The following is a 41,594-nucleotide window of genomic DNA, read 5'->3' on the forward strand; positions in this document are numbered from 1 at the left end:
TGTGTCGGTGGTTCGATTCCGCCCCGGGCCACCAAGATTCAAGCGAAAACGCCGACCCATGCAGGTCGGCGTTTTTGTTTTCGAAGGTCAACGCCTGCGCCCCGTCCTCAATCCTTCCTCTCCCTGAATTCACCGTCGATCACCATGTGATCATCGCGTTGGGGAGCGGTACGCCCAGCGAACTTGAAGACAGACGAGCGCAGGCGATCGAACACGGTTCGCCTCAACCATGGGAAGGTGAGAAGAAACGCCGTAGCGAAACCGGTAAACGCTGCGGAAACAAGCTCGCCTTGCGTCACGAAGTGCAGCAAGCACAGTGCAAGCAAACCAATGATGAGCGGTCGCCGGACAGGTTTGGGCAAGAGCCCAACCATGCTCAGCTTGCCTTGGCTGACCCGGGGGAAGCGTGCCAGCAGCGCGCCCAGCAGCAGTCCCGCCAGGAAGCGGCCCGTGTCGAGGTAATCGGCCAACACCCCGACGACAAGGAAACCGGTATAGGTCATCGTCCCTGCCAGCGCGACCAGCAGGCACAAGACAACGGCGGCCGCCAGCTTTGGCGAACGTAGCACGGCAGTGATCAGAAAACGCAGGATTTGTGCACTCCAGAAATGGATATCGAAGACGAACGCAAATTCTAACAGCACTCTTGTATCGAGGATTCTTCATCCGCCCTGGATAAAACGGAGCGCGCATGACTGGCGCCACGCCCTCCCCGCTCCGCCCGCGCACGCCATATGCGGCGCAGTCTTACACGCGCCTGCCGGGTTGAAATTTACTGATAAATTACCAATATTTACACACTCAACCGTTCCCACCCGGCACTGACATGAGAACCTTTCACTGCGACAATTGCGCACAACAAATCTTCTTCGAAAACACCCTGTGCTTCAACTGCCAGAGCACGCTTGGCTACCAACCAGAGACGCGCAGCGTCAACGCCTTCGTGCAGACCGAATCAGGTCAATGGCGCAGTCTGCACCGCAACGACGAAGGCAAGCTGTACAAGCAGTGCGCAAATTATGTGCAGCACGATGTCTGCAACTGGATGCTGCCTGCGGACGATCCGCACGACCTGTGCGAATCGTGCCAGCTGACCGTCGTGATTCCCGCGCTGTCGTCGGAAAAGAACCGCATCCTGTGGTCGCGCCTGGAAGCCGCCAAGCGCCGCCTGCTGTTCTCGCTGGCGACGCTGAACCTGACCCCGGCGTCGAAGGAAGCGCAACCGGAAACCGGCCTGGCCTTCCAGTTCCTGGAAGACGGCGTCTCGGACCAGGCCGTGATGACCGGCCACGCCAATGGCGTGATCACGCTGAACATCGCCGAAGCCGACCCGGCCGAGCGTGAGCGTACGCGCGAACAGATGCACGAACGCTATCGCACGTTATTGGGACACTTCCGCCACGAGAGCGGACACTATTATTTCGACCGGCTGGTGGTCGGCAGCGCGTGGATCGACGAATACCGCGCCCTGTTCGGCGACGAGCGCCAGGATTACGGCGAGGCGCTGAAGCGCCACTACGCCAACGGCGCGCCGCAGGACTGGGCGGCGCGTTTCGTCAGCAGCTACGCCAGCTCGCACCCCTGGGAAGACTGGGCCGAGACCTGGGCCCACTACCTGCACATGCTCGACACGCTGGAGACGGCGCATTCGTGCGGGCTGCAGCTCAAGCCGCGCAAGGCCGACGAGCCGGTGCTGGACGACATCACCCTGCCGACCAGGAAGGATGCGTTCGACGACACCGTGCACGACTGGTTCGCGCTGACCTACGTGCTCAATAGCCTGAACCGCAGCATCGGGATGCCGGACTCGTATCCATTCACGCTCAGCACGCCGGTGCTGGATAAGCTGGGATTCGTGCACAAGGTGGTGCGTGCGCAGCTCAACAGAGCGCCAGACAAGGCCACGGCCTGAGCGGCACCATGTAAAGACGGCGCGCCATCGACTGGCGCGCTGCACGTTCAACGCGTCTGAGTTTGCGACTGCGTCTGCGTCCCCATCGTCTGCGTTTGCGACTGCGTCTGCAGCGGAACCTCATCTTCCAGCGGCGGCGCCACCGGAATCAAAAAGTCGCGCCCGATCCCATTGCCCAGCGCATCCACCGACGCCAGGAAGCGCGTCATGAACGCGTGCAGTCCTTCCTCCAGGATGCCCTCGATGGTCGCCCCCTGCAGCATCGCGTACAACTCTTCCGCCAGGCGCTCGGTGTCGCCGGACAGGTCGTTGCGCACGTCGCGCAGGTTGGCCACCACCCCGGCCATGCACGCCACCAGCGAGCGCGGCATCTTCTGGTGCAGGATCAGCAGCGCGGCCACGCGCGGCGGCGTGATCGCGTCGCGGTAGACCTTGCGGTAGGCCTCGAACGCCGACACCGAACGCAGCAGCGCCGCCAGGTAATAGAACTCGCCCTGGGCCCCGGCTTGCACCGTGTCGGCCGTATCGGAATCCAGGAAACGGAACTTGACGTCGAGGATGCGCGCCGTGTTGTCGGCCCGCTCCAGGAAAGTGCCGAGGCGGATGAAGTTCAGCGCCTCGTCCTGGAACATGGTGCCCAGCGTGACGCCGCGCGACATGTGCGAGCGGTACTTGACCCATTCCAGGAACTGGCTTGGGTTGGTTTCGTACAGCCGTGTCTTGAGGTGCTGCTGCAGCATCAGCCAGGTGGTGTTCTCGGTCTCCCACACCTCGGTCGACAGGCTGCCGCGCACGGCGCGCGCATTCTCGCGCGCGGCGCGCAGGCAGCTGACGATCGACGACAGGTTGTCCGGATCGCGCACCATGAAGTCGATCACGTTTTTCTGCGTCAGCGCGTCGTACTTGGCGTCGAACTGCTGCACCAGTTCCGATACGCCCAGCATGGTGCGCCAGCCCTGCTGCTCGGCCTGCGCCGATTGCGGCATCAGGGAATACTGGACCCGCACGTCGAGCATGCGGGCGGTGTTCTCGGCGCGCTCGGTATAGCGCGCCATCCAGAACAAGTGGTCTGCGGTACGGCTCAACATGCTAGTTCTCCAATATCCAGGTGTCCTTGGTGCCGCCGCCCTGCGACGAGTTGACCACCAGCGAGCCTTCCTGCAATGCCACCCGGGTCAGCCCGCCCGGCACCATCGTGACCGTCTTGCCCGACAGGACGAACGGGCGCAGGTCGATGTGGCGCGGCGCGATGCCGGCGTCCACGAAAGTCGGGCAGGCCGACAGCGCCAGCGTGGGCTGGGCGATGTAGCCGTCCGGATTCGCCAGCAGGCGCTGGCGGAAAGCTTCGACCTCGGCGCTCGTGGAAGCGGGCCCGACCAGCATGCCGTAGCCGCCGGCGCCGTGCACTTCCTTCACCACCAGCTCGGACAGGTTGGCCAGCGTATAGGCCAGGTCGTCTTTCTTGCGGCATTGGTAGGTCGGCACGTTGTTCAGGATCGGCTTTTCGCCCAGGTAGAACTCGATCATGTCCGGCACATACGGATAGATCGACTTGTCGTCGGCGACGCCGGTGCCGATGGTATTGGCCAGGCCGACCCGGCCCTTGCGCACCGCCTCCAGCAGGCCCGGCACGCCGAGCGTGGATTCGGGGCGGAACGCGCGCGGGTCGAGGTAGTCGTCGTCGATGCGGCGGTAGATGACGTCGACCCGCCGCGGCCCGCGCGTGGTGCGCATGTAGACGGTGTCGTCGGCCACGTACAGGTCTTGCCCCTGCACCAGCGCCACGCCCATCTGCTGGGCCAGGAAGGCGTGCTCGAAATAGGCCGAGTTGTACATGCCGGGGGTGAGCACGACCACGGTCGGCTCGCGGCCGGCCTCGGGCGCCACCGAGCGCAGGTTGTCGAGCAGCAGGTCGGGATAATGCTCGACCGGCGCCACCCGGTTGCTGGCGAACAGTTCCGGGAACAGCCGCATCATCATCTTGCGGTTTTCCAGCATGTACGAGACGCCCGACGGCACCCGCAGGTTGTCTTCCAGCACGTAGAACTCGCCTTCGCCGGCGCGCACGATGTCGACCCCGGCGATGTGGGCATAGATGTCGGACGGCACCTTGATGCCCTGCATGGCCGGCCGGTACTGGGCGTTGTTCAGGATCTGTTCGCTCGGGATGACACCGGCCTTCAGGATGGCCTGCTCGTGGTAGACGTCGTGCAGGAAGCGGTTGAGCGCGGTCACGCGCTGCTTCAGGCCGGCCTGCAGCTTGCTCCACTCGGCGGCATCGATCACGCGCGGGACGATGTCGAACGGGATCAGGCGCTCCTTGCCGGCGTTGTCGCCGTACACGGCAAAGGTGATGCCCACCCGCTGGAAGGTGAGTTCGGCTTCGGCCCGCTTCTGGTCGATCAGGCCGGGAGGCTGCTGGGCCAGCCAGCGGGCGAAGGCGTCGTAGTGCGGCCGCACGGCACCCCCGCTGGCATACATTTCGTTATAAAAGTTCGGCATCGGTTCCTCCTGCCATAAGTGCGATCAAGATGCGTGCCAGGTCCGCGCGCCTACACGAAGGCCCATTATATGGCGGGTACGAATGATGCCTAAATACTATTGAAATTATCATTGACCGGCCCGCCAGACGAGACGCCATTTGCGTTGGCCGCCGGTTTCCCCTATCGTTCCATTCCTGCCTATCAACTCGCCAGCCTCGATGCCCGACTCCCTGCTCGCTTCCTATCTCGCCGCACCGGAAGGCTACGATGAATTGCTGGACCCCGGCGGGGCGCCACGCGCGCACTGGCGCGCGCTGCTGGCCAGCCTGGAGCACGAAGCGCCCGCCATGATGCGCCAGCGCCTCGACATGGTGCGGCGCCAGGTGCGCGAAAACGGCGTCACCTATAACGTCCCGGCCGACGCCGACGGCAAGCGGCGCCCATGGGACCTGAACGTGCTGCCGCTGGTCCTGCCGCACGAGGAATGGAGCGGGATCGAGGCCGCGATCGTCCAGCGCGCCACCCTGCTCAACCGGATCCTGGGCGACCTCTACGGGGAGCAGGCGCTGCTGGCCGAAGGTTTGCTGCCGCCGGCGCTGGTGCACGGCCATGCCGGTTTCCTGCGCCCCTGCCACGGCATGCCGCACCTTGACGGCGTCGCCCTGCACTCCTATGCGGCCGACCTCGTGCGGGGCCCCGACGGGCGCTGGTGGGTGATGGCCGACCGTACCCAGGCCCCGTCCGGCGCCGGCTATGCGCTGGAAAACCGCGCCATCATCGCGCCCACCTTCCCCGACCTGCTGCGCCAGCTGAAGGTGCAGCCGCTGAGTCCCTTCTTCGCCACCATGCGCGACAGCATGGTGCACTGGGGCCGGCTGTGCGCGGCCGGCGGCGACGCGCCGGCGCCGCTGGCGGACGGCGAGATGCCGCTGGTCGTGCTGCTCACGCCCGGCGAGCGCACCGGCAGCCACTACGAACAGGCCTACCTGGCGCGCCACCTCGGCCTGCCGCTGGTCGAAGGCGGCGACCTGACCGTGCGCGACGGTGTGGTGTACCTCAAGACGCTGGCCGGCCTGCAGCGCGTGCACGTGATCATGCGCCGGGTCGACGACGACTGCTGCGACCCGCTGGAACTGGACGCATCGCTGCAGGGCGTGGCCGGGCTGACGCACGCCGCGCAGCGCGGCAATGTGCTGGTCGCCAACAGCCTCGGTTCCGGCCTGCTCGAGTCGGGCGTCCTGTTCGGCTACCTGCAGGCCTTGTGCCAGCGCCTGCTGGGCGAGCCTTTGAACATGCCGTCGGTCGCCACCTGGTGGTGCGGCGAGCCGGCCGCGCTGGACACCGTTGTCCGTGAACTCGACCGCATGGTGATCAAGCCCACGGCGCCGAAGACGGGGCAGGCCTCGGTGTTCGGCCGCCACCTCGACGCCGAAGCGCGCGCGGCCCTGGTCGCGGCTTTGCGCGCCAGGCCGAACGACTACCTGGCCCAGGAAGTGGTGCGGCGCTCGCTGGCGCCGGTGTGGCAGGACGGTCAGGGTGACGGCAATGCGCCGGGACTGCGCGCGCGCGCCATCGGCCTGCGGGTGTTCGCCTGCGCCACCCCGAACGGCTACGTGGTGATGCCGGGCGGCCTGACCCGGGTCGCGACCGGGCCCGATACGCGCGTGCTGTCGATGCAGATGGGCGGCGCCAGCAAGGACACCTGGGTCCAGGCGCGCGCCCGGCCCGCGCCGCACCGCCTGCAACGGCCCGCCATCGCGGCAGGAAACCTGGTGCGCGAAGACGCCAGCCTGTCGAGCCGGACCGCGGAAAACCTGCTGTGGTTCGGACGTCACTCGGAACGCTGCGAGAACATCGCGCGCCTGCTGCGGGTCGCGCTCGACATCCTGTTCAACGAGCGCTTCGACCAGCGCGGCGCGGAATGGCCGACCGTGGAAGCGCTGTGCATCTGGTGCGGCCTGCTCGACGCCGGCGCCAGGCCGGCCGCACAGGACCAGGCAGCCGCCATCTTCAGCGATGCCGAGATCGAGTCGGCCCTGCGGCTGGCGGTGGTCTCGCCCGCCGTTCCCGGGCTGGCGCGCCAGCAGCAGCAGCTGCACCGCACCGCCGACCACCTGCACGAACGCTTCTCGGTCGACCACTGGCGCGCGCTGAACCGGATGGCGCAGCCGGCCGCCGCGCCGGGCGAGCGGCCGTCGCCATCGGACGTGATGACCATCCTCGACGACGCCATCGCGGCCCTGATGACGGTGGGCGGGTTCGCGCTGGACGGCATGACGCGCGACCTCGGCTGGCATTTCATGTCGCTCGGGCGGCGCCTGGAACGGCTGCAATTCCAGAGCCTGGCGCTGCAGCGCGCGCTGGCCATGGGCCAGGACGGCGACCTCGACTGGCTGCTGGAACTGTCCGACAGCACTCTCACCTACCGCACCCGCTACCGCGCCCGGCCCGAATGGCTGCCGGTGCTCGACCTGCTGCTGCTCGACGACACCAATCCACGCTCGATCCTGTTCCAGATGAACGGGCTATTGAGCACGCTGAACAAGATCGCGCAAACCCAGGGCCCCTGCGGCGGCAAGTTGATCGCGCCGCTCCGGCACGAACTGGCCGCGCTCGATCCCGGCCGCGACCTGAGCCATGGCAACGCGCTGCTGAGCGACCTGTTGAACCGGATCGGACAGGCCAGCGCAACCGTGTCCGAGCAGGTCAGCGTGCAGTTCTTCAGCTATACCGACACCGGCCGCAACAAGGATCGCGCCGCATGAGCCCCACCAACGAGCAGGCTGCCATGGCCCCGCCCTGCGCGCGCTACCGCGTGCTGCACCAGACCCGCTACGACTACGCGAGCACGGTGACCCTGTCGCAGCAATACCTGCACCTGACGCCGCGTTCGTTCCGCCACCAGCAGACGGAATCGACCCTGATCCGGGTCGAGCCGGCCGCGGGCAGCAGCCATGACGGCGTCGATTTCTTCGGCAACCTGACGCGCCACGTGACGGTCACCGCGCCGCACGACAGCCTGCTGGTGCATGCCGAATCGGCGGTGGCGCTGCGCACGCGGCCCGGGCTGGGCGTGCTGGCGACGTCGCTGCCGTGGGAAAGCGTGCGCGACATGATGACCTGGGAACGAAGCACGGCGACGCTGGAAGCCTGCCGCTACCTGTACCCGTCGCCGCACGTCGATCCGTTCCCCGAGCTGGAAGCGTACGCCCGCACGAGCTTCACGCCCGGCCGCCCGCAACTGGAGGCGGCGCTGGACCTGACCCACCGCATCTTCGGCGACTTCGCCTTCGACGCCACGGCGACCGACATCGCGACTCCGCTGGAACAGGTGCTGCGCGGCCGGCGCGGCGTGTGCCAGGATTTCGCCCAGTTGATGATCGGCTGCCTGCGCAGCCTGGGCCTGCCGGCGCGCTACGTGAGCGGCTACATCCTGAACCACCCGCCCGAGGGCCAGCCGCGCCTGATCGGCGCCGACGCCTCGCATGCCTGGGTCTCGGTGTTTTGTCCGGCGCTGGGCTGGATCGACTTCGATCCCACCAACCGCTGCCTGGTCGGGCACGAACACATCACGCTGGGTTGGGGGCGCGACTTCAGCGACGTCACGCCGATGCGCGGCATCGTGCTGGGCGGCGGCAATCAAACGCTCGAGGTGCAGGTGACGGTGACGCCGCTGCCGCTGCCAGACCCGGCGTGACGCCGCGGCCGGGCAATCGGGCCATGCTATTCTTGCATCGCTACGATTACCAAGAGAGACCATGACCCGTTCCCTGCCCCTGCTCCTGTCCGCCCTGCTGTGCGCCGCCCTCCCCGCCATGGCCCAGGTCAAGACGCCCGCCACGCCGGAAAAGATGAACCAGTTGTATGCCGACTACTGGGAAGACTACCTGCGCGAGAATCCGATCGCCGCCACCTTCAACGGCGACGCGCGCTACAACGACCGCTTCGGCGTCACCTCGTCCGCCGAAGGCCGCGCGCAAAGCCGCGCGCTGGCCGAGAAATACCTCGCGCAGACCGCCAGATACGATCCGAGCCCGCTGCCGCCGGAAGACCGCATCAGCTATGACCTGCTGCGCTACCGCCTGCAGCAGGTCCTGGACGGTCTGCGCTTCCCATCGCATCTGGCGCCGGTGAACCAGTTCTCGGGCCTGCACCTGATGATGGCGCAGCTGGGTTCGGGCGCATCGACGCAGCCGTTCCAGACCGTGCAGGATTACGAGAACTGGCTCAAGCGCGCGGTCGGCTACGCGCCGGCGGTGGACAACCTGATCGCCGACATGCGCCTCGGGATCAAGCAGGGCGTGGTGATGCCGAAGGCGCTCATCAAGCGCGTGCTGCCGCAGCTGGAAAACGTCGGCAGCGACGACCTGGCCACCAGCACCTACATGGGGCCGACCAAAAAATTCCCGGCCTCGTTCAGCGCCACCGACAAGGCGCGCCTGACGGATGCCTACGGCAAGCTGGTGCGCGAGCAGCTGGCACCGGCCAACCGCAAGCTGCTGTCCTTCATGAAGGACACCTACCTGCCGGCCGGCCGCGACAGCGCCGGCATCGGGGCCCTGCCGGGCGGGAAGGACTGGTACGCCTTCCTGGCGCGCCAGTCGACCACCACCGACCTGACCCCGGCCCAGATCCACGACATCGGCCTTTCGGAAGTGGCGCGCATCCGCGCCCAGTTCGAAGAAGCCAAGGTGCGCGTCGGCTTCCAGGGCACGCTCAAGCAGTTCTTCGAGCACCTGAACACCTCGCCCGAACTGCGCTTCAAGTCGCGCGAAGAAATCCTGGCGGCCTACGAGGCGCTGCGTCCGCAGGTCGAATCCAAGGTCGGCCAGTTGTTCGCGCGCGTGCCGAAGGCGCCATTCGAGATTCGCCCCGTGGAGGCGTTCCGCGAAGTGAGCGCGGCGCCGGCCTCGTACCAGCGCGGCTCGGTCGACGGCAAGCGTCCCGGCATCTTCTACTTCAACGCCTACAAGCCGGAAACGCGCACCCGCTTCACCACCAACGCCTTCTTCCTGCACGAGGCGATTCCGGGCCACCACTTCGAGCGCAGTCTGGCGCAGGAAACCACAGGCCTGCCGGCCTTCCGCCGTCTCGGCGGCACCACCGCGTTCTCGGAGGGCTGGGGCCTGTACAGCGAAATGCTGGGCCAGGAAATCGGCATGTACGACGATCCGTGGCAGTGGGTGGGCCGCCTGACCGCGGAGATCTGGCGCGCCGTGCGCCTGGTGGTCGATACCGGCGTGCATGAGAAAGGCTGGACGCGCGAGCAGGCGATCGCCTACTTCCGCGACAACGTGCCGCAGGACGAGGTGACGGCGGTGCAGGAAGTCGAGCGCTACATCGCGATTCCGGGCCAGGCGCTGAGCTACAAGATCGGTGAGCTGAAGCTGCGCGAACTGCGCACCCGCGCCGAGAAGACGCTCGGCAAGGATTTTGATCTGCGCGCCTTCCACAACGAGGTGCTGTCGCATGGCGCGGTGCCGCTCGACGTGCTGGAAGCGGCGACGGATCGCTGGATCGCGGCGCAGAAGAAGAACTAAGCACAAGCAGCACGCAGAACGCCACCTTCGGGTGGCGTTTTTACATTATTCGCGCTGCGCCTGCGCCATCTCCAGCGCCGGCAAGGTCACGGTCAGGAACGACGACACCTGCCCGATCAGGTCCGCGGCCTGCTGGCGCACCTGCCCCATGTGCAATATCGACAGCTCGGCCTGGCGCACCGCCTGCTGGATCAGCGTGCGGCGCTGCGCCAGCGCGTCGAGCAAGGTGGCGTCCGGGGTGCCGCCGGCCAGGTGCGACACCACTGCCAGCACGGCGCCGTGCAGGGTCAGGTTGCGCGCCGATGCTTCCAGGTTGCGCACGGCGACCTCGCTGTCGGCCAGCAGCTGCAGCAGCTGCTCGCGCGCCGAGGTCAGCGCCGGCCGGTACATCGCCGGCGGCGTCGGACGGCGCAGCAGCTTGCCGAACATGCCGCTCGGCGCGCGCGTGCTCTCGAGCGCGTTCCCGAGCAGCGCCGGCACCGCCATCTGCGTGAACTTGAGCACCAGCTCGGTGATCGGCTGGAGCAAGGAAGCCTGCTCCATCAGCGGCGCTTCCGCCCATTGCGTGACGAGCGACAGCCTGACCGGCAGGATGCGCCGGAACAGCGTCGCCAGCCGCCCTTCCGACTGCGCGAACAAGGCCGGATACTCGGCCCGGGCCTGCGCCAGCGCGTCGCGCACCGCCGGATGGTCTTCGCTGTCGAACAACGCCCTGGCTGCGCTTTTCGCGGTGACGCCCGAGGATGCGGGCGTCGGAGGGAGATCGTCGAACGACAGCGCCTTGGGAGGACTGCTGCTCGCTGCCGGCGTTGGCGCTGCTGCGTCGCCGAAGTCGAACGCCTGCGGAACGACCGAACTACCGGCCGCACTGCCGACTGGATCTGCAGGCGCCTCGGGTTCTGCGCCGAAATCGAATGCCTTGGGCTTCTGGTGTGTCATCGGCTACTTCACTGCGCGACGCGCCGGCGCCCGCATGCAAGGGCAGGCTGCGGCGCGCACGCTCCTCAGACGGTTCCGCCGAGCTTGCGGATGAAGGTCGCCAGGTTCAGCTTGAAACCGGCGCCGACGGCGTGGAAACGCCATTCGCCATCGCGCCGGTACAGCGAGCCGAACTGCAGCGCGGTCTTGTCCGAATAGTCTTCGGTCAGGTTGTACTGGGCGATCTCCTCGCCCGTTTCGTCGTTGTAGATCTTGACGTAGGCGCCCGACACGCGGCCGAAGTTCTGCTTGCGCGCTTCGCCCTCGTGGATGGTGACCACGATCGGCATCTCCATCACGGCCGCATCGACGCGCGCCAGGTCGACGGTGATGACTTCGTCGTCGCCGGCCTTGTCGCCGGTGCGGTTGTCGCCCGAGTGCACCACGGCGCCGTCCGGCGAGGTGGTGTGGTTGTAGTAGACGAAGTGGGCGTTGCTGATCATGACCGGGTCGTCGTTGGCGTCCTTCCGGCACAGGAAGACCGACGAATCGAGGTCGAACGCCTGGCCCTCGGCCGCGTTGACCTTCCACCCGAGGCCGATGCGAACGCGCTTCAAGCCCGGTGCGGTTTTTTCGAGGTTGATGCGGTGGCCGGTTTCGAGCGTCGTCGACATGGGGTTCCTTTCTTGGTGATGATGAGTTGGTCGCTGCGGTGAGCAAGGGCCAGGGCCGCCATCGCGGCCCATGCGCTTACACGGCAGCCGGGGAGAAGCGGGCGATCAGCTCGCGCTCCAGCTCCTGCAGTTTCGGCAACTCGTCCCGGCGGCGCTGCTGGCCTTCGTTCGAGATCTGTTCGAGCTTGTCGAACGCCGTCACCAGCTGGGTCTGCACGTGCTGGGCCGTTTCCAGGCTGACCAGCGAACGCTGCTTGGCGCGCGCCACGGTCTCGGTATTTTCCAGCAGCATGTCGGCCTGGGCGCGGAAGGCGGCGTCGGTGGCGTCGTAGGCGGCGTTCGCCACCGCCGCGCTCTGCTTGGCTTCCAGCTGCAGCAGGTACAGCGAGAACACGTTGCGCCAGGCCGGGATCGAGACGTTGACGATGTCGGTGAAGGTGTCGGTCAGCGCGCGCGCATTGTCCTGCGACAGGCGGATCTGCGGCACCATCTGCGTGGCCATCAGCATGGCGCGGCGCAGGTCGTCGATGCGCTTTTCGAGCCGCTCCAGGCGGCGCTTGAGTTCGGTCGCCTGCTGGGCTTCGAAGGCGTTGCCTGGCGCCGCCTGTTGCGCCACCGCCTGGCGCAGCCGGCCGGCCCATTCCTCGCCCTTGCGCACGTCCGCGTCCAGGCCCTGGTAGTACATCTCCAGGCCCTTGTACATCTCGTCGAAGTCCTGGATGCGCGCGCGGTGCACGTTGGCGTGGCGCGTCATCTCGCCGACCAGGGTGTCCATGCGCGACTCGACCACCTGGTACTGCGACAGCATCTTTTCCTTGACCGAGCCGAACATATTGCTGACGCGCGACAGCAGCCCGCCGGAGCGCAGCTTGGCCGGGTCCAGGCCCTTGGAGGTGGCGATCAGTTCGTTCAGCTGGGTGCCGAACACGTCGGCGTCGGACGCGCGCACGGTGCCGAGCAGCTTGGCCGACACCTTGGCCACGCCGGCGCCGGTATTGCCGCCCAGGCCTTCGATCGCCTTGTCGTCGATGCCGGAGATGTCGACCCGGACCGGCGGCGGCGCGCTCGCTTCCGGACGCATGGCCGGCAGCGCGTCCGCTGCGCGGGCAGGATCGAGCAGCGGCGGGAAGGCCGGCGCAGAGGCAGGCGCGGGCGCAAGGGCAGGCGCAGGCGTCGCGGACGAAGCGGATGCGGCGTTCGCTTCCTCGTCGGAAGAGAAGAGCGGTTTCATGAAACTCCTTCAGGCAAGAAGTGGCAACATGACTAGCTTACCACTGGACAATCGCGCTGAGCGAGTTTGAGTATGATCCGCCCACACACCGGCAATTCGCGGACACGGAAAAATACGAGGGTTTTCCGGTTACGGTCTGAGCAGCACCAGCCCGACGTTCGAACTGGCCACGATCGCCCCGCTGTCGTTGATCGCCAGCGCATGATCGATCACCAGCCCGCGCGGCGCATCGCGCAGCAGCCGGTTCAGGTCGCGCATGCCGACGCCGGCGCTCCAGACGAAGGCGCGCATGGCGCCGTTCCTGTCTTCGGCAAAACCGACGATCTGCCCCCTGGCGTTGACGGCGCGCGCGGCCGAGGTGCGCCCGCCCAGCGTGCCCAGTTCGCGCATGCCGCCCGACCGCGTCCACGACATCGCGCGCTGGCGGCCGTCGGCATAAGCGATGCCGCCCGCGATGTGCAGGCCGGGCGTCATCGCGTTCACCCACGCGCTGGCGCCGCGGCCGATGCCGAGGTCGACCATGCCACCGGCACGCGTCCACAGGAACGGGCGGTGGCCGCCATCGTCCGCCACGGCGACCCGGTTGCCCGCCACCTCGCCCCCGGCGCCGACCGCCACCGGCGTCGACTCGACGCTGCCCAGCGTGTCGATGTCGACCATGCCGTGCGCGCGGCTCCAGACGAAGGCGCGGTGGTAGGGGTCGCCATACCGGTCCTCGAGCGTGACCCGGCCCGCGACCAGGCCGGCGTCGTTGAGCGCCATGCCGGAGGCAGGTTCCGGCAGGCCGGGTGCGATGCCCAGGTCTTCCATGCCGCCGGCGCGGCTCCAGCGGAACGGGCGCGCCGCATCGTTGAACGATCCGGTGACCACGCCGCGCCGGTTGATGGCCTGGGCATACGAGCGTCCCGCGCCCGGCTGGGCCTGCAGGTCGAGCATGCCGCCCGCCGCGCTCCAGACGAAGGCATGCTCGATGCCGTCGGCGCCGAGCGAGGTGCCGGCGATCTGGCCGGCGTCGTTCAGGTCATGCGCATAAACGTGCAGGCCGCCGAGCGAGCCGATATCGCGCACCGCGGCGCCGTCATAGAAGAATGCCGCCGTGCGCTGGCCGGTGACCATCGTGAAGGCAACCTGCCCGCTGGCGTTGATGGCCGGATAGGCGGCGATGGCGCCGGGAGCGAGCTGGATCACGCGATAGATCGGGGGCGGGCCGCCGTGCCGGCTATCCGCATCGACAGGGTGCACCACCTGCTGCGCCATTGCCGCCCCGGCCGCCCACAGCATCGTCATCAGCAACAGCAATCGCGCCAGCCACCATGTCGCGCTGCCGGCCGATACCTCGTCTCCTCGAACGAATCGCATGCATGTCTCCATAGAAAGTTGAATTCGTGGGCCGGTGACCGTTGGCGATCACGGGCAGCGGACTCCATCATGCACTGCGCATGGCGCGCACGGTAAAGCCCGGCCCTTCAATCGCGCGAGCGTTTGTGCTGGACTAATCGGTTTTTCAGGGGGTAAGTAACCTTAAGCACGTCCAGCGTTTGCAGAGCGCCCGAGTGCGCTACCATTGCTGAGCCGTTCATTTTCACGTGGGACTTTTTTGCCAGGACTACCCGTCCTGGATAACCTGACTCAGGAGTCGATCATGGAAAGACCTCAGCTGTCCTTGCCAACGATGAAAAGCGTCACCGCCGTTCTTCTTGCCGTGTGTTCCGCCGGGGCCGTTGCGGCAGAGTCCCAGCTGCTCGAAAACGCCATGTCCTGCAAGCTCAAGGACGGCGAACTGCCGGCGCTGATGCGCCAGCTCACGGCCCAGCAAGCGGCCTTTGCAAAGCCGTCCCAGCAATACGGCGCGCCGTCGGCCGATGTCTATCAACTGCCCAAGCCGGTGACCGCCTTCGGCTACGCATCGTCGGAAGTCGTCGTCACGCCGGGCCGGATCCTGCTGGCGGTGCCGGGTGAAGCGATGGCCAAGGCGGTCGGCAAGCTCAAGCTGAAGGAAGAGGAATACTCACCCGCCCGGCGCGAAGTGCGCCCGACGGTGAACGTGGTCGCTTTCCAGCTGTCGCACAAGGCGCTGGAAAACAAGCTGCTGGTGGGCTGCGAGTACCAGCATGCCGATGCGGCCCGCTGGGTTCGCTCATGAACGCCGGCAACGGTCACGGCTGATGCCTGGGTAGAATACCGGCAGGCACAACGCAGGGTTACCGCTGGCCGGCGGTAGCCCTTTTCATGCACATCCGCAGCACTCGAATAAAGAACAAACCATGCGCATTTCCGCCACCTGGCGCCGCACCGGCGTAGTCCTGTTCGCCGCCCTGGCGCTGGGCTGCACGACCTCTCCTGCTCCGGATTCGACGCCATCGAGCGCCACCCGGATCCTTTTCGTCGGCAACAGCTTCATCTTCGGCAGCCCGGCCGGCGCCGCGCCGCTGGTGCAGTCGTACCGGCCAGCTACCGTCACCGACCTGAACGGCACCAACATCGGCGGCGTGCCGGCGCTGTTCAAGGCGATGACGGTGCAGGCCGGCCTGAACTACGAGGTGAGCCTGGAAACGATGGGCGGCGCCGGTCTGGATGCGCACTACGACAAGAAACTGGATGTGATCGCCAAGCCGTTCGACGTGGTCCTGCTGCAAAGCTACAGCACGCTCGACGCCGCCAAGCCGGGCGACCCGGGCCTGCTGGTCAAGTACACGGGCCTCCTTGCACAGGAATTGCGCGCCAAAAATCCGAAGGTCGACATCCGCCTGGTCTCGACCTGGTCGCGCGCCGACCTGACCTACAAGAACGCCAGCCCCTGGCTTGGCGCGCCGATCGACAGGATGGCGCTCGACCTGCGCCGCGGCTACGACGCCGCAGCTGCCGCGCATGGCATCGACAGCGGCAGCGTGATCCCGGTCGGCCAGGCCTGGAACCGCGCCATCGCCGCCGGCGTGGCCGACGCCAATCCCTACGACGGCATCGCCGACGGCAAGATCAACCTGTGGGCGCCCGACGCCTACCACGGCAGCGCGCACGGCTACTACCTGGAAGCGCTGACCATCTTCGGCAACGTCACCGGGCGCGATCCGCGCACGCTCGGCGCCGCCGAACCGGTGGCGCGCGAACTCGGGATCGACGCCGTCACCGCCAGCGCATTGCAGCGCTTGGCGGCGGAGCAGCTGGCGCAGAAACAGTAAGGCGGCCGGATCAGCTCACATGGCCGCCATCGCGCGCGCCGAACCCCGAGCCCATTCCGATGCCCATGCCCATGCCGCCACCGCTATCGGCGCCGCCATTGCCGCCCTTGTTGCCACCGCCCCCGCCATCGCCCTTGCCGCGTCCGGCGCCACCCTGGGTGCGCGTCGGTCCCTGTGCCGGAATCACGACGTCGCCCGGCATCGGATCGAGGTCTAGCGCGCTGCGGATGAAGCCGCGCAGGCTGACCACCAGCTCCGCGGTGTGGATCGGCCGTCCGGCCGCCAGGTCGGCCGCCGCCTGCCCCGCCAGCCGGCAATGCTCTTCGGTGCCGAGCAGCAGGATGTCCGCCAACGCGCCTTCGACCGCGTCGCGGATGCGGCGCGAACGGTCGGTGCTGGCTAGAGCATCGTCCGGCGCCAGATCGTCCGGCTGCGGCCGGTCGCGCAGGTCGCGCAGGTGGGTCGGATCGACCGTCAGGCGACCGGTGAACGAGCCGCCCAGCGTGCGGTAGGCGGCAATCAGCGTCTTGAGCCGCTCGTTGATCTGGCGGTTCATGCGCTCGCGCCGCTGCTGGATGGTCTGCATCATGAGCATGCGGATACCCACGCCGAGCAAGGTAAACACGGCAAGCCCGATCAGCGTCGTCATCGCGCCTTGCCACGAACTGAAATCCATATAACGCATCCTTGCCTCGACAACGGTTTCGATGGGTCGAGTGTACCTGTCCGTGCCTTGCGGCCACGACACGGCTGGCAAGGCCGGGCGCTACAATCATCGCCATGAAAATGCGCAAGAAGTCCGACCTGCCGACAAAGATCTGCGCCCACTGCGCTCTGCCGTTCAGCTGGCGCAAAAAGTGGGAGCGCGACTGGGACCAGGTCAAATATTGCTCGGAACGCTGCCGCCGCTCGGCCAAGCCGCCTCCTCGGGAGTAAGGCTGGCGCCATTGCCTGTGCGCCCACATCCTGCTACAGCCTCAACCGATTGTCTCTACAATAAATCACACAGCGGTTTCGTATTTCGCTGTGCAAAACTACAATCTTGGAGACTTCAATGAGACAAGCACCCGTCCGCCGCATCCTTCCGTCCCTGCTTGCCCTGCTCGTCCTGTCCGCCTGTGGCGACAGTGACGGCCCCGCCCCCGCCCCACCACCGGTGCAGGACGTGCCGCCGGTCGCCACCGGCCCCGAAGCGCAGCGCCCGCAAGACACGCGCAGCTACGCCGTGGTCGAAGCCAGCCTGCCGTTCGCCGCCCTGTCCGGCGCCCCGGACAGCGACCGCTGGTGGGGCGTGCTGGGCAAGGCCGGCTATCAGGTCGAGGTGCCGAAGAACTGGAACGGGATGCTGGTGATGTATGCACATGGCTACAACGGCACCGGGCCAAATTTGTCGGTGTCGCCGCCTGCGATCCGCCGCCACCTGCTGAGCCAGGGCTATGCCTGGGCGGCGTCGAGCTACAGCACCAACTACTACGACGTGCGCGCCGGGGTCGAAGACACCAACGCGCTGGCGCTGGCCTTTTCCGACATCGCGCGCCGCAACGGGCGCACGCTGGCCGCGCCATCCAAGACCTACATCATCGGCACCTCGATGGGCGGCCACGTCACCGCCGCCGCCGTCGACGAGGAAAACACCGCCACCGCCAACAACAAGATCCGCTATGCCGGCGCGGTGCCGATGTGCGGGGTGCTGGGCGACACCGAGCTGTACGATTATTTCGCCGCCTACCAGGCCGCCGCGATGCAGGAAGCCGGCACCCCGGCCACAAGCTGGCCGGTGCGGGACTGGGCCACGCTCGGGCCCCAGGTGCAGGCGAAACTGTTCTCCAGCTTCCCCGGCGGCGCCACGCCGGGCGCGCAGACGGTGCCGACCGAACAGGGCATGCGCCTGAAACGCATCGTGGAAAATCTCAGCGGCGGCCCGCGTCCGCTGTGGGACTACGCCTATGCCGGCCCGATGCAGGCCACGGTCTGGGGCACCTTCGGGCGCGACGGCAAGATGCTGGGCATCCTTAACGAGGACGTGGTCAGTACCACCAGTATCGTCTACCAGCTGGACGCCACCCCCGCACTGAGCAATGAAGAGATCGCCTACAACAGCGCGATCTACCGCGTGCAGGCCACGCCGGACGCGAACCGCCTGCGCCGCGACGGCCTGCGCTGGGTGCCGAAAACGAATGCCCAGATCAAGGTACCGGTGGTGACCATCCACACCCTTGGCGACCTGTACGTGCCGTTCAAGATGGAGCAGATCTACAAGCGCCGCGCGGATGCTCTCGGCACTTCCAATCTCTTGGTGCAGCGCGCGATCCGCGGCATCGCCCACTGCGACTTCACGATCGCCGAGCAGGTGTCGGCGTTCGAGGCGATGATCAAATGGGAGCAGCAAGGAATTAAGCCGGAAGGCGACGACGTGCTCACGCCGGCGGTGGTGGCCGATCCGCAGTACGGCTGCAGATTCACCGACAACACGCCGTCACCGGACGACAGCGCAGCGCTGCTGGCAACTCGCGCCACGCTGCCGCAATGCACGCGTCCGTGAGCAGTGGAAACGCCGGGTTGGCGGCCAGTTGAAGCCGGCCCGCACGCGCGAGCGTCGGTGCGCCGGGGTTCGTGAACCGGGGCTATACTGAATCATCAACATGTCGCCGTGCAGAGCCCGGGCCGATATGGTTGAGCACGGCGTTTCGACGTGGCGCTCATCCATCACGACGGGTGCTTTGTCGGCGACAGCAGGTTCCGAGCGGTCGCGGAACGGCAGCAGGTTCCGCGCCATTTTCGAAAATTATTTCTGACAGGGGGCAACATGCAAACAACCTGGATCATGGTGGCCAACGCAGGCCGCGCACGCATCTTTTCCGAATCCGATCCGTCGCAACCATTGCAGGAAGTCGAGGACATGGTCAGCCCGGCCGCGCACTTGCGCGAACTCGACCTGGTGACCGACAAGATGAGCCCGACGTCGGCGACCAATAGCGGTCACAACGTCGGCGGCACCCAGGGCGTCGGTTTCGCCCACAACGCCAAGGTCGGCACGCCGAACAGCCAGTACCAGCCGGCCCAGACGCCGACCGAGCACGAGGCCGAGAAGTTTGCCAAGGATATTTCCAACTACCTGAAGCAGGCCCACAACGAAGGCCGCTTCAACCAGCTGGTGATTTCGGCCTCGCCGCAATTCCTGGGCACGCTGCGCAGCAACCTGGATTCGACGGTGCAGCCGCTGGTCAAGCTCGAGATCAATAAAGACTACACGCAAGTGCCTGTCCAGCAGTTGCGCGAGCAGATCAACGCACAGCAGGACAAGTCGCAGTAAGGACTCCAGGGCGGCTTCAAGCCGCCTTTTGAGTTAGCGGGTCCGCAAACAACAACGCCACCGCGAAGGTGGCGTTATCGTTTGCGCGGCATGCCGCTCAGCCGAAGATGAAGTACAGGATGACCAGCACGACAGCCGGGATACCCAGGAGCCAACCGATGAAATACTTACCCATGATCATTTCCTTTCAAAAGCGTTTGTCGATGGGTTCATCTTGCTCCCGCACGCGCGCCATGTCCGTTAGACACTGCACGCAAGATAGCTATTGATGCGCTAGCGGTGCTCGCCCAAACCGGTCACTGCGCTTCCGCTGCCGCGCCGAAGATCGCCTGCAAGTCCTCGGCGCGGATGGCCGGCGCCAGTTCGGTCTCGCCCTGCAGCATCGCATTCGCCAGTTCTCCCTTGCGCCGCTGTAACTCCTGGATGTTTTCTTCCAGCGTCCCGCGCGCGATCAATTTGTAGACGAACACCGGCTGCTCCTGGCCGATGCGCCAGGCGCGGTCGGTGGCCTGGTTTTCGCTGGCCGGGTTCCACCATGGATCGAAGTGGATGACGGTGTCGGCGGCGGTCAGGTTCAGCCCCACCCCGCCGGCCTTCAGGCTGATCAGGAACACGCCGACCTGCCCCGACTGGAACGCCGTTACCGGCGCAGCGCGGTCCAGCGTGTCGCCAGTCAGCAGGGCGAACTCGATCTGGCACTCGCGCAGGCGCTCCTGGATCAGCGCCAGCATGCTGGTGAACTGCGAGAACACCAGCACCTTGCGCCCTTCGCTGCGCAGGGTGGCAAGCAGCTCCATCACCGTGTCGAGCTTGGCCGAGCCGGCCGCGCTGTCCGCTTCCAGCAGGCGCGGATGGCAGCATACCTGGCGCAGCTTGAGCAGGGCGTCCAGGATCACGATGTGGCTGCGCGCCAGGCCCTTGCGATCGATCTCGGCGCGCACCTTGCGGTCCATCGCCACCCGCACCGTTTCGTACAGGTCGCGCTGGGCGCTGCCCAGTTCCACCGGCAGCACGATCTCGGTCTTGGGCGGCAGCTCGGTCGCCACCTTGTCCTTGGTGCGCCGGAGCATGAACGGCTTCAGGCGCCGCATCAGCAGTTCGCGCCGCGCATTGTCGCCGCCGGTTTCGATCGGTTTGCGGAAATTGGCGTTGAAGGCTTTCTCTTCGCCCAGCAGCCCCGGCATCAGGAAGTGGAATTGCGACCACAATTCGCCCAGATGGTTCTGCACCGGCGTGCCGGTCAGGCACAGGCGATGGCGCGCATCCAGCAGGCGCGCGGTCTGCGAGGCCTTGGTGCGGCTGTTCTTGATGTACTGCGCTTCGTCCAGGATCAACAGGTGGTAACGATGGCGCCGCAGGGCTTCTTCATCGCGCCCGAGCAGGGCGTAGGTGGTCAGCACCAGGTCGGCCGCGCCGATGCGGTCGAACTGCGCCGCACGGTCCTTGCCGTGCAACAGCAGCACGCGCAGGCCGGGGACGAAGCGGGCCGCCTCGGCCTGCCAGTTGGGCATCAGGCTGGTCGGCGCCACCACCAGCGCCGGCGCGTCCAGCCGCCCCGCTTCTTTCTCGAGCAGGATGTGGGCCAGGGTCTGGATGGTCTTGCCCAGGCCCATGTCGTCGGCCAGGATGCCGCCGAAGCCGTAGTCGCGCAGGAACTGCAGCCACGATAGCCCGGCATGCTGGTAAGGGCGCAGCTCGGCCTGCAGGCCGGCCGGCAGCGGCGCCGGAACGATGCCGTCGAACCGGCTCAGCTTGTGGCCCAGTTCGCGCAGGCGCTCGCCGCCGAACCAGCGCAGCTGCGCCGCCGCTTCCAGCTGCGCCAGGCGCGCGGCGTCGGCCATTGGCAGGCGCAGCGCGCTGCCCCCACGCTCGCCGAAGTACAGCTCGCCCAGCGTGGACAGGATCGGCTTGATGCGGCCCCAGGGCAGCACCACGCGGGTGTCGTCCGGCAACTGGACGACCAGTTCCTCGGCATCGTCGCGCGCCGCCAGGCCGGCGGCGTTGAACTGGCGCGGCGCGCGCCGGATCATCTCGACCAGCACCGGCAGCAGCGCGTGGCGGCGGCCGCCGACCAGGATGCCGAGTTCGAGCGCGAACCAGCCACCGGCGCCCTCGCCTTCCTCGTTCAGTTCGGCGTACCATTCGTCGGGTTCGAGCAGCGTGTTGTAGCGGAAATCGTCGCCGATCTCGATCTGCCAGCCGGCGGCGCGCAGGCGCGGCACCTCGCGCCGCATGAAGGCAATCCATTCCTCGGGGCTGTCCAGTTCCAGCAGGTCCGGGCCGCTGGAATACTGCGACGCTTCCGACGGATCGAAGCCCAGTGCGCCGAGCAGTTCTGCCGCGGCGCGCTCCGCCGCCAGGTCGCGCTCGATCAGGTCGACCGTGTTGTCGACCACCCGGCGCAGCACCGGCTCGTCGACGTCTTCGGTGGACATGCCGTCATAGTCGAAGACCAGCATCGCATAGTCCAGCGTTTCCGGCTCGTCGAATGCGTCGTCCTCTTCGCTTTCAAGGTACAGGACTGGCGTCGGCACGCCCTTGCGAGTGTTCACTTGCAATACCTCGGGCGCGGGCAGCATGCCTTCCAGGCCCAGCTCGGCCAGGCGCGTCGCCACGCCGGCGCGTTCGTGCGCTTCGAGCAGCGGAGATTGCGCCACCAGCTTGATCAGCGCCGCCGGCGGCGTCGCCGCATACTCCTCGGGCAATGCCAGCTCGCCGAATGCGCAGGCGTCGACGTAGGCGACTGGTTCGGTCGGCAGGACGAAGTCGATGGCGCCGCCATCGGCGGCGTGCCAGGCCAGCTTGACGTCGCCGACATCCTGCATGAACGATTTGACCGGATGCCAGGCCAGCGTGGCCTGGCGCCGCGGCCCGGGCGTGATGGGAAACAGGTCGCCACGCTTGACGCGTTCGCGGCTGCCGGCCAGAAACAGGCGGCCCTCGGCGCAGGCGCGCGCCAGCAACTGGGTGGCGAGCGGGCCAGCCGGCTCGGCGTCGCCGGCATAGCGGTTGCCGGCGCACAGCGCGGCGTACAGGCGCAGCAGCGGTTCGTCGTGCGGGTCGATCCAGCCAGGCGGCGTCGTCAGCAGGCGGTAGATATCGTCCTGCAGGGTGGCGCCGCCGATGCTGCCGTCCTTGCGCAGGCGCGCCTTGCAGGCGTTCAGGCGCAGGGTGTTGTCGTTGGGGTGCGGGATCAGCGCGAACACCAGCCGCTGCGGGGGCGATGCGCCCTGCCGCGGCCGCGACTGCACCAGCGTTTGCACCAATGCGGCCTGCTGCAGCCAATGGTCGGCGCGCGACGACATCGTGCCCCGCGGCGTTACCGAGGCTCCCTGTGCTGCCTGCGCCATCTGCGCCAGCCGCTCCTGCACGACCAGCAGCACCGCCGCCACGTGCTTGCAGTTATACGATACCGGGCAGCTGCAGTGGCCACGGATCGCGAGCGGGCGCCCGCCGGCGCCGGGCGCCAGCTGGATCGACTGGCGGTAGATTTCTCGGCCGCTGCCGGCGACTTCGCCGTCGACGCCGGCATCCTGCACCGCCACGCTGACCACCTTGCCCTTGCGGACATAGTCGGCCCCGCGATCATAGTTGGTGCTGCCGCAGCAGCGCTCGATATCTACCGGAGTAAATTGCATGGGTTTTCCGCCGTTTCGGTCAACGCGATATTATGACCGAACGGCTGACGGCATAACGCCGAGGCGCCTCAATCGCGCCCCGGGAACGCCCGCTGTTTCAGCTGCCGACGACCTTCAGCTGCTCGACGTCCAGGCTCGGGTCGCCGAACATTTCCTTCTCGAATTCACCGATCAGTTCCACGGTCACGTTGTGGTCGACCGTCACGCCTTGCGGGAAGCGGTCGGCGTCGATCTCGACCACCATCTTGCCGCTGGCGTCGGTGAATTCGTAGTCTTCGTCGCCCTTGTGGCTGGTCAGCTTGCCTTTCAGGCGCACCATCTGGTCGTCCTTGCCCTTGGCCAGCAGGTCTTTCACGCTCATCAGGGGCGCGCTCGACGGGCCGGTGTAGCCGGACTTGGCGGCCGGTGCGGTTGCAGGTGCGGTCGCTGCTGCCGGCGCCGGTGCGGTCTGTGCGACCGCGAAGGCCGAGGCGCACAGCAGTGCGGCGATGCTGGAGAGTTGAGCGATGCGGGTCATGGTCGGTCCTTTCAATGGGTTGGCGTGTTTGTCGCCTTCGTCGGGAAGGCATGGACGCATTAGACCGGCCGTACATTAACTCGATCTTAAGTTCGCGATCTTAAGTTCGCTCCATATCGAGCGACACCGCCAACCCGCGCCCGTCCAGCCCCGGCCCGAATCCGAGTTGATAGCCATGCAGGTCGGCGATGCGGCGCACGATCGACAGCCCCAGTCCACTGCCCGGCTGCGCCGTGCCCAGCACGCGGAAGAACCGTTCGCTCAGGCGCCGGCGGCTGGCTTCATCCACGCCGGGACCATCATCGCGCACCACGATGCGCGCCCCCGTCCCGACGCGGCGCGCCTCGATCTCGATCCGGCTGCCATCCGGGCAGTAGCGCAGCGCGTTATCCAGCAGGTTGCGCAGCACGATCTCGAGCAGCTGCGGGTCGGCCTGCACGGTCTCTAGGCCTCCCTGCAGCGTCATCGCAATGCCGCGCCGCGCCGCCTCCTGCGCATGCGTCGCCAGCAGGCGCTCGGCCAGCGGCTGCAGCGCCACCTCCTGGCGCACCAGCTGCTCGTGCGCCAGCGGATCCAGGCGCGCCAGCGTCAGCAGGCTGTCGACCAGCGCCGTCACGCGCGCGATGTCGGCGCGCAGCTTCCGGAACGGTTCGGCCAGGTCCGGATGCTGGCGCTGCAGCAGCTGCACGTGCATGTGCAGGCCGGCCAGCGGCGTGCGCAGTTCGTGCGCGGCGTCGGCGGTGAAGCGGCGCTCGGATTGCAGCGCGACGTCGAGCCGCCCCAGCACCCCGTTCAGCGCCGCCACGATCGGCAGCACTTCGCGCGGCTGGCCGGCGGTATCTACCTGCGCCAGGTCGCCCGGCGTCTTGGCCGCGATGCTGGCGGCGGTGGCGCGCAGCGGGCGCAGGATGCGGCCGGTGATCAGCCAGCACACCAGGCCCAAGAGCAGCAGCACGCCCAGCACCGGCAGCCACAGCGACTCGGCCAGTTCTTCCAGGATCTCGTAGCGCTGCCTGGTGCGCTGCCCGACCTGCACCTCGACGTCGCGCGCGGCGTCGCGCACCACGAACACGCGCCAGCGCTTGTCACCCACGAGCGCTTCGGCGAAGCCGTCGTCGTCATCGAAATTCGAGACGAAAGGCCGCGCCGGGGCGTCGCCGGTGCGCTGGATCACGCGCCCGGCCGCCACGATCTGGTACTGCATGTCGACCTTGCGGCCGTGCGCGCCGTCGGCGCCGCGTTCGTGCAGCAGGCCGCGCTCGTTCCAGTCGGTGGTGGCGGCCATGATCATGTAGCCCGATTCTTCCAGCGCGTCGTCGAACACGCCATTGGTTTCCTGCCAGGCGATCACGGTGACGATGCCCAGGCTGACCAGCCACAGCGCCGTGCTGGCGGCCACGATCGCCCCCAGGAGGCGGCGGCGCAGCGACCAGGGCGCGCGGCCTTCCTTCACGGTCTCATTCGCCATCGTTCTTCAGCCGGTAGCCCAGGCCGCGCACGGTGACGATGCTGTCGCTGCCGAGCTTCTTGCGCAGGTTGTGGATGTACACCTCGATCGCGTTGCTTTCAACCTCGTCGCCCCACCCGTACAGAGTCTCTTCGATCTGGGCGCGGGTGACGATGCCGTTCTTGCGCAGCATCAGCGCGTACAGCACGTTGTACTCGCGCGCGGTCAGCGCCACCGGCTGGCCGTCCAGCGTGGCGCCCTTGGTGTCGAGATTGAGCGAAATGGCGCCGTGGGCCAGCACGTTGCTGACCTGGTCGGCGCCGCGGCGCACGGCGGCGCGGATGCGCGCCGACATCTCTTCCAGCTCGAACGGTTTCACCAGGTAGTCGTCGGCGCCCATGTCCAGGCCTTCGACGCGGTCGGCCAGCGCGTTGAAGGCGGTGATCAGGATCACCGGCACCCGGTTGCCGGCCTTGCGCAGCGCGGCCAATAAAGCGTCGCCGGACAGGCCGGGCAAGCCGCGGTCGAGCAGCACGCAGTCGTAGCGGTGCGTCATCAATGCGGTCTGCGCCGAGTCGCCACGCCGCACCCAGTCGACCGCATGGTCGTCCAGGCGCAGCCAGGACTGGATGGTGTCGCCAAGGGAGGTGTCGTCTTCGACCAGCAGGATGCGCATGTTCAGGACCCGGGAATGAATGTGGCCGCCAGTATGGCGCACCGCCGGCACGCTGCCAACGGCTCCCGAGTGTGCCGGGCGAAGATGAACCCGATCTTAAGCGATCAGGACTTCTTCTTCAGCGCCGTGCCCTTGTGCGCCGCCTCGGCGCCGGTCTTGTCGCTGGCCACCAGGTATTCCGGATTGTCTTTCGAAGCCGCCACGTGATGGCCCTTGATGTCGGTGGGCGAGGTCAGCTTCTTCTTGACCTTGCCGGTGACCGTTCCCTGCGACGAGGACCACTGCACCTTGTCGCCGGCCTTGAATGCGTTGCTCATGCTGGACTCCTGGAAGAAAAGGCGAAGCCCATTTGAGCATGGATCGCGGGCGCGCCGCGCGCCATCAGCGTGACAAAGCGGCGACAGGCAGCGTCGCGATGACGCCGGACGCGGCCCGCCGCGCCCGGGCTACTCACCTCACTTCTCGACCATCTGGCGCATGCGCCGGCGCAGTTCGCGCTCGCGCTTCTCGTGCGCCGCCCAGTCCTCGCACACGGCGCGCCACAGCGACACCAGCATCAGGATGATCACCACCGAGAACGGCACGGCGAACACGATGGTGGCGGTCTGCAGGGCTTTCAGGCCACCTGCCAGCAGCAGGCTGATGGCCATGCCGGCGATCAGGCCGCCCCACATCAGCTTGCTGCGGGTGGACGGATTCGGGTTGCCCTTGCTGCTCATCATGCCCAGCACCAGCACCGCCGAGTCGCCCGAGGTGACGAAGAACACCAGCACCAGCAGCGTCGCCACGCCCGACATGATCATCCCGAACGGCAGCGCGTCGAACAGCGCGAACAGCGCGGTGGCGGTGTCGACCCGCACCGCGTCGGCAATCGGCACCTGATGCCAGATCTGCAGGTTCAGGGCGGTGCCGCCGAAGATCGAGAACCACAAAAAGGCCGCCAGGGTCGGCGCCAGCATGGTGCCGACGATGAATTCGCGGATGGTGCGCCCGCGCGAGACGCGCGCGATGAACAGGCCGACGAACGGCGACCACGAGATCCACCAGGCCCAGTAGAAGATGGTCCAGCTGCCGACCCAGGTGCTGTCGCGGAACGGCGTGGCGCGCAGGCTCATGCGCACGAACTCGGTGACGTAGCTGCCCAGGGTGCTGGTCAGCGTGTCGATGATGGCCACCGTCGGCCCGACCAGGAACACCACCAGCGCCAGCGCCGCGGCCATCAGCATGTTCACGTTCGACAGCAGCTTGACGCCGCGCTCCACGCCGCTGACGGCGGAGGTCAGGAACAGGGCGGTGGCGACCAGGATGATGCCGATCTGCGAGACCGTGCTCACTTCCAGGCCGAACACCGTGTTCATGCCGTTGTTGATCTGCAGTGCGCCGATGCCGAGCGAGGCCGCCACGCCGAAGGCGGTGGCGACCACCGCCAGCCCGTTGAACAGGCCGGACAGGCGCCGGACCGGCTTCCACGGCAGCGCGTCGGTCGCGGTGCTGACCAGGGCGTCGCCGCCGCGCCGATATTGGAAAAAAGCGATTGCCAGCGCCACCGCGCTGTACACCGCCCACGGGTGGATACCCCAGTGGAAGAAGGTATAGCGCATCGCCACCCCGGCCGCTTCCGGCGTGTTCGAGACGGTGCCGGGCGGGGCGTCGATGTAGTGCGAGATCGGCTCGGCCACGCCGAAGAACACCAGGCCGATGCCCATGCCGGCCGCGAACAGCATCGAGAACCAGCTGCCGAGCGAGAACTCGGGCTCGTCGTCCTCGTCGCCGAGCTTGAGGTTGCCGTAGCGACTGAAGGCCAGGAAGGCCACGAACACCACCATGCCGAGCACCACCCACAGGTAGAACCAGCCGAAGTTACGGGTGATGGTGGCGAGCGCGGTGTCGAACACCGCGCCCATGGTCGAGGGCGAGATCACGCCCCACAAAACGATGGCAAGGATGAAGCCCGCCGAGAGTGCTGTCTGCATGTGTCCTCCAGAGACAGTAACGCGCGCAGGCGTCGAAATTTATGAGTAGATACATTTAAAATCAAATGTAATTATATTCCTAACATCGGATTATTGCTGAGCGATAGCCGATTTGTACGCACTCGACGTCGATTTTGCCCCACATCCGGCATGGAATTGCCGCCAAGTTGGCGCTTCGTCATCGGCGCCACACCCGAATGGCAAGGCTTGCAAATTTCGCTACTAGCCGAGCCACAAAAGACGCGTTTGGACGCATAATCGCTGTAACCACGTAAACACGTCGCGCGATGCAAACCGGTTCCGATGTTGCCCTGACTTCTGCCTGCCAGCCATTGCGCTCGCCACGCATTACGCGCATCTCGCGTCTCTATGAAGTCATGGACCTGATGCTCGACTCGGTCGGCGATCCTCTGGCGCTGGGCAGCCTGGCCGCTTCGGCCAGCTATTCGAGCTACCACTTCGACCGCATCTTCCGCGAACTGACCGGCTTCTCGGCCGTCGAATACCAGAGAAAGCGCCGGCTGCGCCGCGCCGCCCATCTGCTGCGTCACGAGCCGGACGTCGCGGTCGGGCGCATCGCCCAGGATTGCGGCTTTCCATCGAATGCGGCGTTTGCCAAGGCCTTCCGCCAGCAGTTCGCGATGTCGGCCAAATCGTGGCGCGAAGGCGGCTGGCGCGCCTACATGGACGCCCAGGTCGGGCGCGAGAGCGACGTCAGTTTCTTCGTGGCCGAACCGGGCAACCTGGCGGCGCTGCAGGCGCCCTATTGTCCGCCCGAGCCGGGCAGCGTGGCGGCGCGCGTGGAAGTGCGCAAGCTGCCGGCGGTGCGCCTGCGCTACCAGCGCTTCTTCGGCCAGTCCGGCGCGGCGCTGGCGCTGGCCTGCAACGCCTTCGCCGGCGCCTGCGAAGACGCGGCCGCCGTGGAACGCGGCGCGCCCTGGTATGGGGTGTTCGACGAGGATCCGGGCTTCACCGGCGAGCGCGAATACTGCTACGACTTCGGCGCCGACGCCGCCGTGCTGGACGACCCGGCGCTCGGCCTGCGCCTGCTGCCGGCCGGCAGCTACGCCTGCCTCGACTTCCGCGGCGAGTGGCCGCGCTTTCGCGCCATGTACGAGGACTGGCTGGAGCGCCAGGCGGTGTGGCGGCTGGACAGCACGCGGCCGCACATCCAGCGCGTCGAACGCCAGCGCGACGGCGGCTGGCAGGGGTGGCTGGCGCTGCCGGTCAAGCGGCGCTAGGTTCGCCGTTCGCCGGCCCGATCCGCATGAAGCGGCTCAGCACCAGCACCGGCACGCTGGCCGCCAGCACCCACACGAAAAAATCGCGGTAGCCCAGCGCCGCCTGGATGTCGCCGCTGATGGTGCGAAACAGCACGAAGCCGAGCTGCATGAAGCCGGTGCCGAGCGCATAGTGGGCGGCCTGGTAGCTGCCGCTGGCCAGCACCTGCATGATGAACAGGATCACGCCGACGAAGCCGAAGCCGTAGCCGAACATCTCGATCCCGAGTGCGCCCGCGATCAGCGGCAGCGATTCGGGCTGGGCCTCGCTCAGGTACCAGAACACGGCGTTGGGCAGGTTCATGGCCACGATCAAGAACGGCATCGCGCGCTTCAATCCCAGCCAGGCGGTGAAGTAGCCACCCAGGATGCTGCCCGCCAAAAAGGCGCCGGTGCCGACGGTGCCGTAGACCCAGCCCACTTCGGAGGTGCTCAAGCCGAGCCCCCCGACCTCGCGCGCGTCGCGCAGGAACAGCGGGCCGATCGACTGGATCTGCCCTTCGCCGGCGCGGAACAGGATGATGAACAGGATCGCGGCCCAGATGCCGGGACGGGCGAAGAAGGTCTGGATGACGTCCACCAGCGTGGCGCCGATCGCGCGCACGCTTTGTTGCACGTTTTGTCCCGCCTGCGCCGCCACGCGCGGCGTGGCCGGCAGCGCGCGCACGTGGTACAGGCCGAGCAGCGCCATCAGGCCGCCCAGCAGCAGGAACACCGTGGTCCAGGCCGACGTCACGCCCAGGCGCCGTTCCAGCTCGCCGGCCAGGATCAGCAATCCACCCAGCGACAGGAACTTGGCGGCGTTGAAGAAGGCGCCCTGCCAGCCGGCATAGGCGGCCTGCTCGCGCGCGTCGAGGCTGGCGATGTAGATGCCGTCGGCGACGATGTCGTGCGTGCTGGACGCCAGCGCGACCAGCGCCAGCAAGGCCATGCACAACGCAAACCACATGGGAAGCTGCAGCGCCAGCGCCACCAGCGCCAGGCAGGCGCCGCCGATGACCTGGCACGCCACCACCGCCATGCGCCGGCTCGGCGCCAGCTCCAGGAAGGGACTCCACAACGCCTTGAAGGCCCAGGCCAGGCCGAGCAGGCCGGTCCAGCGCGCGATCTGCTCGTTCGGCACGCCCATGCTCTTGAGCATCTGGCCGGCCACCAGCGCCACCGCGTAGAACGGCAGGCCCTGGGCCAGGTACAGGGTCGGCACCCAGGACAGCGGATGGCGCTTGCGAACCGGCGGCGGCGCCACCGGATCGGAGACGGGAGCAGATGCGGAAGCGGAATGCAGCGCGGTCATGGCGACTCCGGAATCAAGGTGACAGGGTGACGGTTCGGCCAACGCGGCCACGGGTATCGACGCTGGCCAGCTTCACCACCTGCGCCCCTTCGAGCGCCACCGGATGCAGGTAGCGCGGGCTGTGCGCGCCGGGCGCGCTGCCGTCCAGAGTGTAATGCACGCGCATGCCCGGCAAGGCGATGTTCGCATGCAGCCGGCCGTCCACCAGCAGCGCGCCCGGCGGCGGCAGGCGGTAATGCCAGGGGTCGGGCATGCGGTCCAGCCAAGGCAGCACGCGCTGGCCGAGGCGGTTGGCGAATTCGTTCCAGTCGGCCGCCAGCGCCGTCGTGGCGCCCTCCTTGCCCGCCGCATGCCACCCCGGGTCAGGCGCCCATGCACGTTCGGCCAGCCCGATCATGCGCGGCAGCGCCAGGTATTCGAGGCGCGCGCGCGAATGCGTGTTCTCGCCCCACAGCTGCCCCTGCAGGCCCAGGATGCGCGCGCGGCCGGCGCTCTCCAGCGGCATTAACGCGGCCAGTTGCGCCGGAGCGGGCGCGCGCCCCATCGCGTCGCGCGCGGGCAGCACCGGCGCGTCGAGTGGACACATGCCGAAGGCTTCGCGCGTGCCGACGAAACCGGCCCAGTAGTAGCCCGGTTCGTCCGGGTGCTTGGCGTAGGCGAAGTCGAAGTACAGGCTGGCGGCGCTGGCCAGCACCACCTGGTGGCCGGCATTGGCCAGGCGGCTGGCGCAATCCTCCTGGCCGGAGCCCCAGCCGTTGTTCCAGACGTAGACGTGGAGGTCGCGCCTGGCGTCGTCGGCGTCGGAGGCCAGCGCCGTCTCTTCCCAGCCGGCGAAGGCGACGCCGTGGCGCGCCAGGATCGCGCGGCAGCGCGCCTGGAAGTCGGCGCGCAGCGCGCGCACGTCATGCCAGCCGCGTTCTGCCATCAAGGCGCGGCAGGCGGGCGAGCCAAGCCAGGCGCCGCCCGGCACCTCGTCGCCGCCGGTATGCAGCACCCGCAGCGGCACGCCGGCCTCGCGGTACAGCAGCGCCACTTCGCCGACCACGGTGTCGATGAAGCGATCGACCGAGGGCAAGGCGATGCACATCACGTTGTCGTGCCACAGCTGCACCGATTCGTAGATCGAGGCGTCGTCCGGATCGTGCAGCAGATAGCGTTGCGCGCCCTCAAGGTCGCCGGCCGCCAGCAGGCGCGCATGGCGCACCCGCATCGCTTCCACCGCCGCGCGCGCGTGGCCGGGCATGTTGAATTCGGGGATGACCTCGATGTGGCGCGCATGCGCGTAGCGCAGGATGGTCACGAAATCGGCCGCCGTATAGAAGCCGCTGCCGTTCGAGCCGCCGCTGGCGGCGCCGGAGCCGAACGACGGCGGCAGGCATGGCGCCTCGCCCGGACGCGGCACGCCGCGGCGCGCCCCGACCAGGGTCAGTTCGGGCAGCGCGCCGATCGCCAGGCGCCAGCCTTCGTCGTCGGTCAGGTGGAAGTGAAAGCGATTGAGCTTGTAGGCCGCCATGCAGTCGAGCAGGCGCAGCACCGTGTCGACGCTGGCGAAGTGGCGCGCCACGTCCAGCATCAGGCCGCGGTAGGCGAAGCGCGGCGCGTCCAGCACCGCGCCGGCCGCCAGCGCGCCTTCGGCGTCGACCAGCTGCGCCAGGCTTTGCAGGCCGTTGAAGACGCCGTGCGCGCCGGCGCCGCGCACCAGCACCCGGCCCGGTGCAATCTCCAGCAGGTAGGCTTCGCGCGCCAGCGCCGGATCGGCCTCCCCCGCATCGACCGCGCCGGTTTCCAGCACGATTACGCCGCCGCCGTCCATCGGCAGCGCGGCCAGCAGCGCGCGCAGCCAGGCCGCCTCGGCGTCCAGCCCGGCCCCGTGTTTGATGCGGGTGGCGCGTCCCAGCAGGCAGCGGCGCGCATCGAAGCGCGCGCTGCGCGGACGCGGCGTGATGCGCCCGACCTCGTCCGGCGGCAGGGGCGACAGCGCCGCGTTCTGCTCGAAACGCCAGGCCGCGTCGGCGGTCGGCAGCAGGTCGCCGCGCATGCGCTGGCGCTGTTCCGGCCGGGTGAACGGCGCGATGATCGGGTCGCCCAGGTCGATCGCCGCGCCGCCGTCGCCCGGCGCCAGGTAGAAGCCGAGCGGCGCGTCTGTGATGCTGATCGCCCAGTGCAGCGCCTCGTACTCGATCGTGTGGCGCTGCCCCGGCAGCCAGGGGCCGCCCTGCGGCATGGTCAGGCAGAACAGGTCGCCGTTGACGTGGGCGATCGCGTAGCCGGGCGTGACGCTGGGCGCCAGCACCTTGCGGCAGGTGTTGAAGTACAGCGCCCAGCCGGGGGCGATCTGCCCGGTTCCATCGTTGCTGAGGCTCAGGCGCGCCGTGAAGGCATCGTCGCGCGTGACATTGGTGAGGCATTCCCAGGCGATGCCGATCGCCCGGGACTGGAGCCGCCGCGCCGACATCTACAGCTTGCCGCGCAGGCCGAGATAGAAGGTGCGGCCGTTGGAGTAGAACGCGCGCGGGCGGTCGTGGTTCTCGGCATACATCTTGATGGTCTCGTTGGTCAGATTGAGCGCGTCGAAGGTCAGCGTCAGCTGCTCGCTCAGCTTGACGTTGAGCGAGGCCGCCAGCGACGGCATGCCGTCCACGTGCTGGCTGGCGCCGCGGTCCACACCGGCCTTGTAGCGCGAACGGTAGTTATAGGCCAGGCGCGCCGAGAAGCGTTCGTTCTCGAAGTAACCGGTGACGTTGTAGGTGTTCTGCGAGGAGTTGAGCAGCTCGCCGCCATCGTCCAGCTCACCGTCGGCGAAGGTGTAGTTGACCAGCATGCCGAAGTTGTTCCACAAGGGCTGCTGCCAGCTCAGTTCCACGCCGCGGTTCTTGCCGCTGGTGTTGTAGGGCGAGGTGATCTGGTATTCGGTGCGGGTTTCGCGCTTGTTGTTGTAGTAGGTGCCGACCGTGGTGCCCTGGGCCACGATCGAGCGCAGGTCCATGTAGAACAGGCCGGCCGACAGCAGCGCCTTGGGCGCGTAGTACCACTCGGCGCCGATGTCGAAGTTGGTCGAGCGCACCGGATCGAGATTCACGTTGCCGCCGCTGCCGCTCAGGGCGTCGTCGTTGAGCGAGACCGAGCCGCCCAGCGCGCTGTAGTCGGGACGCGCGATGGTCTTGGCCAGCGCGGTGCGCAGCACCAGGTCGGGCGAGACGTCATATTTCAGGTTGGCGCTCGGCAGGTAGTCGCGGTAGGTGCGCTTGAAGGTGGTCGGGGTGTAGTCGCCGAAAGCCGAGCCGGTGATCGGCGCCGGGCCACCCGGCAGGTTGACGGTCGTGGTCTGGCGTGTCTCGACGGCGCGCAGACCGATGTTGCCGCTCCAACCGTCCCCCCCGAAATCGACCATGCCGTACAGCGCCGCGGTCTTCTCGGCGACCCGGAATTCGTTCATCCAGTTGTGGCGCAGCACGTAGTCGAGCAGGCGGTTGCCGGGAATCGCGCCCCAGGCGCCGAGCGCGGCGCCGTCGTACTTGAAGTAGTTCGACGATACATTGCCGCCCAGGTCGTTGCCGAAGTCGCCCGGATACAGCTGGCCGCTCCAGGCCGGGCCGGGATTGGTGAAGCCGACCGGACCGGGACGGGTTTCCAGCGGTTGCTCGGCGGTGCGGGTGTGGTCGGTCCAGCGCGCGCCGAAGCGCACGGTCTGGAAGGTGTCGTTCTCCAAGCGCAGCTCGCCGTCGAGCTGGGCGTATTTTTCCTTGTCCACCGATTGCGATTCGCCGCCGCCGGCCCAGGCGGTCGAGCCGGGAGAAACCGTATTGCCGCCGGGGTAGCTGACCGATGCCGGCGACAGCCCGTTCAAGCCGTAAACCATGCCGCCGTCGACGTTGTTCTGGTAATAGACGTCGTCGCGGTCCCAGCCTGCGCCGTGGGTCTTGCCGGCCTTGCCCGACAGCGTGAAGCGGTCGTTGACGCGCCACTTGCCGTTCAGGTCGAGATACCACGATTCGCCGCCGGCGTCGGGGCGGTAGATGTTGTCGACCTCGCCCGCATTGCGGGTGAAGGCGGCGCCGACCAGGGTGTTGTTGCGCACCACCGGATCGATCGGGATGAGGCCCAGGCTGTTGATCGAGTTGGCCGGCGCCGCCAGCCAGTTGGTGTTCTGGTGCGGCGCTTCCAGCTTCGAATAGAAGCCGTTGAAGTCCAGCGTCAGGTCGCGGCTGGGACGGATTTCGGCATCGAAGGCGCCGCCTTCGCGCTTCTTGGTCTGCTCGAACAGCGCGGCGCCAATAAAAGTAGGCACCACCACGCCGGCCAGCGACGGATTGGCCAGCGCCGCCGCGCTGGTGGCGCTGATCGGGGTGTAGCCGAGGATTTCCTGGCCGTCGCGCCGCACCGAGGCCTTCTCGGAGAAGGCCTGGACCAGGATGCCGGCGGTATTCTCGGCGTTCTTCCAGCTCACCAGGCCGGACAGGTGCGGCTCGGTCTTGCCGGACAAATCGTTGTAGTTGGCCTGGATCGAACCTTCCACCGTCAGCTGCTGCCTGAAGTCGAGCGGGCGGCGCGTGATGACGTTGATGGCGCCCGAGACGCCGCCTTCGACCAGGTCGGCGGTCGGGCTTTTCTGGACCACGATCGAACCCACCAGTTCGGACGGCAGCAGCGAGAAGCTGCTCGAGCGGCCGACGTTGCCGCCGATCTGGTTCAGCACGAACCAGTCGCCGGTGCTGATCGCGTGGCCGTTGAACAGGGTCTGCTGCAGGCTGGGGCTGGTGCCGCGCAGGCTGACGCGGTCGTTCTCGCCGAAGCCGCCCTCGCCGCCGGCCGACGATTGCGTATTCACGCCCGGCAGGCGCTGGATCGCGTCGGCCACGTTTTTGTCGGGCATCTTGCCGATGTCCTCGGCGGTGACCACCTCGACCACGGAATCGGCATTGCGCTTCTGGCGCAGCGACTGTTCGAGCGCGGCGCGCACGCCGGTCACGACCACGGTCTGGGCGTCGCCCGCGGCCGGTTGCACGGGTGCGGTCTGGGCCTGGGCATGGCCCTGGTGCATTGCCATGATCACTCCCGCCACCGCCGCCGCGACCGCGGTGGGCCTGTATTGCCGTGCCATCAACTCGTTCATGTGCTCTCCCAAAACCAGGTTGGTCATCTTCACACCCTTGCGCTCGCAACAGCCGGGACGTCCGGGCGTCTCATTTCTGCTTGTGCAGCGATTGTGGTGGCATCCGCGCGGCCATGTTTGTCAAATCTTGCTATCCGCGACAGGATTTCATCGGCGTGTCATGCATATGCGGCAGGCTCGGCAGTGGCGCCGCAGCGTGCGCGTCGGTTTTTCCTGGCATCCAAGACCGATGTCGACATCTTTTACATATTGATTTTGAACAGATTTTGCGCAGAAATTTTTATTTTTATAATCAACCAGTTGTCGCGTTGGCATGGTTGATGCATCGCGCATGGCATGGCGCACGCGAGGGGCGTGCCACTGCATTGGCGTAACGGCACCGCTCCGAGGTCCGGCACGCCGCTTACCTGTCGGAGGCGTATTACATGAAGAAAACCATGCTGCTTGCCCTGATGTTGACGGGCGTGATGGGGTCGGCCAAGGCCGACGTGCTGCTCAGCGAAGGATTCGACGACGTCGGCGCCCTGGCCGGACAGGGCTGGGTGTTCAGCAACGAGAGCGTGCCGCCGGGACCGGTCAGCGGCTGGTTCCAGGGCGACGAGCCCACCTTCGAAGCCCAGCGTGGCGCTCCCAATGCCTACATCGCCTCCAACTACCTGGCCGCCGAGCCGGGCGGCATCCTGGACAACTGGGTGATCACCCCCGAGTTCTCGACCGCGAAGAACGTGCTGGTGTCGTTCTGGCTGCGCGCGGAGCCGTTCGAAGGCACCAGCGACCAGGTGCGCTTCGGCTTCAGCGACGGCAGCGACGACCTGCTCGACTTCGCGCTCGACACCACGGTGACTGTCCCCACCGACGGCTGGACCCGCTACACGATCAGCCTGGGCGCCCAGGGCGAGGGCTCGACCGCGCGCTTCGGCTTCCAGCATGTCGGCATTTCCGACCTGTCCAACTACGTGGGCCTGGATACGCTGACCATCACCGAGGTGCCGGAGCCGTCGATGGCGATGATCCTGGGGTTGGGATTGGCCGGCTTCGCGCTGGCGCGCCGCCGCCGCCAGGACTGAAGCGTTTCACCCGGCCGGCGGCGTGCGCGCCATGGCCAGCTTGAGCGCCTCGAAGCAGGCCGCGTCGAGCGCCGTGCCGACCGTCTTCTCCATCATCTCGAGCGCCTTCGGCACGGGAATCGCGCCGCGGTACGGGCGCTCGGCGGTGATGGCGTCGAAGATGTCGGCGGTGGTGATGATGCGCGTCTCGAGCCGGATGTCGTCGCCATTCAGGCCGCGCGGATAGCCGCCGCCATCGAGCCGCTCGTGGTGCGCGCCGGCGATCGACGCCAGCTCGGAGAACGCGGCGATGCGTCCCAGGATGGTCTCGGTGTATTCGGCATGCTGGCGCACCGCTTCCCATTCGTCGCGGTCGAGCGCGCCGGCCTTGTCGAGCACGCTGTTGCTGACGCCGAGTTTACCGACGTCGTGCAGCAGCGCGCCGCGCCGCAGCCAGCGGCGCCGCTGTTCGGACAGGCCGAGCGCTTCGGCGATCATGTCGGTGTACAGCGCCACGCGCGAACTGTGGCCGCTGGTGTAGGGGCTCTTGGCGTCCACCACCTGGCCGAAGGCGGCGGCGATGTCGTCCAGGTAGTCGTCGTCGAGCGCCACTTCGTGGCCGGCCGGCTCCAGCGCGAACACGGCGCCGTCGATGCCGGGCCCGGCCAGCACCTCCCAGAACGCATCGTCCCGCGCCACGTTCTCGAACGCCGCCACCAGCTGCGGATCGAACCAGCTGCCGGCGCGCGCCGCGGCTTCGCGCAGCGCCGCCGCGCGCCCGCCTTCGGTATGGAACACGTCGATCACCTGGGCCAGCAGGGCGATGCGCGCATATACCGGAATCGCTTCACCCACGAGTCTGGCCGGCTTGCCGTTGCCGTTGAAATGTTCGTCCAGCGAATAGATGCCGTCCGCCACCCCGTCCGGAAAGCGCAGCAGGCGTGCGATGTCGGCGCCGCGCTGGCAGCGGGTGGCGATCAGGCCATGGGCGATCTCGGGGCCGTCGCGCAGAATCGTCATCACGCTGCGGAAACGATCGGCCAGGCCGGCCTTCAGGCCGGTGTGCTTGAGCACGAAACCCAGCACCTGCGGCAGGCTGTCGCCAACGGTCTTGAAGCCGCGCTTGAAACCGAGGTCGTCGGTCAGGTACAGCTCGCAGATGCGGGCGGCGTTGCTGCTGCAGCCCAGGTCCTTGAGCAGCAGCGTGTAGTACAGCTCCCATAGCTGGTCCTGGGTCAGCCCGGCGGCGCGCCCGACGTGCATGCCGATCCAGCAACAGCGCACGCAATGTCCCGCCGGCTGGCCCTCGGTGATGTCGAGCGCGTAGCTCAGCGCCCCGATCAGTTCGGACAGCTTCATCGCGCTGGGGGCGAGCGCGTCGGGCGGGACGGAAAGCGGCTTCATGACGATCCAATAAATTCTGAAATGCAATAAACATTGATGGTACGCCATAAAACCATGCCATGCGCATGGCCGTCCAAAAGCGGCTTGCAGATGCGGCAGGCGCGCCACAAAACGTCGCGTGGCAGGCATTTTTGCGATCGTGCTCCCCCCTTTGTCTCGCCGCGCTAGACTGGTTTTGTCACGTCTATCGGCACCCGTGGAAGGACCACGCCATGCTCGGCGCAACCAATGGCAGCTCGACTTCGGTCTGGATGGACACCGCCGCGGTGCCCGTCTTCCCTCCCCTGGCCGGCGACCTCGAGGCCGGCGTCTGCGTGATCGGCGCCGGCATTGCCGGCCTCACCACCGCTTACCTGCTGGCGCAGGAAGGGCTGGACGTGGTCGTGATCGACGCGCTCGGCGTCGGCGCCGGCGAAACCGGCCGCACCACGGCCCACTTCTTCCCGCCCGACGAATGGTATGGCGGCATCGAACACCGCTTCGGCGCGGCCCAGGCGCGGCTGGTGGCAGGCAGCTATGCGCACGCGCTGGAGCTGGTGGAAGGCATCGTGCGGCGCGAGCACATCGATTGCGGCTTCGGGCGCCTCGACGGCTACCTGGTCGGGGCCTATGCCCCGCGCGCCGACGGCATCGTTGCCGACAGCACCGCCGCGCGACTGCAGCACGAACGCGACGCCGCGGTGCGCGCCGGCGTCGCCGCCGATCTGCTGCCGGCGGTGCCGGGGCTGGACGTGCAGCTTGGTCCCTGCGTGCGCTATCCGGGCCAGGCCCAGTTCCAGCCGCTGCAGTACCTGGCCGGACTGGCGCGCGCGTTCAGCGCGCGCGGCGGCCGCATCCACGGCGCCACGCACGCGCACCGGGTGCGCGGCGACCACCGGCGCCAGGTGGTGGCGACCGACCGCGGCGCCATCCGCACCAAGGCGGTGGTGGTGGCCACCCACACGCCGTTCAACGACCGCGTGGTGATGCACACCAAGCAGGCCGGCTACCGCACCTACGTGGTCGGGCTGCGCTTGCCGCGCCCCGGCGTGCCGCGCCTGCTGCTGTGGGACCTGGGCGACCCCTATCACTACGTGCGCCTGGCGCAGGACGGCGCGGGCAACGACGTGCTGGTGGTGGGCGGCGCCGACCACAAGACCGGCCAGGACGCGCATCCCGCGCACCGCTACGACGAACTGGAACGCTGGGCGCGGGCGCGCTTTCCGATGGCGCTGGAGGTGGCCTGGCGCTGGTCGGGCGAAGTGATGGAGCCGGCCGACGGCCTGCCCTTCCTGGGCCGCAATCCGATGGACGACGAGAACGTCTACCTGATCACCGGCGACTCCGGCAACGGCATGACCCATTGCACCATCGGCGCCATGCTGGTCACCGACCTGATCATGGAGCGGCCGAATCCGTGGAGCGCCTTGTACGACCCGGCGCGCAAACCGGTGCACGGGTTCAGGGAGTTCGCCGGCGAGCAGGCCAATGTGATGGCGCGCTACGGCGAATGGCTGACCGGCGGCGCCGTCGATTCGGTGCACGCGATCGCGCCCGGCGAAGGCGCGGTGCTGCGCGACGGCCTGCGCCGCATCGCGGTGTACCGCGATCCGCAAGGCGCGCTGCACGCGCTGTCGGCCAAGTGCACGCACCTGGGCTGCGCGGTGCACTGGAACGGCGCCGAGCGTTCCTGGGACTGCCCGTGCCACGCGTCGCGCTTCGATACCGAAGGCAATGTGCTGCACGGACCGGCGCCGACGGCGCTGGCCAGGGTCGAATTGCGGGCGGATGCGGCGCCACTGCCGCGCGAGCGGCGCAGCGGCGCGCGGCGTGGGGTGCGCTGAGGCCGCGGATGGCGGGAGCAGGACTGCTCGCCAGCTGGCTGACACGCAGCTTTCTTGCTCCCCATTAGCTCAAAAACGTCGTCCCCGCGAAAGCGGGGACGACGTACTACTGCTGACTTGCTAATGGCGGTACCAATGGCGGCCGGGGAGCCGCCCGCACTATGCTGGCAAACCGCGATCAGTAGCCGCGGCCGGTGGTGCCGCCGCCGCTGCCGCTGGTAGTACCGCTGCCGCCGGTACCGGTGGTGCCGGTCGTGCCGCCGCTCGATCTGGTGCCGCCGACGCCGTTGGTGGCGCTGGCGCCGGTGGTGCCGGTCGCGCCGGTGCCGGTGCCGCTGACGCCGCTGGCGCCCATGGTGGCGCTGGAACCGGTGTGGCCGGTGCCGCCGGTGGTGCCGTAGGAACCGGTGCCGCTGCCGCTACCCACGGTGCCGGTCGTGCCGGTGGCGCCCGAGGTGGTGCCGGTGCCGACCCGGCCGGTGGTGCCGGTCGTCCCGGTGGTGCCTGCGCGGCCGGTGCTGTCCATGGTGCCGGTCGAGGTGCCGGTGCCCATCGTACCGGTGGTGCCGGTGGCGCCGGTGCCCATCGAACCGCTGGTGCCGGTGGCGCCGGTGGTGCTGGACGAGCCGGTCATGCCGTCGCGGCGGTCACGGGTCTGGTCGCGCTGCGAGCTGCCGGTGCTGCTGGCCGACGAACTGCCGCTGCTCTGGTCGTTCATGCTGCCGGTCTGGCTGGTGCTGGTGCCGGTGCGGCCGGTCTGGCCTGCGCTAGTGCTCGTTTGAGCAACTGCGGTGGCGCTGAACATGGCGGCGGCGACCGAGGCGCCGAGCATTCCTTTGAGTAACGTATTCATTTTCATGGCGTACTCCTTTGATCGTTGTGAGTGGCAATCCCGACGACATCGCTGAATCACATCGTTGATCCGTCGAGGTAGGCATCCAGTGTAGGGATCGTCATCGAACAGCAGCGCACGGTAGCCTCGAGGAAACGATAAACATCGCTTATTGTCGCGTCATCCCCAGTGAAAATCGCGCAACCTGCTTACAATTTGAAACGTTTAGGCAGCAGGCCCGGCACTTTTGGAGGACGCCGCACGCGCTTTTCAACATCGGCGTATCATGCGAACCATGATTCCTTTCTCGATACTCGACCTGTCGCCGATCGCTGAAGGCAGCGATGCGGCCACCTCCTTCCAACGCTCCCTCGACCTCGCCCAGCATGGCGAGCGCTGGGGCTACAACCGCTTCTGGCTGGCCGAACACCACGGCATGCCGGGCATCGCCAGCGCCGCCACCGCGGTGCTGATCGGCCATGTGGCGGCCGGCACCTCGCGCATCCGCGTCGGCGCCGGCGGCATCATGCTGCCGAACCACTCGCCGCTGGTCATCGCCGAACAGTTCGGCACGCTCGAAGCGCTGCACCCGGGCCGCATCGACCTCGGCCTGGGCCGCGCGCCGGGTTCCGACCACGTCACCGCGCGCGCGCTGCGCCGCAACCTGGCGTCGGACGCCGACGAGTTCCCGCAAGACGTGGTGGAACTGCAGGATTATTTCGCCGGCTCGACCCGCCGTCCGGTGCAGGCCGTGCCGGGCGCCGGCTTGAACGTGCCGGTATGGATCCTGGGTTCCAGCCTGTTCGGCGCCCAGCTGGCGGCGCACCTCGGCCTGCCGTACGCGTTCGCGTCGCACTTCGCGCCGCAGATGATGATGCAGGCGATCGAAATGTACCGCGCCAACTTCCGTCCGTCGGCGCAACTGGACAAGCCGTACGTGATGCTGGGCTTTAACGTGTTCGCCGCCGACAGCGACGAAGAGGCGCACTTCCTGGCGACCTCGATGCAGCAGGCGTTCGTGAACCTGCGCACCGGCCGTCCGACCAAGCTCAAGCCGCCGGTGAGCGGCTACCTGGAAGCGCTCGACCTGCCGGAACGCATGATGCTCGACAGCGTGCTGTCGTGCTCGGCGATCGGTTCGCCGGCCACCGTCTCGCACCAGCTGCGCGCCTTCATCGACAAGACCCAGCCGGACGAGTTGATGATCACGTCGCAGATTTACGATCACAAGGCGCGTCTGCGCGCGTACGAGATCACGGCCGATATCCAGCGCGCGGGATAAGTGTAGGGTTGGGGGGGGC

General features: G+C 67.5%; 32 protein-coding genes. 13 read left to right on the plus strand and 19 right to left on the minus strand.

From position 1 onward, the window contains the following. Positions 1-107 precede the first annotated feature (107 nt). A complete protein-coding gene (locus QPK27_RS11955; protein WP_290418466.1) occupies positions 108-644 on the minus strand; it encodes a hypothetical protein in 537 nt (178 codons plus the stop codon). Positions 645-826: 182 nt separating this feature from the next. Between QPK27_RS11955 and QPK27_RS11960 the strand changes: the two genes are divergently transcribed. Further along, complete coding sequence (locus tag QPK27_RS11960; protein ID WP_290418467.1) at positions 827-1,912, plus strand: putative zinc-binding metallopeptidase; 1,086 nt, start codon at positions 827-829, stop codon at positions 1,910-1,912. A 47-nt stretch (positions 1,913-1,959) separates the two neighbouring features. On the opposite strand, the gene QPK27_RS11965 is transcribed toward QPK27_RS11960, so the two are convergent. Next, entirely contained in the window at positions 1,960-3,000 is a 1,041-nt protein-coding gene (locus tag QPK27_RS11965; RefSeq protein WP_290418468.1) for an alpha-E domain-containing protein, read from the minus strand. A 1-nt stretch (position 3,001) separates the two neighbouring features. Then, positions 3,002-4,414: a circularly permuted type 2 ATP-grasp protein gene (locus tag QPK27_RS11970; protein ID WP_290418469.1), complete on the minus strand. Its 1,413-nt coding sequence runs from the start codon at positions 4,412-4,414 to the stop codon at positions 3,002-3,004. 199 nt (positions 4,415-4,613) lie between these two features. Between QPK27_RS11970 and QPK27_RS11975 the strand changes: the two genes are divergently transcribed. From QPK27_RS11975 to QPK27_RS11985, 3 genes are all read left to right on the plus strand, one after another. After that, positions 4,614-7,160: a circularly permuted type 2 ATP-grasp protein gene (locus tag QPK27_RS11975; RefSeq protein ID WP_290418470.1), complete on the plus strand. Its 2,547-nt coding sequence runs from the start codon at positions 4,614-4,616 to the stop codon at positions 7,158-7,160. After that, the gene (locus QPK27_RS11980; RefSeq protein ID WP_290418471.1) at positions 7,157-8,092 is read left to right on the plus strand and encodes a transglutaminase family protein; all 936 of its coding nucleotides are present in this window, start codon (positions 7,157-7,159) and stop codon (positions 8,090-8,092) included. The genes QPK27_RS11975 and QPK27_RS11980 overlap by 4 nt, the downstream gene beginning before the upstream one ends. Positions 8,093-8,153: 61 nt before the next feature. Next, positions 8,154-9,935, plus strand: a complete 1,782-nt coding sequence (locus QPK27_RS11985) for a DUF885 family protein (RefSeq protein WP_290418472.1) — start codon at positions 8,154-8,156, stop codon at positions 9,933-9,935. Between the two features lie 45 nt (positions 9,936-9,980). Here the strand turns inward: QPK27_RS11985 and QPK27_RS11990 are convergent, their stop codons facing one another. From QPK27_RS11990 to QPK27_RS12005, 4 genes are all read right to left on the minus strand, one after another. Continuing rightward, entirely contained in the window at positions 9,981-10,874 is an 894-nt protein-coding gene (locus QPK27_RS11990) for a hypothetical protein (protein WP_290418473.1), read from the minus strand. A 65-nt stretch (positions 10,875-10,939) separates the two neighbouring features. Continuing rightward, positions 10,940-11,527, minus strand: coding sequence for a TerD family protein (locus QPK27_RS11995; RefSeq protein ID WP_290418474.1), 588 nt, complete (start codon positions 11,525-11,527; stop codon positions 10,940-10,942). A gap of 76 nt (positions 11,528-11,603) precedes the next feature. Further along, positions 11,604-12,758 (minus strand): toxic anion resistance protein, encoded by a 1,155-nt coding sequence (locus QPK27_RS12000; RefSeq protein ID WP_290418475.1) that lies wholly within the window; start codon positions 12,756-12,758, stop codon positions 11,604-11,606. A 129-nt stretch (positions 12,759-12,887) separates the two neighbouring features. Further along, on the minus strand, positions 12,888-14,117 hold the full coding sequence (locus QPK27_RS12005; RefSeq protein WP_290418476.1) for a hypothetical protein: 1,230 nt from the start codon (positions 14,115-14,117) through the stop codon (positions 12,888-12,890). A 394-nt stretch (positions 14,118-14,511) separates the two neighbouring features. Here QPK27_RS12005 and QPK27_RS12010 point away from each other — a divergent pair, with 394 nt between their 5' ends. Then, positions 14,512-14,901, plus strand: a complete 390-nt coding sequence (locus QPK27_RS12010; RefSeq protein ID WP_290418477.1) for a hypothetical protein — start codon at positions 14,512-14,514, stop codon at positions 14,899-14,901. Between the two features lie 121 nt (positions 14,902-15,022). Beyond that, positions 15,023-15,937 (plus strand): PEP-CTERM sorting domain-containing protein, encoded by a 915-nt coding sequence (locus tag QPK27_RS12015; RefSeq protein ID WP_290418478.1) that lies wholly within the window; start codon positions 15,023-15,025, stop codon positions 15,935-15,937. 10 nt (positions 15,938-15,947) lie between these two features. Here the strand turns inward: QPK27_RS12015 and QPK27_RS12020 are convergent, their stop codons facing one another. Then, a complete protein-coding gene (locus tag QPK27_RS12020) occupies positions 15,948-16,622 on the minus strand; it encodes a hypothetical protein (RefSeq protein ID WP_290418479.1) in 675 nt (224 codons plus the stop codon). Between the two features lie 101 nt (positions 16,623-16,723). Between QPK27_RS12020 and QPK27_RS12025 the strand changes: the two genes are divergently transcribed. The 3 genes from QPK27_RS12025 to QPK27_RS12035 all read left to right on the plus strand — a co-directional run bounded on the left by QPK27_RS12025 (position 16,724) and on the right by QPK27_RS12035 (position 19,250). Continuing rightward, entirely contained in the window at positions 16,724-16,873 is a 150-nt protein-coding gene (locus tag QPK27_RS12025; protein WP_374047058.1) for a DUF2256 domain-containing protein, read from the plus strand. A gap of 118 nt (positions 16,874-16,991) precedes the next feature. Next, a complete protein-coding gene (locus QPK27_RS12030) occupies positions 16,992-18,479 on the plus strand; it encodes an alpha/beta hydrolase (protein WP_290418481.1) in 1,488 nt (495 codons plus the stop codon). Positions 18,480-18,743: 264 nt separating this feature from the next. Next, positions 18,744-19,250, plus strand: a complete 507-nt coding sequence (locus tag QPK27_RS12035) for a host attachment protein (protein WP_290418482.1) — start codon at positions 18,744-18,746, stop codon at positions 19,248-19,250. A gap of 296 nt (positions 19,251-19,546) precedes the next feature. Here QPK27_RS12035 and QPK27_RS12040 read toward each other — a convergent pair whose 3' ends face one another. The 6 genes from QPK27_RS12040 to QPK27_RS12065 all read right to left on the minus strand — a co-directional run bounded on the left by QPK27_RS12040 (position 19,547) and on the right by QPK27_RS12065 (position 27,501). Next, positions 19,547-22,888, minus strand: a complete 3,342-nt coding sequence (locus QPK27_RS12040; RefSeq protein ID WP_290418483.1) for a DEAD/DEAH box helicase — start codon at positions 22,886-22,888, stop codon at positions 19,547-19,549. 97 nt (positions 22,889-22,985) lie between these two features. Beyond that, positions 22,986-23,405 carry a YgiW/YdeI family stress tolerance OB fold protein gene (locus tag QPK27_RS12045; protein WP_290418484.1) on the minus strand — a complete coding sequence of 140 codons (420 nt, stop codon included), beginning with the start codon at positions 23,403-23,405 and terminating at the stop codon, positions 22,986-22,988. A 100-nt stretch (positions 23,406-23,505) separates the two neighbouring features. Then, complete coding sequence (locus tag QPK27_RS12050; protein WP_290418485.1) at positions 23,506-24,873, minus strand: ATP-binding protein; 1,368 nt, start codon at positions 24,871-24,873, stop codon at positions 23,506-23,508. Continuing rightward, positions 24,863-25,528, minus strand: coding sequence for a response regulator transcription factor (locus QPK27_RS12055; RefSeq protein WP_290418486.1), 666 nt, complete (start codon positions 25,526-25,528; stop codon positions 24,863-24,865). Before QPK27_RS12055 ends, QPK27_RS12050 begins: the two co-directional genes overlap by 11 nt. Positions 25,529-25,632: 104 nt before the next feature. Continuing rightward, positions 25,633-25,845 carry a DUF2945 domain-containing protein gene (locus tag QPK27_RS12060; protein ID WP_290418487.1) on the minus strand — a complete coding sequence of 71 codons (213 nt, stop codon included), beginning with the start codon at positions 25,843-25,845 and terminating at the stop codon, positions 25,633-25,635. Positions 25,846-25,983: 138 nt separating this feature from the next. Then, positions 25,984-27,501, minus strand: coding sequence for a BCCT family transporter (locus QPK27_RS12065; RefSeq protein ID WP_290418488.1), 1,518 nt, complete (start codon positions 27,499-27,501; stop codon positions 25,984-25,986). Between the two features lie 377 nt (positions 27,502-27,878). Between QPK27_RS12065 and QPK27_RS12070 the strand changes: the two genes are divergently transcribed. Further along, positions 27,879-28,742, plus strand: a complete 864-nt coding sequence (locus QPK27_RS12070; RefSeq protein WP_290418489.1) for a helix-turn-helix domain-containing protein — start codon at positions 27,879-27,881, stop codon at positions 28,740-28,742. On the opposite strand, the gene QPK27_RS12075 is transcribed toward QPK27_RS12070, so the two are convergent. From QPK27_RS12075 to QPK27_RS12085, 3 genes are read right to left on the minus strand one after another with little or no spacing between them, the layout of a single operon-like run. Then, positions 28,729-30,075, minus strand: a complete 1,347-nt coding sequence (locus QPK27_RS12075; protein WP_290418490.1) for an MFS transporter — start codon at positions 30,073-30,075, stop codon at positions 28,729-28,731. The genes QPK27_RS12070 and QPK27_RS12075 overlap by 14 nt on opposite strands. A 13-nt stretch (positions 30,076-30,088) precedes the next feature. Then, complete coding sequence (locus QPK27_RS12080) at positions 30,089-32,530, minus strand: family 20 glycosylhydrolase (RefSeq protein ID WP_290418491.1); 2,442 nt, start codon at positions 32,528-32,530, stop codon at positions 30,089-30,091. Further along, a complete protein-coding gene (locus tag QPK27_RS12085; RefSeq protein ID WP_290418492.1) occupies positions 32,531-35,122 on the minus strand; it encodes a TonB-dependent receptor in 2,592 nt (863 codons plus the stop codon). 491 nt (positions 35,123-35,613) lie between these two features. Between QPK27_RS12085 and QPK27_RS12090 the strand changes: the two genes are divergently transcribed. Continuing rightward, the gene (locus QPK27_RS12090) at positions 35,614-36,255 is read left to right on the plus strand and encodes a choice-of-anchor J family PEP-CTERM protein (protein WP_290418493.1); all 642 of its coding nucleotides are present in this window, start codon (positions 35,614-35,616) and stop codon (positions 36,253-36,255) included. 6 nt (positions 36,256-36,261) lie between these two features. Here the strand turns inward: QPK27_RS12090 and QPK27_RS12095 are convergent, their stop codons facing one another. Next, positions 36,262-37,638: an HD-GYP domain-containing protein gene (locus tag QPK27_RS12095; protein ID WP_290418494.1), complete on the minus strand. Its 1,377-nt coding sequence runs from the start codon at positions 37,636-37,638 to the stop codon at positions 36,262-36,264. A gap of 212 nt (positions 37,639-37,850) precedes the next feature. Here QPK27_RS12095 and QPK27_RS12100 point away from each other — a divergent pair, with 212 nt between their 5' ends. Further along, positions 37,851-39,461, plus strand: a complete 1,611-nt coding sequence (locus QPK27_RS12100; RefSeq protein ID WP_290418495.1) for an FAD-dependent oxidoreductase — start codon at positions 37,851-37,853, stop codon at positions 39,459-39,461. A gap of 178 nt (positions 39,462-39,639) precedes the next feature. Here QPK27_RS12100 and QPK27_RS12105 read toward each other — a convergent pair whose 3' ends face one another. Beyond that, positions 39,640-40,320, minus strand: a complete 681-nt coding sequence (locus QPK27_RS12105) for a hypothetical protein (protein WP_290418496.1) — start codon at positions 40,318-40,320, stop codon at positions 39,640-39,642. Between the two features lie 268 nt (positions 40,321-40,588). Between QPK27_RS12105 and QPK27_RS12110 the strand changes: the two genes are divergently transcribed. Then, the gene (locus QPK27_RS12110; RefSeq protein WP_290418622.1) at positions 40,589-41,575 is read left to right on the plus strand and encodes an LLM class flavin-dependent oxidoreductase; all 987 of its coding nucleotides are present in this window, start codon (positions 40,589-40,591) and stop codon (positions 41,573-41,575) included. Positions 41,576-41,594 lie beyond the last annotated feature (19 nt).

This window comes from Massilia sp. YIM B02443, from assembly GCF_030411955.1.
GTDB lineage: Bacteria > Pseudomonadota > Gammaproteobacteria > Burkholderiales > Burkholderiaceae_D > Telluria.

Coding starts and splice junctions, on each gene's coding strand:
- QPK27_RS11960 (WP_290418467.1), top strand. CDS start 827: ATGAGAACCTTTCACTGCGACAATTGCGCACAACAAATCTTCTTCGAA.
- QPK27_RS11965 (WP_290418468.1), bottom strand. CDS start 3,000: ATGTTGAGCCGTACCGCAGACCACTTGTTCTGGATGGCGCGCTATACC.
- QPK27_RS11970 (WP_290418469.1), bottom strand. CDS start 4,414: ATGCCGAACTTTTATAACGAAATGTATGCCAGCGGGGGTGCCGTGCGG.
- QPK27_RS11975 (WP_290418470.1), top strand. CDS start 4,614: ATGCCCGACTCCCTGCTCGCTTCCTATCTCGCCGCACCGGAAGGCTAC.
- QPK27_RS11980 (WP_290418471.1), top strand. CDS start 7,157: ATGAGCCCCACCAACGAGCAGGCTGCCATGGCCCCGCCCTGCGCGCGC.
- QPK27_RS11985 (WP_290418472.1), top strand. CDS start 8,154: ATGACCCGTTCCCTGCCCCTGCTCCTGTCCGCCCTGCTGTGCGCCGCC.
- QPK27_RS11990 (WP_290418473.1), bottom strand. CDS start 10,874: ATGACACACCAGAAGCCCAAGGCATTCGATTTCGGCGCAGAACCCGAG.
- QPK27_RS11995 (WP_290418474.1), bottom strand. CDS start 11,527: ATGTCGACGACGCTCGAAACCGGCCACCGCATCAACCTCGAAAAAACC.
- QPK27_RS12000 (WP_290418475.1), bottom strand. CDS start 12,758: ATGAAACCGCTCTTCTCTTCCGACGAGGAAGCGAACGCCGCATCCGCT.
- QPK27_RS12005 (WP_290418476.1), bottom strand. CDS start 14,117: ATGCGATTCGTTCGAGGAGACGAGGTATCGGCCGGCAGCGCGACATGG.
- QPK27_RS12010 (WP_290418477.1), top strand. CDS start 14,512: ATGTCCTGCAAGCTCAAGGACGGCGAACTGCCGGCGCTGATGCGCCAG.
- QPK27_RS12015 (WP_290418478.1), top strand. CDS start 15,023: ATGCGCATTTCCGCCACCTGGCGCCGCACCGGCGTAGTCCTGTTCGCC.
- QPK27_RS12020 (WP_290418479.1), bottom strand. CDS start 16,622: ATGCGTTATATGGATTTCAGTTCGTGGCAAGGCGCGATGACGACGCTG.
- QPK27_RS12025 (WP_374047058.1), top strand. CDS start 16,724: ATGCGCAAGAAGTCCGACCTGCCGACAAAGATCTGCGCCCACTGCGCT.
- QPK27_RS12030 (WP_290418481.1), top strand. CDS start 16,992: ATGAGACAAGCACCCGTCCGCCGCATCCTTCCGTCCCTGCTTGCCCTG.
- QPK27_RS12035 (WP_290418482.1), top strand. CDS start 18,744: ATGCAAACAACCTGGATCATGGTGGCCAACGCAGGCCGCGCACGCATC.
- QPK27_RS12040 (WP_290418483.1), bottom strand. CDS start 22,888: ATGCAATTTACTCCGGTAGATATCGAGCGCTGCTGCGGCAGCACCAAC.
- QPK27_RS12045 (WP_290418484.1), bottom strand. CDS start 23,405: ATGACCCGCATCGCTCAACTCTCCAGCATCGCCGCACTGCTGTGCGCC.
- QPK27_RS12050 (WP_290418485.1), bottom strand. CDS start 24,873: ATGGCGAATGAGACCGTGAAGGAAGGCCGCGCGCCCTGGTCGCTGCGC.
- QPK27_RS12055 (WP_290418486.1), bottom strand. CDS start 25,528: ATGCGCATCCTGCTGGTCGAAGACGACACCTCCCTTGGCGACACCATC.
- QPK27_RS12060 (WP_290418487.1), bottom strand. CDS start 25,845: ATGAGCAACGCATTCAAGGCCGGCGACAAGGTGCAGTGGTCCTCGTCG.
- QPK27_RS12065 (WP_290418488.1), bottom strand. CDS start 27,501: ATGCAGACAGCACTCTCGGCGGGCTTCATCCTTGCCATCGTTTTGTGG.
- QPK27_RS12070 (WP_290418489.1), top strand. CDS start 27,879: ATGGACCTGATGCTCGACTCGGTCGGCGATCCTCTGGCGCTGGGCAGC.
- QPK27_RS12075 (WP_290418490.1), bottom strand. CDS start 30,075: ATGACCGCGCTGCATTCCGCTTCCGCATCTGCTCCCGTCTCCGATCCG.
- QPK27_RS12080 (WP_290418491.1), bottom strand. CDS start 32,530: ATGTCGGCGCGGCGGCTCCAGTCCCGGGCGATCGGCATCGCCTGGGAA.
- QPK27_RS12085 (WP_290418492.1), bottom strand. CDS start 35,122: ATGGCAATGCACCAGGGCCATGCCCAGGCCCAGACCGCACCCGTGCAA.
- QPK27_RS12090 (WP_290418493.1), top strand. CDS start 35,614: ATGAAGAAAACCATGCTGCTTGCCCTGATGTTGACGGGCGTGATGGGG.
- QPK27_RS12095 (WP_290418494.1), bottom strand. CDS start 37,638: ATGAAGCCGCTTTCCGTCCCGCCCGACGCGCTCGCCCCCAGCGCGATG.
- QPK27_RS12100 (WP_290418495.1), top strand. CDS start 37,851: ATGCTCGGCGCAACCAATGGCAGCTCGACTTCGGTCTGGATGGACACC.
- QPK27_RS12105 (WP_290418496.1), bottom strand. CDS start 40,320: ATGAAAATGAATACGTTACTCAAAGGAATGCTCGGCGCCTCGGTCGCC.
- QPK27_RS12110 (WP_290418622.1), top strand. CDS start 40,589: ATGATTCCTTTCTCGATACTCGACCTGTCGCCGATCGCTGAAGGCAGC.